The organism is Bradyrhizobium campsiandrae (genome assembly GCF_014529705.1).
Taxonomy (GTDB): Bacteria; Pseudomonadota; Alphaproteobacteria; order Rhizobiales; family Xanthobacteraceae; genus Bradyrhizobium; species Bradyrhizobium campsiandrae.
This window is the reverse complement of record NZ_JAANIH010000013.1, coordinates 1-57,025: the sequence shown is the minus strand read 5'-3', so window position 1 is coordinate 57,025 and position 57,025 is coordinate 1. Positions and strand designations below refer to the sequence as shown.

Sequence of the window (57,025 nt, the reverse complement as noted above, 5' to 3'; positions counted from 1 at the left end):
GGCTGACCAGCGCGCCGGACTTTACGGCATCGTCGACATAGCCATCGATCGAGGCCCAGATGCCGACGCCATCGAGCGCGGCACGCTTGGCAAGGCCCATATTGGTCGAGATCAGCTTTGCCGGTGGATCGACCTTCACGACCTGGCCGCGCTTCTCGAACTCCCAATCATGCATGACGCCGCTCGAATAGCGGGCGCGGATGCAATCATGCTCGAGCAGATCCTTCGGATGTTTCGGCCGACCACGGCGCGCGACATAGTCAGGCGATGCGACGATGACATAATGCTGCGGGCCGCTGAGCGGGATCGCAACCATGTCCTGCGCGAGATGCTCGCCATAGCGCACGCCGGCGTCAAAGCCGGCGCCGACGATGTCGACGAAGCCGCTCTCGGAGACGAGGTCGAGATCGACCTGCGGATGGGCCTGCAGAAATGGCCCCACCATCGGCGCCAGTACGAGATCGACCGCCGGCGGCGGCGCGTTGATGCGCAGACGGCCCGAGGCGACCTCGCGCAGGCCGCGGACCTGATCCAAGGCGTCGCCAACGTCCCGCAAGGCCGGCGCCACCCGCGACAGCAGCAACTCGCCGGCCTCGGTCAGCGCGACGCTGCGGGTGGTGCGGTTCATCAGGCGGACGCCGAGGCGTTCCTCCAGGTCACGTAGCCGCTGGCTAAGGCCCGATACCGACACGCGCATTTCGACCGCGGCGCGGCGGAAATTGCGGGTGCGGGCGACCGCCACGAAGGCGTCGAGATCGCGCAGGTCCGGAGGGGTCATTGTTCGCCAATCTGAACAAGCTATTCCGAATTGTCCAGCTTATCGGCGCAATCCTGAGATCGCATATCTGCCCTCGTCACGCGGCGCCATCCGCCGCCTTTCGAGGAGAGCCATCAATGGAACAGCGCAAACTCGGTTCATCGGGCCCGACCGTCTCGAGCCTTGGTCTCGGCTGCATGGCGATGTCGGACGCCTACGGTCCGGCCGATCGCGGCGAGAGCATCGCCACGGTGCATGCGGCGCTCGATGCCGGAATCACGCTTCTCGACACCGGTGACTTCTACACCATGGGTCACAATGAAATGCTGCTGCGCGAAGCGCTGAAGGATACTCCGCGCGACAAGGTGCAGCTCAGCGTGAAGTTCGGAGCACTGCGCGGCCCCGCCGGCGAATTCAACGGCATGGACTGCCGGCCGGCCGCGATGAAGAACTTCCTGGCTTACTCACTGCAGCGTCTCGGCACCGATTACATCGACATCTACCGTCCCGCCCGTCTCGATCCGAGCGTGCCGATCGAGGAGACGATCGGCGCCATCGCCGAGATGGTGAAGGCGGGCTATGTCAGGCATATCGGCTTGTCGGAAGTCGGCTCCGACACCATCCGCCGCGCCCATGCCGTGCATCCGATCGCCGATCTCCAGATCGAATATTCGTTGATCGAGCGCGGCATCGAGCGCGATATCCTCAAGACCTGCCGCGAACTCGGCATCGCCATCACCGCCTATGGCGTGCTGGCGCGCGGCCTGATCAGCGGCCATTGGTCGAAGAGCGCCGGCAAGACGGGCAAGGACTACCGATTAATGACGCCGCGGTTCCAGGGCGAGAACCTCGATGCCAATCTCGCACTGGCGGAACGACTGCGCGCGATCGCCGGCGAGATCGGCGCGACGCCGGCGCAGGTCGCGATTGCCTGGGTTGCGGCACAGGGTGATAATATCGTGCCGCTGGTCGGCGCCAAGACCCGCAACCGCCTGACCGAAGCACTCGGCGCTAGCGATATCAGACTGACGCCGGCGCATCTGGACATGTTGGCCAAGGCCTTCCCGCCAAACGTCGCGGCCGGCACGCGCTACGCCGCCGCGCAGATGGCGCATCTCGACAGCGAGAAGCCGGCGACGAGGTAACTGTCACATCAGCTGCGATGGGCGCTGAGGTCGACGACCACAGGCCCATCGCCGTTGAGCGGATTGGCCGGATCGCGGGCGTAGCGCAGCGTCTCGAAGCGCATCGCACGCGCATCGATCATCAGCAGGCGGCCGACCAGGCCCTCGCCGAAGCCGACGATCTCGCGGATCGCCTCCAGCGCCATCATCGAGCCCATCACGCCCGCGAGCGCGCCCATCACGCCGGCCTCCGCGCAAGCCGGCACGGTGCCCGGCGGCGGCGCCTCCGGAAACAGGCAGCGATAGGTCGGGTTGAATTCGCCCTGCTCGTTGGTCTCATGCGCGCGAATGGTGGTGAGCGAACCGTCGAAAGTGCCGAGCGCTGCTGATATCAGCGGCCGCTTCGCGAAAAAGCAGGCGTCGGACACCAGGTAGCGCGTCGAGAAATTGTCGGACCCGTCGAGCACGAGATCGTAGTCGCCGATCAGCGAGAGCGCATTGTCCGCGTTGAGCCAGGTGGCATGGCCGACGAAGCGCACATGCGGATTGAGCGCCGCGATCCGCTCCGCCGCACTCTCGACCTTGTGCCGGCCGATATCGGGCGTGGTGTGGATCACCTGGCGCTGCAGGTTTGACAGCGAGACGACGTCGTCATCGACCACGCCGAGCGTGCCGACGCCGGCGGCCGCCAGATACATCAGAGCCGGCGCACCGAGTCCGCCGGCACCGATCACCAGCACCGAGGCCCGCTTCAGCGCGGCTTGGCCGGGACCACCGACATCGCGCAGCACGATATGGCGGGCATAGCGTTCGAGTTCGTCCGGGCTGAGCAAGCTCTTTGACTCCTGAACCACCGCAACATTGTTTGCGACCAACGAGATGTGCTTCAATGGCCGCGCGTTCAATGGGCTGGCTGGATTTGTCATGAGATCGATGCTTGCGGCAACACTGATGTTGGCGTCCGCCACAGGCGCGGGCGCCCAGATGACGGCGCCGCAGGTCCCCGGCACCAAGCCGAAGGTGGTCCAGACCGTTCCGATCAAGCCGCCCGCCCTGCAGACGCCGTCGGAAACCGCCGATGCGATGGCGCAGGCGGAGCGGCTGTCGCTGCAATCCGACCTTGCCTGGGTCGGTCAATATAACGGCGCCATCACCGGCGATGTCAGCTCCCGCATGGTCGACGCCATCAAGGAATACCAGAAGGCCAAGGGCGGCAAGCCAACCGGCGTGCTCAATCCGCAGGAACGCGCCGCGCTCGCCGAAACCGCACGGCGCAAGCAGGACAGCGTCGGCTGGAAGATCGTGACCGAGATGACCAGCGGCGCGCGGCTCGGCATTCCCTCAAAGCTGGTGCCAAATCAGGCGACCGACGCCAACGGCTCGAAATGGACCTCGCCGACCGGAACGGTGCAGGTGCTGCTCAGCCGCCGCAAGGAGGCAAATCCGACCACGGCGAAACTGGCGGAGGCCGAGAAGAAGGAGCCTGCGGGGCGCAAGGTCGACTACACCGTGGTGAAGCCCGATTTCTTCGTGCTGTCAGGGTTGCAGGGCCTGAAGAAGTTTTACGTGCGCGGCACCTCTAGGGGCGACGAGGTGCGCATCATGACGATCCTGTATGACCAGGCCATGGAGAACACGGTCGAGCCGGTCGTGATCGCGATGTCGAGCGCGTTCAACGCGTTCCCGGCGGGACCGCAGGCAGGACCCGCGCCGCGCAAGACCGTCGAATACGGCACCGGCATCGTCGTCAGCGACGACGGCGCTATACTGGCGGATCGCCTCGTCACCGATTCCTGTCTCGCCATCACCATCGGCGGTTACGGCAATGCCGATCGGCTCGCCGAGGACAAGGACCACGATCTCGCGCTGCTGCACATCTACGGCGCGCGCGGCTTGAAGCCGCTCAGTCTCGCGGGCGGCGTTGTGAAGACGAGTGTCGATGTCATCGGCATCGCCGATCCGCAGGGCCAGGGCGGCGCGGCGGCCGTGTCGAGCGTCAAGGGCGCGCTCGCGCCGGTGACGACGAGCGACTCCGCGCTGTCTCCGCCGCCAGCGGTCGGCTTCTCCGGCAGCCCGGCCATGGATGGCCAAAGCAAATTCGTGGGAATCGCGCTGTTGAAGCCGGCGATGGTTGCGGGTCCCGCGACCACTTTGCCGGTCGCACAGGCGGTGATGGTTTCCGCGGAGACGGTGCGCGATTTCCTGAAGGCAAACGGCGTCACCGCGAATGGCACGTCGAACGATGCGAAAGCCGCCGTGGTGCGCGTGATCTGCGTGCGGAAATGACGCTCAGCTCAACCTGAACCTGATCCCGCTCTTGGCGAGACCGCCGGAAATCCCGACTGGGGTGCCGTCAGCGCGCCAGCAGGCGGCGCCCGTCATGGTGCCGTCGTCGTGGAAGGCGATGCCGTTCATGCCGCCGGCGACCGTTGCGACCGGTTGCACCTTGTGGCCGAGCGCTGTGAGTTTTGTGCGGACGCTCTCAGAGATGGCCCGCTCGACCTCGAGTGCATTGCCCTCGGTCCAGACCCGCGGCGCCTCGACGGCCTCCTGCAGACTCATGCCGTGGTCGATCAGGTTGACCAGCGCCTGCATCGCGCTCGGGAAGATGCGCTTGCCCCCGGGCAGGCCCAACGCGTAGCGCAGCTTGCCGTCACGCAGCGCCATCATCGGCGACATCGAGGTCGTCACGCGCTTGCCCGGCGCGAGCGACAGCGCGTGGCCCGGATGCGGGTCGAACAGGTTCATGTAATTGTTGGCGATGGCTCCCAGGCCCGGGATCATGATCTTGGCGCCGAACAGATTGTTGATGGTCTGCGTGGTCGCGACCACATTGCCGAAGCTGTCCGCCGCCGTCATGTGCGTGGTGTGCGCGCTTTCGAGCTGCGTCACACCGGCACTGAAGGCTTGCGCCCGCGTCGGGTCGATCGTGCGGCGGCGCTCCTCGGCATAGGCTTTCGACGTCAGCTTCTCCACGGGCACGCCGACATAGTCGGGATCTCCGCTCGCAGCGGCGCGATCGGCGAAGGCGATCTTCAGCACCTCGGCGAGATAGTGGATCGTCTCCGAGGTGCCGAAGCCGAGGCCTTCGATGTCGTAGCCTTCCAGAATGTTCAGCATCTGCGCGATGTGCACGCCGGAGGCCGCAGGCGGTGGCGGCCCGAGGATGCTCCAGCCGCGATAGTCGGCGCGGATCGGCTGCCGCTCGACGGTCTTGTAGCTGGTGAGGTCGTTGCGACGGATGAAGCCGCCTGTTTTCTCCATGTAGTCGGCGAGGACGTCGCCGAGCGGCCCCTCATAGAGCGCCCTTTCACCGTGATCGGCGATAGTGCGCAGCGTCTCGGCATATTCGGATTGCACCACGCGCGCGCCGACCTTCAATGGCTCGCCGTTGGGCAGGAAGACCGACGCGATCGGCTTGTCCTTGCGCATCTCGGCAGCGCTCTCGCTGATGCATTCGTGCAGATAGGGCGTTGCCGCATAGCCGCGCGTGGCGTGCTTGATCGCGGGTTGCATGACGTCGGCCAGCGACATGGTGCCGAACCTCTGCAGCGTCTCGCACCAGGCCTTCAGCGAGCCCGGCGTCGCGACCGCCTTCGGTCCGTTGAGATTCTCATTGCCGACGGTGTCGAACACGTCATGGGCCGAGCCTGGCCTGGACGTGTAGGTGGTGTCGCGCACCGAAGCGGGCACCGTGCTCTGGCCGTCGATGACGCGATGGCTGCCGTCGGCAAGCCTGATATGCGCCATGCCGCCGCCGATGATGCCGACCATCATCGGCTCGACCACGGTCAGCGTGAACAGGGTGGCGATCGCCGCATCGATGGCGTTGCCGCCGGCGGCCAGCATCTCGGCGCCGGCACTCGATGCGAGCGGATGATTGCTCACCACCATGCCGCGGCTCGAGACCGCCGGCATCTTCTGACATTCAAAAGTGGTCGCTGTCCGGTCGCGCCAGTTGCCGCCCATGCCGCTCGCCCTTCTTCTTGCTTGTGCACGACAGCAAGCACATCATACGCGCGATTACGGGTCCAGTAGTGGTACGGATTAGCTGGCATTCCTGATTCTGCCATCATCGTATCAGTTGATTCGGACATCCGCGGTCCCCTTTGGATCGGGCAGGGCACGTCCTGAGCGAGAAGAGCTCAGCATCAAAAAGCGATGCACGTTCGCGTGGCGTTATCCGCAAGACCCAAGCACTCCAAAGGATTGATCTTCATATGCACACGATCGTACTGGCCACCCAAAAGGGCGGCAGTGGCAAGAGCACGCTCGCCATCGGCCTCGCGCTGGCTGCCAAGCAGGCCGGCTTCACCGTCCGCCTGATCGAGACCGACCCGCAGGGCACCCTCTCCAACTGGTCGCGCCGCCGCAACAACGACGATGTCGTGGTCGAGCCGATCTATCACGCCGCCGATGTCGCGCCGCGGCTGACGATGCTGGCCGACAGCGGTCTGCAGCTTGCGATCGTCGACACCGCCGCCGGCCTTTCCGCCGCGACCACCGCCGCGATCCGCCACTCCGACCTCTGCCTGATCCCGGCCCGCCCGAGCGTCGCCGACATCGAGGCGACCATCTCGACCGTCAGCGTCGCACGCGCCTGGAAGCGGCCCTACAGCTTCGTGCTGAACCAGACGCCGATCCGCGGCCAGCGCATCGACAACGCAGCCAACACGCTCGCCGAGGAAGCCGCGCTCGATCTCGCCGACGTGCTGGCCCGCCCGCTGATCGTGATGCGCAACGACCATCAGGACTCGCTCGCCTCGGGCCTCGCCGTCAGCGAGTTCGCGCCGAACGGGAAGTCGACCGAGGAGATCCGCGGGCTCTGGCGCTGGATCGAGACCCGCCTCGATCTCTCCGCCGGCAATCTCCTGATCGACCAGGTCATGTCGGCGGCAGACGGCATGTTGCACGCCGCCACCGAGCTCGCGGCGGACGAAACCACCACTCTGGCGTCCTGAGCGGGGCGATCGCTCAAGGTCCAGGCGGGCTCTTCGCTGTCCGGTGAACGAGCCCAGGCGACGAAGCAATCCGGCCACCAGCCCGGCCGGATTGCTTCGCTTCGCGTTTTGTCGAAAACAACCCCATGCACAGTAGAACTAACGTCACTTCTGACATTTCGGGCACCAGAACGTCGAGCGCCCGTTCTGGACGAATCGCTTGATCGTGCCGCCGCAGGCAGGCGTCGTGCATTTCTCGCCTTCGCGGTCGTAGACCTTGAACGAATGCTGGAAATAGCCGAGCTCGCCCGAGGTCTGGCGATGGTCGCGCAGTGACGAGCCGCCAGCCTTGATGGCGTCGTTGAGCACGGTGTGGATCGCACCCACCAGGCGCTTGGCATGATCGGTTGGTTCGCCCCCGGCAACGCCCTTGCGTTGTCCGGACTTGGTCGAGAGCGTCGCCGCGATGCGGCGCGGCGACAGGTGCGAGCGGTGCAGGGCTTCGCAGACATAGATGTTGCCGAGCCCGGCCACGACGCGCTGATCGAGCAGCGCGGCCTTCAGGCTCGTGGTCTTGCCTGCGCATGACCTTGCCAGCATGGCGGCATCGAATTCGTTGCCGAGCGGCTCGGGGCCGAGATCGCGCAGCAGCGGCTCTTCGTCGAGGGCATTGCGGGCAATCACTTTCATGTAACCGAAGCGCCTGGGATCGTGGAAGACGATGTCGGCGCCGGAGGACATCCGAAACAGCACGTGATCGTGCGCGGAGTCCTTCCCCCTGGGATAGTGAAACTCGCCAGGCGCAGCCTCGTTGTCCGGCTTGATGACCCGAAACGAGCCCGACATGCCCAGATGCATCAACAGCACGTCGCCGGAGCCGAGATCGGCCATGAGATATTTTGCACGCCGGCCGAGCCCCGTGACGATCTGTCCCTGCAGCCGGGCCACGAAATCGGGTTGGAACGGAAAGCGCAAATCCGGCCGGCGGGCCTCCGCGACCACGATTTTGGCCCCCTCCATGACGGGCTGAAGGCCGCGGCGGACGGTCTCGACTTCGGGCAATTCAGGCATGGTCAGGCATTCACCTTCTGAGGGCGGTGTGATAGCGCCATTGCGGTGGGCGGGCTATGGTCCGCCCAGTGGAGTAGAGTAATGGATCGGCCGGGCGAAACCACGCATTTTGGCTTCAAAGACGTTCCCCTCGGGGACAAGCAGACGCTGGTGAACGATGTGTTTCACAGCGTGGCGTCGCGCTATGACTTGATGAACGATTTGATGTCCGGTGGCCTGCACCGGGTCTGGAAGGACATCATGATCAACACGCTCAACCCGCCCAAGGGCGACCGGCCGTTCGCGCTGCTCGACGTCGCCGGCGGCACCGGCGACATCTCGTTCCGGGCCGCCAAGGCGGCAGGGCCCGGCTTCCATGCCACGGTCTGCGACATCAATTCCGACATGCTGGCGGTCGGCCGCGAGCGCGCCGCCAAGCGTCACCTCGAGACACAAGTCGATTTCGTCGAAGGCAACGCCGAAGCGCTCGCCTTCGCCAACAGCAGCTTCGACGCATATACGATCGCTTTCGGCATTCGCAACGTGCCGCGGATCGACCTTGCGCTGCGCGAGGCCTATCGCGTGCTGAGGCCCGGCAGCCGCTTCCTGTGCCTGGAATTCTCCAGCGTCGAGATGCCCGGCCTCGACAAGCTCTATGATTTGTTCTCGTTCAAGGTGATCCCGCCGCTCGGCCGCATGGTCACGGGCGACGCCGAATCCTACCAATATCTGGTCGAATCGATCCGCAAATTTCCGAAGCCCAACGCCTTCGCCGACATGATCCGCGAGGCCGGCTTCTCCCGCGTGAGCTGGCAGATTTTGTCCGGCGGCATCGTCGCACTGCATTCGGGCTGGCGTTTGTGATTTCTGCCATCACCCACATATCGCGCCTGATCCGCGCGGCGTTCGTGTTTGCCCGCGAGGGTGTGTTCGGCGCCGTCGATCCAAGCCTGGTGCCGCCGCCGGGACAACTCGCGCTGAAACTTGCGCGCCTCATCGAGCGTCGCGGCGCCAAGCACGGCCCGCGGATCTCGCGCGCGCTGACGCGGATGGGTCCGGCCTATCTCAAGCTCGGACAATTTTTGGCGACGCGCCCCGACGTCGTCGGCTTCAACATGGCGCGCGACCTCGAGAGCCTGCAGGATCGCCTGCCGCCGTTCTCCCAGGCCGAAGCCGAAGCTGCGATCGCAACGTCGCTGGAGCGGCCGCTGAAGGACGTTTTCGTCACGTTCGGCCCGCCGGTGGCGGCCGCCTCGATCGCACAGGTGCATCGCGGCGAGGTGATGCGCGACGGCATAAGCAAGCCCGTTGCAGTCAAGGTGCTCAGGCCCAACGTAGCCTCGCGCTTCCGCCGCGACCTCTCCGATTTCTTCTACGTCGCGCACAAGGCCGAGGCCTATTCGGCCGAGGCGCGGCGACTTCGCCTTGTCGAGGTCATCAACACGATGTCGCGCTCGGTCGCGATGGAGATGGACCTGCGGCTGGAAGCGGCCGCGCTGTCGGAGATGGCGGAGAACACGGCAGACGATCCGGATTTCCGCGTCCCTGAGGTCGACTGGGATCGCACCACGCACAACGTGCTGACGATGGAGTGGATCGACGGCATCGCGCTGAACGACCACAAGCGCCTCGCGGAAGCGCAGGTCGATCTGCCCGATCTCGGCCGCAAGGTGATCCAGAGTTTTCTGCGCCACGCGCTGCGCGACGGCTTCTTCCACGCCGACATGCATCCGGGCAATCTGTTCCTCGACGACGCCGGCCGCCTCGTCGCGGTCGATTTCGGCATCATGGGCCGGCTCGGCATGAAGGAGCGGCGCTTCCTAGCCGAAATCCTGCTCGGCTTCATCACCCGCGACTATCGCCGGGTCGCCGAGGTGCATTTCGAGGCGGGCTACGTGCCTGCGCACCATTCAGTGGAGAATTTCGCGCAAGCGATCCGCGCCATCGGCGAGCCCATCCACAACCGCACCGCCGAGGAGATCTCGATGGCGCGGCTGCTGACGCTGCTGCTCGAGGTCACCGGCCTGTTCGACATGACGACGCGGCCCGAGCTGATCCTGCTGCAGAAGACCATGGTCGTGGTCGAGGGCGTGGCGCGCGGCTTCGATCCCAGACTCGACATCTGGAAGGTCGCCGATCCCGTCGTGCGTGAATGGATCGAACGCAATCTCGGACCGATCGGCCGGGTGCAGGGGGCGCTGGCCGGCGGCGGCGACCTCGCCAAGGTGCTGATACGCCTGCCCGACATCGCCCAGCGCTCGGTTGCGGTGCTCGAGCAGCTGGAGACCATGACGCGGGAAGGCATCCGCCTGTCGCCGGAGAGCATCGCCGCGATGGGCCGCAGCGAGGGCCGCAAGAACCGCTGGCGCACCGTCGCGCTCTGGATCATCGCCGCGACCTTCATCGGCATCTTGGTCGCCGTCCGGAATCTGTAATTGATTGCACTGCAATCATTCGAATGATAGCATCGCCATCATTCCGTGCTGGAGCGAGGCATTATGGCGAGCCTGACCATCCGCAAGCTCGACGAGAGCGTCAAAACCTATTTGCGCCTTCGCTCAGCCAGGAACCGCAGGTCGGTCGAGGAAGAGGTCCGGATCATCCTCGGGGAGTTGATCGAAGGCCGCGAGGAACCGCTGACGCCGTTTGCGCTGCCGCCCGAGACATCCCCAGCCCCCGCGTCTTCGCGCAGCAGCGCCGTCCCTGAGGCCAGCGTCACCCTGATCATCGGCGGCGGCATCGCGGCGTTCAAGTCGCTCGACCTGATCCGCAGGCTGAAGGAGCGGCGCATCGAGGTGCGCTGCGTCCTGACCAAGGCGGCCGCGCAATTCGTCACCCCGCTCTCGGTCAGCGCGCTCTCCCATGAGCGCGTCTACACCGATCTGTTCGACCCGCAGAGCGAGTTCGACGCCGGCCATATCCGCCTCGCCCGCGACTGCGATCTGATCGTGGTGGCGCCCGCGACCGCCGATTTGATGGCGAAGATGGCCAACGGCCATGCCGACGATCTCGCCAGCGCGATCCTGCTCGCGACTAACAGAAAGATCCTGCTGGCGCCGGCGATGAATCCGCTGATGTGGAACAATGCGGCGACCCGCCGCAACGTCGCGCAACTGCAGCGCGACGGCGTGCTGATGATCGGGCCCAATTCCGGCGAGATGGCCGAGGCGGGCGAAGCCGGCGTCGGCCGCATGTCGGAAGCGATCGAGATCGCCAATGCCGCCGAGAAACTGCTGCGGCCGCCGGTGCCGCGCCCGCTCGCCGGCAAGCGGGTGCTGATCACCGCAGGTCCCACCCACGAGCCGATCGATCCGGTGCGCTACATCGCCAACCGTTCCTCCGGCAAGCAGGGCTTTGCCATCGCCGCCGCGGCGCAGGCCGCGGGCGCCGAGGTGATCCTGGTCAGCGGCCCGGTCGATCTCGCCGACCCCGCCGGCGTGACCGTGAAGCATGTCGAATCGGCGCGGCAGATGCTGGACCAGGTGCAGGCGACCCTTCCCGTCGACATCGCGATCTTCGCCGCCGCCGTCGCCGACTGGCGCGTCGCCAATGAAGGCGAGCAGAAGCTGAAGAAGACATCGGCCGGCATGCCGCCGCTGCAACTGGTCGAAAACCCCGACATCCTCGCCACGATCTCCAAGCTCGCCGACCAACGCCCGCCGCTCGTGATCGGCTTCGCCGCCGAAACCGAGCATCTCATCGACAACGCCAAGGCCAAACTCGCCCGCAAGGGCTGCGACTGGATCGTCGCCAACGACGTCTCGCCCGCCACGGGGGTGATGGGCGGAGATCGCAATACCGTGCACCTCATCAGCAAGAATGCTGCTGAGAACGGCGAGATGTCGGTTGATTCCTGGCCTGTCATGACCAAGGAACAAGTCGCCATCGAACTGGTCGCGCATATCGTGAAGAGCGTGACCGACAAATCCGCCAAAAAATCTCCGGAGCCGGCATCTTGAGCACCGAGGTCACCGTCGAACTGCAGCAACTGGCCCATGCCCAGGGCCTGCCGCTGCCGGCCTATCAGACTGCGGAGGCAGCCGGCCTCGATCTGATGGCAGCGGTGCCGGAGGACGAGCCGATGACGCTCGCACCTGGTCAATACGCGCTGGTACCGACCGGGCTCGCGATCGCGTTGCCGCCGGGCCATGAGGCCCAGGTGCGCCCGCGCTCCGGGCTTGCCGCCAAGCACGGCGTCACCGTGCTGAACTCGCCCGGCACTGTCGACGCCGACTACCGCGGCGAGATCAAGGTGATCCTGATCAACCACGGAGCGGCATCCTTCGTGATCAAGCGCGGCGAGCGCATCGCGCAGATGGTGATCGCACCGGTGGTCCAGGCCGCGCTGGTCCCGGTGACGATACTATCGCCGACCGATCGCGGCGCCGGCGGATTTGGCTCGACGGGGCGGTAGCTTTCTTGCCTCTCCCGCAAGCAGGCGGGAGAGGTCGGCACTCTGACAGTGGCTACTGTTCCTGCTTGAACACATCCTGGAAAATGAGCGGCCCCCAAATGCGGCCGCGTGCGTGCACCAGCGCGCCACCCTCGTTGAGCTTGCCCAGCTTGACGGGTGCGAAGCCGAGTTGTTTGGCCAAGGCGGCCACGGGAGCCGTCGCGTCCTCGTCGTCACTAGACAGAAAGACGACCCGGTGGCCACCCTCGACGATCGGATCGGCAGCCAGGGCCGCAGCGGGCAGGTGATTGAAGCCTTTCACAAGCCTGGCGCCGGTGAACGCCTTCGCCACCAAGGCAGAGGACGGGAAACTGTCCGGCTCTTCACCAAACGCGTTCGTCGCATCGATCACCGTCTTGCCTTTCCAACTCGGCAAAACCTTCGCAACTTCGCGATGCTCCCCGAACGGGACCGCCAGGATGATCGTGTCGGCCTGGAGCGCATCCCGCAGCGACGTGGCGACGACCGTGGGTCCAATTGCCCCAGCCTGCGGCGCCAACGCCTCGGGCGGCCGCCGGCTCGCGACGGTCACCTCGATGTTCTTGCGAGCGAAGGCTTGGGCGAGGGCCTGGCCTATCTTGCCGAATCCGACAATGGCGTAGCTCATGATGTTTCTCCGATGTTCAGATGGCCGAGAAGCCGCCGTCGACCGACAGCTCCAGGCCATTCACGAAGCTCGACTCGTCTGAAGCCAGAAACAGCGCGGCCGCCGCAATTTCCTCAGGACGACCCATTTTTCCCCGCGGGATCAGGGATTCGAACATCCGCTTCGCCTCCTCGGTGAGGACCTGGTCCTGCATCGGTGTGGCGATCGGCCCCGGGTGCAGCACGTTCACCCGGATATTCCTGCTCTTCAGTTCATTGAGCCACCCGCGCGCGAATGCGTGCAATGCCGCCTTGCTCGCCGCATACACGCTGTAACCGGGAAAGCCTTTCAGCGACGCGACTGACCCGGTCATGAAGATCGATCCGCCATCGCTGAACAGCGGCAACGCCTTCTGAACCGTGAACAGCGTGCCGCGCGTGTTGAGGCCGAAGGTCGCATCGAAATGCTGCTCGGTAATCTCGCCCAGCGGGACGGCTTCGCCCGTGCCGGCACTCGCATACAGGACGTCGATCCTGCCCTTGTCCCGCTTCACCGTATCGAACAGGCGGTCGAGGTCGTCGAGATTGGCCGCGTCACCGCGCACGCCGGTCACGTTCCGGCCAATCAGCCTGACGGCCTCATCGAGCGCCTGCTGCCTCCGGCCTGTCATGAAAACATAGGCGCCTTCTTCAACGAATCGCCTGGCGCTTGCCAGCGCCATGCCGCTCGATCCACCCGTGATGACTGCAATCTTACCGTCCAGCTTACCCATGACTTTTCCTTTGGGACTTCGTCCTTGGCCATTCGGGGAGGCCCCCCGAGAACCTCGACATAGGCCTGACGGCGTCAGGCGTTGAGTGTGGAAGCGCGCACATCGGTGGTGCGAAATCGATCCGCCCGGACGACGGATGCCAGCCGCGACGATCGCTGTCCGCTGTTCGGAATTGAGCTGCGCTCGTCGGCATGGGCTGCGGTGAGCGCCCGTGCTACCCACAGACGAGATGCCGCTTGACGGACTGTGGGCACGGGCTTTGGAAGGGCACCTCGGCGGTGCCGGATTGCACCATGATCGACTGGGATGACGTTCGCTACTTTCTTGCCGTCGCGCGCGGAGGCTCGGTGCGGGCCGCCGCCGAGCGCCTCGGGGTGAATCACTCGACCGTGCTGCGACGCGTCGCCCAACTGGAGGAGCGGCTCGGAGCGCAGATGTTCGAGAAGCTGCCTTCGGGCTACCGCCTGACCGCTGCGGGTGAGGAGGTCCTCGAGCTCGCGGACCAAATGGAAGCGTCGTCGCACCAGTTGGAGACGCGCGTCTTCGGCCGCGACCAGAATGTGCGCGGGCGTCTGCGCGTGACACTGGCACCGCCGCTGGCGACACACCTCCTGATGCCGGATTTCGCCGATTTCGCGCGTCTGCATTCGGACATCGAGATGGAAATCATGTCGTCCGGCGAGCTCGCAAATCTGACCAGCCGGGAGGCCGACGTCGCGATCCGCGTCGTCTACGACCGCAAGACCCTGCCGCTCAATCTTCACGGCCTGAAGGGACCGGAGCTGTTCGGAGGCATCTACATGTCCAGGGATCGGCTGGCCGCGTGGCGTGCGGGCGCGCCCGATCCTGTCAGGTGGATCGTCATCAGCATTCATGGCATCCCGGACTGGGCCCACGGGGGTGAGGTTCGCGCCGCCGAGGTTCCGTTCCGGGTCACCGATGCCGGGGCCCAGATCGTGGCCGTCCGACAGGGGATCGGGATGACGACGCTGCCGTGCTTCGTCGGCGATGCCGACCCGCTGCTGGTGAGGGTGCCGGGCACCGACCTGCACATGTACGGAACGGTCTGGCTTCTCACACAGGGGGAGACACGCAAGACGAAGCGCGTGCGGCTGTTCGCGGAGTTCGTATCCCGCAGGCTCGCCGCGTACGCGCCGCTTCTGGCGGGACTATCCGGAGCGAGCGAATGAGCGCAGCAGCGCGCGGCTGACACTTGCCGTGGGAGCGAGCACCTGCATCGCAGCATGGCACGCTAACGCTTGGCAATCTCAGCCGAATCATCCGCAGAATTACCTGTGGTTGGAACCACGCGCCCGGCATTTTTTTGGGGCCACCTTTGCGTTCACGGTCTGGACTCTTACCGGTGGAGTCGCGGTGAGGGTATTGTCGTTTGATTCGCGCGCGACGGGGGTCGCCGCGCGCGTCAATTCGTGCGGTCTTGGGGCAACTATGTCAGGCGTGATCGTGTCGATGCGTCGGACGCTGCTGTCGTGCACTTCGCTGGTGCGCAACAGCCTATTCGGAGGCGCTCTCGCAGCGCTGCTGCCGGCTGAGCCGGCGGAGGCCGCCGACCTGGTCGACACACTCTCGATTTTGCTGGATTTCAACCGCCAGGAACTGGCGGTGCTGGCCACCGCGCTCGCTTTGCTCGGCTTCACCGTCGTCGCCGCGATCCTCCTGATGCGCACCCGCGTGCGCACGGCCAAGAACGAGGCCGCGCTGCGCGGGCGGATCAGGGAACTGCAGCTGCAGGCCGACCGCTTCGGCGCCATGTTGTTCGCCGAGCCGCAGATCCTGATCTCCTGGCCGGCCGGCGATGATCGCGCGCAGATCTCCGGCGACATTGCGATGGTGCTGCCGCGCGATTCGGCGCCGCAGCGCGTGCTCGCGTTTGGAACCTGGCTGCCGCCGGAACCCGCGCTGCAGATGGATCATGCCGTCGATGCCTTGCGCGAACGCGGCGACGGCTTCCAGCTCACGCTGACCACCGCCAACGGCCATACGCTGGAGGCGATCGGTCGTGCCATCGGCGGCCAAGCCATTGTCCGGATTCGCGAATTATCCGGCCTGCGACGCGACCTGGCCGAGACCAATCTGCGCTACAGAGCGCTCGCCGACGACACCGAGATGCTGCGCGGCTTCGCCGCGGCCAGCCCTTGGCCGATCTGGGCCAAGGGCGAGAACGGCGCGCTGACCTTCGCCAATCCGGCCTATATGCGCGCGACCGAGGCGAGCAGCATTGCCGACGCCCAGGAGCGCAAGCTCGAGCTGCTCGACAGCGCCGACCGCAGCGCCATGGAGCGCGGCCTGAAGGAGGCAGCCCAGTTCACCTCGCGGCTGCCGATCGTGACCGGCGGCGAGCGGCGTATGTATGACGTGCGCGCGGTCAATGTCGGGACCGGCAGCGTCGGCGTCGCGATCGACGCATCCGAGGCGGACGCGCTGAGCGCGGCGCTGGTGCGGATGGCGGAGGCGCATCGCCGCACGCTCGACCAGCTCTCCTCCGGCGTTGCCGTGTTCGACGGCCAGCGCCGGCTCGCCTTCTACAACGATTCCTACCGTCGGCTGTGGGACCTCGACCGCAATTTCCTCGACACCCACCCTGACGATTCCAGCGTGCTCGACCAGCTCCGCGCCGCGCGCAAATTGCAGGAGCAGCCTGATTTCCGCGCCTGGAAGGCCAAGCTGCACGAGGCCTATCGCGCGGTCGAGGCCGCCAAGGACACCTGGTACCTGCCCGACGGCCGCGCGCTGTCGGTGGTCACCACGCCGAACCCCGAAGGCGGTGTCACCTATCTGTTCGACGACGTCACCGAGAGCCTCGAGCTCGCCCGCCGTTTCGACGGCATGATCCGGGTGCAGCGCGAGACCCTGGACAGCCTCGCCGAGGGCGTCGCCGTGTTCGGCAGCAACGGCAAGGCGCAGCTGTTCAATCCGGCCTTTGTCCGGATGTGGAAGCTCTCGAACGATGCCATGCGCGAGGAGCCGCATATCCAGACGGTCGAGGGCTGGTGCCAGCAGCTGTTCGACGACGCCATCGTCTGGCGCCAGATCCGCGAGGCCATCACCTCGATCGAGAACCGCGTCGACGTGCCGCTGAAGCTGGAGCGCAAGGACGGCAGCGTGCTCGACGGCATGATCCGTCCGCTGCATGACGGCGCGACCATGCTGACCTTCCTCGACATCACCGACACCGAGAACGTCGAGCGCGCGCTGCGCGAGCGCAACGAGGCGCTGGAGGCGGCCGACCAGATGAAGGTGGATTTCGTCCACCACGTCTCCTACGAGCTGCGCTCGCCGCTCACCACCATCATCGGCTTCGCGCACTTCCTCAGCGATCCCTCGACCGGACCGCTGACGCCGAAACAGGCCGAATATCTCGACTACGTCACCAAATCGACCAATGCGCTGCTGGCGCTGACCAACAACATTCTCGACCTCGCCACCATCGATGCCGGCGCGATGAAGCTGGAGCTCGGCCCGGTCGATGTCAGCAAGACCATCGAGCTCGCCGCCGAAGGCATCCAGGACCGCCTCGCCACCGACCGCATCCGCCTCAAGGTCGAGATCGCGCCCGACGTCGGCAGCTTCATCGGCGACGAGAAGCGGGTGGTGCAGGTGCTCTATAACCTGCTCGCCAATGCCGTCGGCTTCTCGCCGCAGGATTCCACCGTCGGGATCAGCGCGCGCCGCACCGAGCGCAGCGTTGTCTTCATTGTGACAGATTCCGGACCTGGAATACCCGCCGACATGAAGGACAAGGTGTTCAACTGGTTCGAAAGCCGCTCGCAAGGCTCGCGTCATCGCGGCGCCGGGCTCGGCCTGTCGCTGGTGCGCTCCTTCGTCGAGCTGCATGGCGGCAAGGTGCAGGTGGATTCGGCCGTCGGCAAAGGCACGGTCGTCACTTGCGACTTCCCGACCGACCAGGCGGCGCATCGCGACGCCGCCGAATGAGCGAATCCACCACATTCTCGGTCGCGCTTCCCAACGAGACGGCCACCGCACAATTGATGGCCGATCTCGCGCTGCTGATCGGGCCCGGCGACACCATCACGCTGTCAGGCGACCTCGGCGCCGGCAAGACCGCGGCCGCCCGCGCCATGATCCGTTACCTCGCCGGCGACGACGAGCTCGAAGTGCCGAGCCCGACCTTCACGCTGGTGCAGGGCTACGAGCTGCCGGCATTCGCGGTGATGCATGCCGATCTCTACCGCGTCGAGGACGAGCGCGAGCTCGAGGAGATCGGGCTGTCGCCGCTTCCCGAGGCCACGCTGGTGCTGATCGAATGGCCGGAGCGGGCGCCGTCGGCCATGCCCCAAGACCGCATCGACATCGCGCTGACGCATCGGCCGGCGCTGGGGTCGAATGCGCGTGCCGCCGACATCACCGGCTACGGCAAGGGCGCCGCGACGGTCGCGCGACTGCAGGCCTTGCGCGAATTCCTCGAGGCCTCGGGCTATCTCGACGCCGGGCGCAAGCGCATGGCCGGCGATGCCTCGACGCGCTCCTATGCGCGCCTGATCCGCGACGACAGCGTCGTCATCCTGATGAACTCGCCGCAGCGTCCCGACGGCGCCGCAATCTACAACGGCAAATCCTACAGCGCCGCGGTGCATCTGGCCGAAAACATCAGGCCGTTCGTCGCCATCGACGAGGGTTTGCGCGCGGCAGGCATCTCGGCGCCGAAGATTCATCATGTCGATCTCGACCACGGCTTTCTGATCTCGGAGGATTTCGGCAGCGAAGGCGTGATCGAAGGCGATCCGCCGCGGCCGATTGCCGAACGCTATGAGGCCGCAACCGACGTGCTGGCCATGCTGCACGGCAAGACCTTGCCGGAAACGCTGCCGCTGGACGGGCAGACCTACACGATTCCCGCGTTCGACACCGAGGCGCTGCTGATCGAGATCGGCTTGATGCCGGAATGGTACCTGCCCGATCGCAACGCGCCGCTCAGCGGCGAGAGACGCGCGGAGTTCTTCGCGATGTGGCGCGAATTGCTGAAGAAGCCGCTGGCCGCGCCGCGAACGTGGATCATCCGCGACTACCACTCGCCGAACCTGATCTGGCTCGCCGACCGGACCGGCGCCGAACGCGTCGGCGTGATCGATTTCCAGGACACGGTGCTCGGCCCGCACGCCTATGACGTGGTGTCGCTGCTGCAGGATGCCCGCATCGACGTGCCTGAAGCGCTCGAACTGACGCTGCTGTCGCGCTACATCAAGGCACGGCGCACGCAGGATGCTGGCTTCGATCCGGCCGGCTTCGCCGAGCTCTATGCCATCATGTCGGCGCAACGCAACACGCGCCTGCTCGGCACCTTCGCCCGGCTCAACCGCCGCGACGGCAAGCCGCATTATCTACGCCACCAGCCACGGATCTGGACCTATCTGCAGCGCTCGCTGGCGCACCCGGCGCTGGCCTCCTTGCGCGACTGGTATCTCGCTAACGTCCCGGCCCCCAAATCCTGAATCGGAACCGATTTACCGGCTGTTAGCCATCGCACCGGTATCATCGCCTGCGGCAGCCGGACATCGAGGGGCTGGAGCAGGACAAATGGCGGTCAAAGCGGACCAGCGCGGGAACAACCGGGTCGTTTTCGAACGTGGGGTGCCGGCCCAGATGATGGGTATCGACGGCACCTGGCGGCGTGAGTGCACCATGGAGGACGTCTCCGAGAGCGGCGCCAAGCTGACCATCGACGGCTCGGTCGAAGGTTTGCACCTGAAGGAATTCTTCCTGGTGCTGTCGTCGACCGGACTTGCCTATCGGCGCTGCGAACTGGCCTGGGTCAATGGCGACCAGATCGGCGTCAATTTCCTGAAGGTCGGCGACAAGAAGAAAAAGGCGCGTTCCACAGCCGTCGGGGCGTGACGGCAACACACGTCGTACAACCGTCACGGCGGCTGGCTAAGGCGGTCGATACGCGGTGCGGCTGACCGGGGCTCGTGCTAGGGTTTGCCGCGACACAGAGATTTCCGGGGTTCGAGAAGGCGAAGGATGCCCGTCAAACCGACCAAAGCCATGGTGCTCGCCGCAGGGTTCGGCCTGCGCATGCGTCCGCTGACGGACAAGATGCCGAAGCCGATGGTGCCGGTGGCCGGCCAGCCGCTGCTCGACCACGTGCTCGACAAGCTCGCTCAGGCCGGCGTCACCGAGGCGGTCGTCAACGTGCACTATCTGCCCGACCAGATCATCGCGCACACCAGAGCCCGCCAGCATCCGCGCGTGACCATCTCGGACGAGCGCGACCAGGTGCTCGGCACCGGCGGCGGCGTGGTCAAGGCGCTGCCGCTGCTCGGCGATGCGCCGTTCTTCCACGTCAATTCCGACACGCTGTGGATCGACGGCGTGCGCTCCAACCTGACGCGGCTCGCCGAAAACTTCGACCCTGCAAGCATGGACATCCTGCTGCTGATGGCGCCGACGGCGACCAGCATCGGCTATAACGGCCGCGGCGATTACGGCATGCTGCCCGACGGATCCTTGCGCAAGCGCAAGGAAAAGGAGATCGTCCCGTTCGTCTATGCGGGCGCGGCAATCCTGTCGCCGAAGATCTTCGAAGGCGCGCCGCAGGGCGAGTTCTCGCTGACCAAAATGTTCGACCGCGCGGGCGAGCAGGATCGCCTGTTCGGCCTGCGTCTCGACGGCGTCTGGATGCATGTCGGCACGCCCGACGCCGTGCACGCCGCGGAAGAGGCGTTTCTGGAGAGCGTGGCGTAAGGTCAGCGGCGAACAGCGGGGACGATTTCGCCCCGACCCATGACCATTCGAGCCTGCGTGCCTATATTGCCCTGATTCCGAATCAGGCAGCCGATGCGCGTCTTCAGCGTTCCTCTCTCAGTTCCGTTCCTGCGCACGATCGTCGCAAGCCTGCTCGATGGCCGGCTGGTCGACGGATTCGAGGCGCGCAAGGAACCGGCGCGGCTGGCCGACGCCACGCTGTATCTGCCGACGCGGCGCGCCATGCGTGTCGTCCGCGAGATCTTCCTCGACGAGATGGCGGCGAATGCCGTGGTGCTGCCGCGCATCGTCGCGCTCGGCGACATCGACGAGGACGAGCTCGCTTTCGGCGATGAAGGCGAGCAGTTTTCCAGCGTGGCGCCGCTCGAGATCCCGCCACGGCTCGGCGAGCTCGAACGGCGCTTGACGCTGGCGCAGCTCGTCGCGGCCTGGGCCAAGGGCCCGGTGCTGGCGCCGCTGGTGGTCGGCGGCCCTGCCTCGACGCTGGCGCTCGCCGGCGACCTCGCGCGCCTGATCGACGACATGGTGACGCGCGGCGTCGACTGGAGCAAGCTCGACGGGCTCGTGCCTGACATGCTCGACCGCTACTGGCAGCATTCGCTCGACTTCCTGCGCATCGCGCGCACCGCCTGGCCGGCCCATCTCGCCGAGATCAACCGCATCGAGCCCGCGGCGCGGCGCGATCTCTTGATCGCGGCGGAAGCCAAGCGCCTCACCGCGCATCCCCATGGCCCCGTGATCGCGGCCGGCTCGACCGGCTCGATGCCGGCCACCGCCAAGTTTTTGCACGCGGTCGCTTCGCTGCCGCATGGCGCGGTGGTGCTGCCTGGTCTCGACACCGATCTCGATGACGAGGCCTGGCGCAGCATTGGCGGTAGCAGGGACCTCTTGGGCGTCACCGAGAATCCGACCTCGAACCATCCGCAATATGCCATGCATGCGCTGCTGGATCGCTTCGGCATCAAGCGCAGCGACGTCGAGATTCTCCAGCCGCCGGCGGATGGCGGCCGCGATCTGCTCGCATCGGAATCGATGCGCCCCTCCGCCAAGACGGAGGTCTGGCACGACAGGCTGAAACAGCCCGATGTCGCCGCGAAGATCGCAGGCGGCATGAAGAACCTCGCAGTGGTCGAAGCGCCCAATCCGGAGATGGAAGCACTCGCCATCGCCATTGCGATGCGCGAGGCGCGGCATCTGGGCAAATCGGCCGCGCTGGTGACGCCCGACCGCGCGCTGGCGCGGCGGGTGATGGCGGCGCTGACAAGGTGGGATCTCGCCTTCGACGATTCCGGTGGCGACGTGCTGATGGAAACATCCGCCGGCGTGTTTGCGCGCCTCGCGGCCGAGGCCGCGACTAGGGGATTGGAGCCGCCGACGCTGCTGGCAATGCTGAAACACCCGCTGTGCCGGCTCGGCCGCGCCAGCGGCGCATGGAAGGCTGAGATCGAGGACCTCGAGCTGGCGGTGTTGCGCGGCACGCGGCCGCCAGCGGGCACGGCCGGGCTCCTCCGTGAGTTCAACCGCTTTCGCGAGGAACTGGCAAAGCTGTGGCGCAGCGAGGCCTCCGCGCTGCATGCCGCCGAGCCGCGGGCGCGGCTCAAGGCGGAAGATCTCGATCGCATCCAGGCGCTGATCGATGCGTTGCAGAAGGCGCTGGCCCCGATCGAAGCTCTCGCGGCATCAAAACCGTTCGACTTCGCCGAGCTCGCACATCGCCACCGCGAGATCCTGATCGAGCTGTCGCGCGACGAAGAGGGCATTCCGCTCGCCTTCGAGGAGCGCGAGGGCCTCGCGCTCGCCGGCGCCTTCGACGACCTGCTGCGCGGCGGCACCACCAGCGGCTTGATGGTGACGCTGCCCGATTATGCCGAACTGTTCCAGACCGCGTTCAGCGATCGCGCGGTGCGCCGTCGCGACAAGCCCGGCGCGCGACTGCAGATCTACGGCCCGCTGGAATCGCGCCTGATGCAGGCCGACCGCATCATCATCAGCGGCCTGATCGAAGGGGTCTGGCCGCCGGCGCCGCGGATCGATCCCTGGCTCAGCCGGCCGATGCGGCATGAGCTTGGCCTCGATCTGCCGGAACGGCGCATTGGACTGTCCGCACATGACTTCGCGCAGCTGCTCGGCGGCGATGAAGTCATCCTGACGCATTCGGCCAAGGCCGGCGGCGCGCCAGCCGTCGCCTCGCGCTTCCTGCATCGGCTGGAGGCGGTTGCGGGCGAGGCGCTCTGGACGGCGGCTGTCCGCGCCGGCGAGAGATATGTGCAGTTCGCAGGCGCGCTGGATCAGCCTGACAAGGTCGAGCCGATCAAGCAGCCCGAACCGCGACCGCCGCGCGCGACACGTCCGCTCAAGATGTCGGTGACCGCGATCGAGGACTGGCTGCGCGATCCCTACACGATCTACGCAAGGCACATTTTGCGGCTCGCCGCGCTCGACCCCGTCGACATGCCGCTGTCGGCCGCCGACCGCGGCTCGGCGATCCACGATGCAATCGGCGAGTTTACCGAGACCTACGCCACGCGCCTGCCCGACGATCCCGCCCGCGTGCTGCGCGCGATTGGCGAGAAGCATTTTGCGCCGCTGATGGAGCGGCCCGAGGCGCGGGCGCTGTGGTGGCCGCGCTTTCAACGCATCGCGCAATGGTTCGGCGAATGGGAGACGGCGCGACGCGATGCGATCGAAGCCATCACCGCGGAAACGCGCGGCGAAATATCGATCAAGCTCGATCATCAACGCAGCTTTACCCTCTCCGCCCGCGCCGACCGCATCGAGCGGCGCCAGGGCGGCGGCTATGCCATCCTCGACTACAAGACCGGGCAGCCGCCATCGGGCAAGCAGGTCCGCATGGGCCTGTCGCCGCAGCTCACATTGGAAGCGGCGATCCTGCGCGAAGGCGGTTTCCCTGATATCGACGCCGGCGCATCCGTGAGCCAGCTCGTCTATGTCAGGCTGAGCGGCAACAATCCGCCGGGCGAAGAGCGGATCCTCGAGCTCAAATACAAGCCGGGCGACGAGCCGCAGCCGCCCGATATTGCGGCCGCGGAGGCGCGGGCCAAGCTGGAAGCGCTGATCCGCGCCTTCGACAACGAGAACCAGCCCTACACCTCGTTGAACCTGCCGATGTGGTCGAACCGCTACGGCGCCTATGACGATCTCGCTCGGATCAAGGAATGGTCCGCGGCCGGCGGATTGGGAATCGAGGAATGGTGAAAGCGCCGCGCCCCATTCCGGATGAAGTGCGTGCCCGACAGGCGCGCGCGTCGGACCCGACGGCATCCGCCTTCGTGTCCGCCAATGCCGGCTCAGGCAAGACCCATGTGCTGGTGCAGCGCGTGATCCGCCTCTTGCTGTCGGGCGTGCCGCCGGAAAAGATCCTGTGCATCACCTTCACCAAAGCCGCCGCCGCCAACATGGCCGAGCGCGTGTTCACGACCCTTGGCCATTGGGTGACGCTCGACGATGCCGGTCTCGATGCCGCCATCCGCGCCGTCGGCATCCCGCATCCCGGCGCGAAGCTGCGCCGCGAAGCAAGAAAGCTGTTCGCCTGCGCCTTGGAGACGCCGGGCGGCTTGAAGGTGCAGACCATCCACGCGCTCTGCACCCGCCTGCTCCAGCAATTCCCGTTCGAGGCCAATGTGCCGGCACGCTTCGCCGTGATGGACGACCGCGACCAGAACGACATGATGGAGCGTGCCAATCTGAAGGTGCTGCTGGAGGCCGCGCGCGCGCCTGACAGCGTCACCGGCCGCGCGCTGCTGACCGCGATGGAGAGCGCGGCCGACGTTACCTTCAAGGAGGTGGTGCGCGAGGCGTGCCTGAGCCGCGACCATTTCATGGCCTGGACCGATGCGGCCGGCAATGCCGAGACCGCCGCGGCGCAGATGGCCACGGTGCTGGGTGTTGACGCGGGCGACCGTATCGAGGATGTCGAAACCGAGATTCTCGACGGCCCGTATTTGCCGCGCTCGCGCTGGGACGACATCGCCTTTGCGCTGGAAGACGGCAGCAAGTCCGACAACGACCAGGCCGGCCGGCTTCGCGCCGCAAAGGCATTTTCCGGCGCGGCGCAGGTCGATGCCTATCTCTGTGTGTTCCTCACCGACGAAAAGCTGCCACGCAAGGCGGTGCTGACCAAGAAGTTCGGCGAGCACAATCCGTCCGTCGCCCGCCTGTTCGAGAACGAAGCGGTTCGCCTCGGCGGATTGATCGAGAAACGCCGCGCGGTGACCCTGCGCGACCGCACCGCGGCTCTGCTGCACATCGCGACCGCCGCCGCTGCGAATTACCGTCGCGAGAAGCAGGAGCGCGGCCTGCTCGATTACGACGATCTCATCGACAAGACCTTGGCGATGCTCGACCGTGTCTCCTCGGGCTGGGTGCACTACAAGCTCGATCGCGGCGTCGATCACGTCTTGATCGACGAGGCGCAGGACACCAGTCCCCGGCAATGGGACATCGTTGCGCATATCATCTCGGAATTCACGGCCGGCGCAGGCGCCCGCGAGGGGCTGAACCGCACGGTGTTCGCCGTCGGCGACGAGAAGCAGTCGATCTTCTCGTTCCAGGGCGCAGCGCCGCACGAGTTCGACGCGCGCCGGCGCGAATTGCACCGCAAGTTCACGGCGGCCGGGCTGAAATTCGATCCCGTCGCCTTCACCTATTCGTTCCGCTCGGGCGCGGCGATCCTGCATTCGGTCGATCACGTCTTCCGCGATCCCGCCATCTACAAGAGCATCCATTCGGTCGAAATCGGCCATCCCCTGCATAACGCGCTCGCCGATGCCGGTCCCAGCGTGATCGAGCTGTGGGATCTGGCCGAAGCCGACGACCGGCAGGAGATCGAGGGCTGGCGCGCGCCGTTCGATGGCGTCGCCGTCACCAGCCCGGAGGTCAAGCTCGCGCGCCGCATCCAGGCCGAGATCAAGCGGCTGGTCGAGAGCGGCACGCTGACGGGCCACGAGGGCGAACGCCGGCCGCTGCGCTATGGTGACATGCTGATCCTGGTGCGCCGGCGCGGCAATGCGTTCGACGCTGTGATCCAGGCGCTGAAGCACGCCGGCGTGCCCGTCGCCGGCGCCGACCGGCTCAAGCTGACCGAGCACATCGCGATCATCGATCTGATGAACCTTGCGGATGCGCTGCTGCTGCCGCAGGATGATCTTGCGCTGGCGGTGGCGCTGAAGAGCCCGCTGTTCGGGCTCGACGACGACGACCTGTTCCAGCTCGCCCATGGCCGCAAGGGATCGCTGCGCCGTGCACTCGGGGAGCATGCGGGCACAAGCGAAAAATTCGCGACCGTGCTGCGGCGGCTCGAAGCCTGCGAGATCCGCGCGCGCGAAGAAACGCCGTTCGCCTTCTATGCCTGGCTGCTCGGCGGCGACAGCGGCCGCGCGCGCATCCTGCGTCGTCTCGGTCATGAGGCCAATGACGCCCTCGACGAATTCCTCGAGCTGGCGCTGAATTGCGAGCGCAAGGCGCCGGCCTCGCTGCAGGGCTTCATGGCCTGGCTGCGTTCGGCCGATACCGAGGTGAAGCGCGACATGGAGATCACGCGCGACGAGGTGCGGGTGATGACGGTGCATGGCGCCAAGGGCCTCGAGGCCTCGGTCGTGTTCATGGTCGACACCACCTCCTCGCCCGCGGATTCGCAGCGTGTCAGGCTGATCAATGTGCCGCGCGGCAATGGCGGCGAGGTCGTGGTCTGGGCTGGCCGCAAGGCTGATGATCCCAAGCCGGTCGCCGAGGCGCGCAAGGCGATGCTGGAGGAGACCGAGGACGAATATCGCCGCCTGCTCTATGTCGCGATGACGCGCGCGGCCGACCGCCTGATCGTCGGCGGCTGCATGCCCGGCAACATGCGGACGGTCCGCAAGCTGAGCTGGTATGACCTGATCGACACCGGGCTGTCAGGCTCGGGCCTGGACAAGCAGACGATCGAAACGCCGCTCGGCAAGGTGACCCGCTTCGCCCGCCCCGAGGATGTGGCGGCGCTCGGCACGCCGGCGACCTCGGCCGATCGGACCATCGCGCTGCCGGATTGGCTGCGGACGCCGGCGCCGCGCGAGATGATCGAGGAGGATCCATTGCGCCCCTCCGGCCAATCGGCCGAGGAAGGCCGCAGCGTGCGATCCGGCGAATCGGTGCAATCGCGCGCGCTTGCATTGCAGCGCGGCACGCTGGTGCACCGGCTGCTGCAATCCCTGCCTGATATCGCCGCCGGGCGCCGGCGCGAGGCCGCGCTCGGCTTCATGGCGCGCAACGCCGCAGACTGGACCGAGACCGACCGCACCGCACTGGCCGACAAGGTGCTCGCCTTGATCGCCGAGCCGCGCTTTGCACCGGTATTTGCCGCCGGCAGCCGGGCGGAGGTCGCCATCGCCGGCAGGCTGGAGCGGCGGGGCCGGCCGCCGGCGCTGGTGTCGGGGCAGATCGACCGGCTGGTCGTTCGCCCGGAGGAGGTTTTGATCGTCGATTTCAAGACCAACCAGGCCGCGCCCAGGAACGCCATTGATGCGCCCGCCGCGTATGTCCGCCAGCTTGCGCTGTACCGGGCAGTGCTCTCGCAGCTTTATCCCCAAAAGCCGGTCAGGGCCGTCCTGCTCTGGACCGAGGCCCTTGAATATATGGAGATTTCAGCCCCCGCGCTGGACGCGGCGCTGGCATCCCTTCATCTCGGTGTGAGCGTCCTTGACCCGGCAAGGGGCCGTTCATAGGTTGGGACCATGATCTCAGGCGCGATTCCACGTCGCGCCGATTCTCTTACAACCGAGTGAGGTACTCCAATGGCCGTTGGCAAGGTTTCCGATACCGATTTCGACGCCGAAGTGCTCAAGGCGAACGGCCCCGTTGTCGTCGATTTCTGGGCCGAATGGTGCGGCCCCTGCCGCATGATCGCACCCGCTCTCGACGAGATCGCCGGCGCGATGGGCGACAAGGTCAAGATCGTCAAGCTCAACGTCGACGAGAGCCCGAAGACCGCGTCCAAATATGGCGTGATGTCGATTCCGACCCTGATGATCTTCAAGGGCGGCGAGATGGCCTCCCGCCAGGTCGGCGCGGCGCCGAAGGCGAAGCTCCAGCAGTGGATCACCTCCGCGGTCTGATCCGCCTGCCACAAGATCGTTTTGAAGACGGCCGGCGAAACGCCGGCCGTCTTATTTTTTGGGTAGCCCGGATGGAGCGAAGCGAAATCCGGGATCGTGCCGCGAGTCATACCGGTCCCGGATTTCGCTTCGCTCCATCCGGGCTACGGGAGGACCCAAGGACCGGCCGTTTGCGTTGGTAGGACGTGTCCAGCGTATGTGACGAGCCCCAACCCTTGCCTGCCTCTCCCGCAAAACGCGCGCGAAAATCGACTTCTCTCGTTGCGATGGAGGCGCGGTCAGTCGACGAAATTCCGCGCGGCAGGGAATGGCAGTACGAGCCGAAATGGGACGGCTTCCGGTGCCTGCTCTCGCGCGAGCGCGGCAGCGTCGATCTCCGCTCCAAATCCGGCGAAGACCTTGCGCGTTATTTTCCTGAAATCGTCGCCGCTGCGCTGAAGCTGAGGGCGGACCGGTTCACGCTCGACGGCGAGATCGTCGTGCCGCAGGGCAAGGGCTTTTCCTTCGACGCCCTGCTGCAGCGGATTCATCCCGCCGCAAGCCGCGTGACAAAACTCTCGCAGGCGACGCCGGCGCTCTATCTCGTCTTCGATCTGCTGGCGACGGCCAATAAGAAAGCGCTTGCCGATGCGCCCCTCAGCGAGCGGCGGCCGGCGCTGGAAGCGTTTGCCAAGGCCAATATGAAAGGCACTTTCCGCCTCTCACCGGCAACGACGAGCTACGCCACCGCGAAGAAATGGCTGGCGCAGTCCGGCGGCGGCTCGGACGGCGTCATCGCCAAGCGCATCGACCTGCCCTACCAGGCCGGAAATCGCGACGGCATGCAGAAGATCAAGAAGTTTCGGAGCGCCGATTGCGTGATCGGTGGCTTCCGCTATGCGACCAACAAGATCGCGGGGCGCAAGGTGGTCGGCTCGCTGCTGCTCGGTCTCTACGACGACGGGGGTCTGCTGCACCATGTCGGCTTCACCTCGGCGATCAAGGCTGACGAGAAGCCTGCCCTGACCGACCGGCTGGAAGCGCTGATCGGCGAGCCCGGCTTCACCGGCAACGCGCCGGGCGGCCCAAGCCGATGGTCCACGGAGCGCTCGGCAAAGTGGTGCCCGCTCAAGCCGAAGCTCGTGATCGAAATCTGTTACGACCATTTCAGCGGCGAGCGCTTCCGCCATGGCACCTCGATCCTGCGCTGGCGTCCCGACAAGGCGCCGCGGCAATGCAGCTTCGAGCAGTTGAAGCAGAAAGTGGCCGATCCGATGAAGCTGTTGAAGTGATATTCGGCTCGTGCCCCGGACACGAGCACGTCAACCGATCCACCCCGTCGCCAGCGCGTTCGCCAGCTCCGGCTGGTTGTTGTGGCGGGCGAGTGTGGCCATCGCCTCATGATCGTAGGCGATGTGGCGGAACGTCACCCGCCAGGCACCGTCAACGAATTCGAGGATCGCATAGCGCGCATGCGGCGTGCCGGCTTCGACGACATGCGGGAACGGATGCACGTCGCGATAGCCGGGGCTCCCCACACTGCCGGGATTGACGATCAGCCTGTCGTCGCGAAGCCGCACGGCGCGGGCGAGATGGGTGTGGGCGCAGAGGATCAGCGACTGCGTGATGCCTTGCGCGAACTGCTCGATGCGATCGAGCGGCGACAGCGCGACGGTGCCGTCGGGATGCAAGGTGTCGAGCCAATAGATCTCGTCATTCTCGGGCGTGGCGTGACAGAGGAAGACCTGATCGCGAAACACGCGCGTCATCGGCTGTGCGCGCAGCCAATCAAGCTGCGCTGCATTGAGCGCGTCATATGCAGGGCGATCCCACGAACCCATCTTCTCCGGCGGGCGATCAAGCAGATAGCGGTCGTGGTTGCCGAGCACGTGCACGGCATCGAGCGGCATCAAGATCTCGATGGTCCTGACAGCATCGAGCGGCCCGCTCAGCATGTCGCCGAGGCTGACGATGTCGGAGATCCCAAGCGCGCGGATGTCTGATAGCACCGCCTCCAGCGCGAGATAGTTTCCGTGGACGTCGGCAATCGCGGCAAAGCGCATCGGGATCTCTCGTCACTCTCGTGCCCCGGACGCGGCGCAGCACGTCAATGGTGCGCTGCCGAGCCGGGGCCCACGTTGCGGCATTCTGGGTCCCGGATCTGCGCTTCGCTCCTTCCGGGCTACGCAACCCTCATGCAGGAGGCGTGCCGTTGAGGCCGAGCACGTGGCCGGCGAGGTACAGCGAGCCTGTGATCAGGATGCGCGGCGGCACTTCGTAGGCGAGCTTCGACAATGCGCGCAGCGCGGCCTCGATGCCGGGCGCGATCTCGACACGCATGCCGAGACTGCGCACGGCATCCGCCAGACGGTCGACCGGCATCGCGTTCTCAGTGTCCGGAATCGGCACCGCGATGATGTGGCGGGTGAGGCCGGCGAAGTTGGCGAGAAACGCCTTTGCATCCTTGTTGGCCATCATGCCGGCGATCACCACAAGCGGCCGCGAAACCCGCTCCTCGAGATCGCCGAGCGCGGCGGCTGCAACGCGGCCGCCTTCGGCGTTGTGCCCGCCGTCGAGCCAGATCTCCGAGCCCTGCGGCCCCCAGGACAGCAATTCGCCCGAGGTGAGCCGCTGCATCCGCGCCGGCCATTCGGCGCCGACGATGCCGGCCTCGAAGGCCGCCTGGTTGACCTTGAAGGCCGGAATCGCACGCAGTGTCGCAATCGCAAGGCCGGCATTGTCGAACTGATGGCGGCCGAACAGGCGCGGCGCGGCCAGATCCATCAGGCCGCGCTCGTCGGAATAGACGAGGCGGCCGCGCTCGACATTGACGTGCCAGCTTTCGTTCGCCGCAAACAGCGGCGCGCGCATCTGCCGCGCCTGCGCCTCGATCACGGCCATCGCGTCCGGTGTCTGCTCGGCGCACACCACGGGCACGCCGCGCTTGATGATCGCCGCCTTCTCGCCCGCGATCGACGCCAGCGTGTCGCCGAGGAAGTCCATGTGGTCCATGCTGACGGGCGTAATGACGCAGGCCGCGGGCTGATCGACCACATTGGTCGAATCGAGCCGGCCGCCGAGGCCGACCTCCAGCAGCACGGCGTCGGCAGGATTTTGCGCGAACAACAGGAACGCGGCCGCTGTCTTCAGCTCGAAGACAGTTGCAGGCTCGCCGGCATTGACCCGCTCGACCTCTTCAAGCGCGGCGCGCAACGCGTCGTCGGAGACGAGCATGCCGCCACCGACGCGGCCAAGGCGAAAACATTCGTTGACGCGGACGAGATAGGGCGAGGTGTAGGCATGAACGCGCAGGCCAGCCGCCTCCAGCGTCGCGCGCAGATAGGCGACCGTCGAGCCCTTGCCGTTGGTGCCGGCGACGTGGATCACCGGCGGCAGTTTGCGTTCGGGGTGGCCAAGCCGCTCGAGCAGGCGATGCATCCGCTCGAGTCCGAGATCGATGCGCTTCTGATGCAGGGCCGACAGCCGCCCGATCAATGCATCGAGCGGCGACTTTGCGCTGTCAGCGTGCGCGTTCACGCGTGGGGCGCGGCCGGCGCCGTCTCGGCGGCCGAGACGATCTGCGCCGGGGTGGTCACCGGCTGAACCGATTTCGAGGCCGCGTCGAGCGCCGGCGCCCGGGTCAACAGGCGGCACAGCCGTGCCAGCGTCGGACGCAGCTCATGGCGATGCACGACCATGTCGACCATGCCGTGCTCTTTCAGATATTCGGCGCGCTGAAAACCTTCCGGCAGTTTCTCGCGAATGGTCTGCTCGATCACGCGCGCACCGGCAAAGCCGATCAGCGCGCCGGGCTCGGCGATCTGCACGTCGCCGAGCATCGCGTATGACGCGGTGACGCCGCCGGTGGTCGGGTTGGTCAGCACGACGATGTAGGGCTGCTTGGCTTCGCGCAGCATCTGCACGGCGACGGTGGTGCGCGGCATCTGCATCAGCGACAAAATGCCTTCCTGCATGCGCGCGCCGCCCGATGCGGCGAACACGATGAAGGGCGACTTCTTCTCGACCGCGAGCTCGAGACCGCGCACGATGGCTTCGCCCGCCGCCATGCCCAGCGAGCCGCCCATGAAATCGAAATCCTGCACGGCGACGACGACGCCGGCGCCTTCGAGCTTGCCGTAGCCGACCTTGATCGCGTCATTCAGATTGGTGCGGGCCCGCGCATCCTTGATGCGATCGACGTATTTCTTCTCGTCGCGGAACTTGAGCGGATCGGGCGTGACCTCGGGCAGAGCGACGTCGAACCAGGTCTCGTTGTCGAAGATCGACTTCAGCCGCGCCACCGCGCCCATGCGCATGTGGTAGTTCGAGCCGGGGATGACGAACTGGTTGGCCTCGACGTCCTTGTAGAACACGAGCTGTCCGGAATCCGGGCACTTGATCCACAAATTCTCCGGCGTCTCCCGCCGCAGCATGTTGCGGATCTTCGGCCGGACCACATTGGTAAGCCAGTTCATGGTTTACTCCGATGTGCGATCCCCCCTGGGGATCGCCTGAAGGGATATATGGCGGCCGGGCCGTTGCCCGGCAAGCCGCCATGTCCGTGCGCCAAAGCGCATGAAACATAGCGCGAATTATGGCCTATCCGGCCGCTTGTTTGGCGGCCCTGACGCCCTGAGCCAGGGCTGCCGTCAGTTCGGCCACGGCGTTAACGGTTTTGGCGGTCGCGCGCCCCTCGGCATCGAGGCTGTTCTTGAGCGCGTCGACCAGGGCGGTGCCGACCACCGAACCATCGGCCTTCTCGGCAATGGCGCGCGCCGCCTCCGGGGTGCGGATGCCGAAGCCGACGCAGATCGGCAGACCGGTGTGCCGCTTGATGCGCGCGACAGCTTCACCGACGACATTGGCGTCCGCGGCTGCTGCACCGGTGATGCCGGCGATGGAAACGTAGTAGACGAACCCTGATGTGTTGGTGAGCACGGCCGGCAGACGCTTGTCGTCGGTGGTCGGGGTCGCCAGGCGAATGAAGTTCAGGCCCGCCTTCAACGCGGGAATGCAGAGCTCGTCGTCTTCCTCCGGCGGCAGATCGACGACAATCAGGCCATCGACGCCTGATGACTTGGCGTCAGCCAGAAATTTGTCGACGCCGTAGATATAGATCGGATTGTAGTAGCCCATCAGCACCAGCGGCGTCGCGTTGTCGTCCTTGCGGAAGTCACGCACGACGTCCAGCGTCTTCTTCAAGGTCATGCCAGCCTTCAGCGCGCGCAGACCTGCCGCCTGGATCGAAGGACCATCCGCCATCGGATCGGTGAAGGGAATGCCGAGCTCGATCACATCCGAGCCCGCCTTGGGCAGCGCCTTGACGATCTCGAGCGACGTCGCGGGATCAGGATCGCCGGCCATCACATAGGTGACGAAGGCCGAGCGGCCCTGCTTCTTCAGCTCGGCGAAACGGGTGTCGATACGGGTGGTCACTTGCTCTTGCCCTTCAGGATGTCGCCGACTTGCGGGACGTCCTTGTCGCCGCGGCCGGAGAGATTGACGACCATCAGGTGGTCTTTCGGTCGCTTCGGCGCGAGCTCCATCACCTTGGCGATGGCGTGCGCGGGTTCGAGCGCGGGAATGATGCCTTCGAGCTTCGACAGCAGCTGGAATGCGGCGAGCGCCTCGTCATCGGTCGCGGACAGATAATTGACGCGGCCGACGTCATGCAGCCAGGAATGCTCGGGACCGATGCCGGGATAGTCGAGACCGGCCGAGATCGAATGCGCGTCCTGGATCTGGCCGTCGGCATCCATCAAGAGATAGGTGCGGTTGCCATGGAGCACGCCGGGACGGCCGCCCGCGATCGAGGCTGCATGCAATTGCGTGAGGCCGTGGCCCGCGGCTTCGACGCCGAAGATTTCGACGGAGGGATCATCGAGGAACGGATGGAACAGGCCCATCGCGTTCGAGCCGCCGCCGATGCAGGCGACCAGCGAATCCGGCAGGCGTCCCTCGACCTCCTGCATCTGCGCTTTGGTCTCGTTTCCGATAATCGACTGGAAGTCGCGCACCAGCGTCGGGTAGGGATGCGGGCCCGCCACCGTGCCGATGCAGTAGAAGGTGTTGTGCACGTTGGTGACCCAATCGCGCAGCGCCTCATTCATGGCGTCCTTCAGCGTGCGCGTGCCCGACTGCACCGGATGAACCGTTGCGCCCAGCATCTCCATGCGGATGACGTTGGGCTGCTGCCGTTCGACGTCGACGGCGCCCATATAGACCACGCATTCCAGACCAAAGCGCGCGCACAGCGTCGCGGTGGCGACGCCGTGCTGGCCGGCGCCGGTCTCGGCGATGATGCGCTTCTTGCCCATGCGCCGCGCCAGCATGATCTGGCCGAGCACGTTGTTCACCTTGTGGGAGCCGGTGTGGTTGAGCTCTTCGCGCTTGAGGTAGATTTTCGCGCCGCCGAGATGCTCGGTGAGACGCTCGGCGAAATACAGCGGCGAGGGCCGGCCGACATAGTTCTTCAGGTACCCGTTCATCTCGACATGGAACGCCGGATCGGCCTTGGCCGCGGTGTAGGCCTTCTCCAGGTCGAGGATCAGCGGCATCAGGGTTTCGGCGACGAAGCGGCCGCCGAAAATGCCGAAATGGCCGCGCTCGTCGGGCCCGCTACGATAGGAATTTGGCTTGGCGATGGTCATCGAACGCTCAACTCTCGAGTGGCGCGCGCGGCGCGAATGAAGGCCTTGATCAGCTCGGGGTCTTTCACCCCCGGAGCGCTCTCGACGCCGGAGGAGATGTCGACGCCGCCGGCGCGGGTGATGCGAACGGCCTCGGCGAGGTTTTGAGGTTGGAGGCCGCCCGAAACCATATACGGCAGATCGAGCGCCAGGTTTTCCAGCAGGTGCCAGTCGAACGGCGTGCCCAGGCCGCCCGGACGGGTCGCATCCTTCGGCGCACGTGCGTCGAACAGGATGCGGTCGGCGACCGCGGCATAGCCGGGCAGCACGGCGAGATCACCAGCGCTCGCGACCGGCACCGCCTTCATCACCGGGCGGCCGAACTTCTGCTTGATGTCGCGCACGCGCGCCACGCTCTCCTGGCCGTGGAGCTGGAGGATGTCGGGCGACAGCGCGTCCATGATGTTGTCGAGCGTGGCATCGTCGGCATCGACGGTCAGCGCCACTTTCAGCGCGCGCTTTTTCACCTGCCGGCCGAGATCGCGTCCCGTCTCCAGCGAGACATGCCGCGGCGAGGGCGGGAAGAACACGAATCCCACCATGTCGGCGCCCGCATCGAGCGCCGTTTGAAGCGTCTCGCGCGTGGACAGGCCGCAGATCTTGACGAGCAGGGACATGGTCTCAAAGCGGGTGGAGGCCGCAAGTGGCGGCCGGGAAACGGGCTTTTCGGTCGGGCCGCTTCTACAACGTCGCGCGCTGCTTGTCTCGCCCGATAGGCCCGTAAAGACCCATCCCTGCCGGGACGGGAAGGCGCTGGGGCTCGGGCTTTACCGGGGCCGTCTGGGCCCGCAGATCGGCCAATTCGACCCGCGCGGCGCGGGCATCTGCCTCATGCCGGCGTGCGGCGCGCCGCCAGTGCCGCTGGCCGAACCAGACGGCGCAGCCACCGGCGATGACGCCCAGGGCCGCCACAAGGATCAGCAGTAGGAACAGCGGCAGCGTGACCGACAGGGCCGGATCGGCCGCCATGAAAGGATCGAACGAGACGGTGACGAAATGCCGGTTGGCCACCGCGAAGGTCACCAGGATGAGGCCCAGCGGAATCACGATCAGCGCGGTCAGGAACTTTCGCATCGCGATCGCTCGTCTTGAATCCAGCTTGCCGCCGCATCATGCGGCCATCAGGTAAAACCCGGACGACAGACTTAAAACATGATCCGGAAAAGTGTGCAGCGGTTTTCCGAAAAGATCATGCTCAAACAATAACCTGAAGCGCGATCTTGTCGCGCTTCAGTCCGGCGCGCCCGGATCCGGATGGTCGCGGTTGAGCCGCTCGCGCATTTCCTTGCCGGTCTTGAAGAACGGAACGCTCTTCTGGTCGACGGGGACATGGGCGCCGGTGCGCGGATTGCGGCCGGCGCGCGCGGGGCGATGCTTCACCGAGAACGCACCGAAGCCGCGCAGCTCGACGCGGTCACCGCGCGCGAGGGCCGCTACGATCTCTTCGAGAATCGCATTCACAATGTTCTCGACATCCCGCTGGTACAGATGCGGGTTGTGCTCGGCGATACGCTGAACAAGTTCGGATTTGATCATCGAGAGATAGGACCCGGAAGCGTGCGGATGACCATTTCCGTGAAAATGCGTTGATCTGTCAAGACGCTAAATGAAGGTCGAGCGTCGTGAAAATGCGTGACAAATGCCGAAAAAGCAGGCTGCACCGCCACTCGCCAGACGCGAAAAAGGTCCGGAACTCGCGTTGTTCCGGCTGTTCCGGTCAATTCGACGCGGCCGGCTGCCACAAGGCCAGCATTCCATCCAGCCCGGCGCGATCCACCGCCTGCACCATGCCGGTTTGCGCGATTTGATGGGCAATCGAGCCGAATCCAAGCGCTTCCAGCGTCACCGCGGCAGCCGTCTTGAGGAACGGCAAATCGCCAAAGCGCGGCTCGAGCTTGTAATCGCGTACCGAAAGACCCTTCTTGACGCCCTTCTGCTCCTCGAGCCAGGTCACCGCGGTTTTCTCGTCGCCGAGCTGATCGATCAGCTTGAGATCGATCGCCTGGCGGCCGGTGAAGACACGGCCGTCGACGACTTTTTCGAGCTGCGTGTCATCCATGCCACGGCGCTGCTTCACCAGATCCTTGAACCAGGCATAGGAATCCTTGACCAGCGCATCCAGCGCGGCCCGCGCCTCCGGGCTGGTCGGCTCGAAACCGTTCGGCGCGGCCTTCAGTGGCGTGGACTTCACCTCCTCGACCTTGACGCCGATGGTCTTGAGGAGCTCGGAGACGTTGGGAAACTGGAACAGGACACCGATCGAGCCGACCAGCGAGCTCTGCTGGGCGATGATGTGGTCGCTGGCAATCGCGGTGATGTAGCCGCCGGAGGCCGCAAGCCCTTCGACCACCACGACCAGCGGCTTCTTCGCCTTCAGGCGCATCAAGGAATCATAGAGCTGCTCGGAGCCGGCAGTGGTGCCGCCGGGCGAATTGACGTGAACGATGACGGCGGCAGCCTGCGAATTCTCCAGCCGCTCCAGCGCCCGCGTGCGGTCGGCATCGCTGCGGATCAGGCCATCGATCTGCACCCGCGCAATCGAACCGGCCGTGGCAAACGTGCCGCGCGCCCCCGGCGTTGCGATCATCGCAAAGACCGCGATCGCGGCGATCGCGATTAGCGCGGCGACGACGCGCCAGAACGTCAGCTTGCGGCGAATCCTGCGGCGATCGACGATGATGTCCGAATCGAGCGACATCGAAATATCTCCAAATGAAAGGCCGCTGGCGTTGTGCCCGGTCACGAGGCGACCATCGGCTTGTCTGGATACATCAATTGCGGCGCAATTTGAAGAAAACAAGGCTGGTGGGCCGATGAGAGCCTGAGACGTCACCATGCCTTCGCTGTCGTCCCAACAAAAAAGCCCCGGCCGGAGCCGGGGCTTCGATGTGTCAGCGAAACGTTGGTTTCGCTTACTTGCTGTCGCGGTTCTTGAGCGCGGTGCCCAGGATGTCGCCGAGCGTCGCACCCGAATCCGAGGAGCCGTACTGCGCGATGGCTTCCTTCTCTTCAGCGACTTCGAGCGCCTTGATCGACACCTGGACCTTGCGGGCCTTCTTGTCGAACTGGATCACGCGGGCATCGACCTTCTCGCCGACGGCGAAGCGTTCGGCGCGCTGGTCGTTGCGGTCACGCGCGAGCTCCGAGCGCTTGATGAAGGTCGAGAAGTCGGTCCCGGTGATCTTCACCTCGATGCCGCTTTCCTTCACTTCGAGCACTTCGCAGGTCACGACCGCGCCCTTCTTGACATCGCCCGGCTCGGCGAAGGGGTCGCCTTCGAGCTGCTTGATGCCGAGCGAGATACGCTCCTTCTCGACGTCCACATCGAGCACCACGGCCTTCACCATGTCGCCCTTCTTGTAGTTGTCGATCACCTGCTCGCCCGGAAGCTTCCAGTCGAGGTCGGAGAGGTGGACCATGCCGTCGACATCGCCCTCGAGGCCCAGGAACAGACCGAACTCGGTCTTGTTCTTGACTTCGCCCTCGACCACCGAACCGGTCGGGTGACCTTCGACGAAGACCTCCCAGGGGTTGCGCATGGTCTGCTTGAGGCCGAGCGAGATGCGGCGCTTGACGGAATCGACTTCCAGCACCTGCACGTCGACTTCCTGCGAGGTCGACACGATCTTGCCGGGGTGCATGTTCTTCTTGGTCCACGACATCTCGGAGACGTGGATCAGGCCTTCGATGCCCGGCTCGAGCTCGACGAACGCACCGTAGTCGGTGATGTTGGTGACGCGGCCGGTGAAGCGGGCACCCAGCGGGTACTTGGCTTCGATGCCCTGCCACGGATCGTCCAGCAGCTGCTTCATGCCCAGCGAGATGCGGTGCGTCTCGTGGTTGATCTTGATGATCTTGACCTTCACGGTCTGGCCGATCGAGAGCACCTCGGTCGGGTGGTTGACGCGACGCCACGCGATGTCGGTGACATGCAGCAGGCCGTCGATGCCGCCGAGGTCAACGAACGCACCGTAATCGGTGATGTTCTTGACCACGCCGTCGATCACCTGACCCTCTTCGAGGTTCTGCACCAGCTCCTGACGCTGCTCGGCGCGGGTCTCTTCGAGAACCGTGCGGCGGGAGACGACGATGTTGCCGCGGCGGCGGTCCATCTTGAGGATCTGGAACGGCTGCGCGTTGTTCATCAGCGGCGCGACGTCGCGGATCGGACGGATGTCGACCTGCGAACGCGGCAGGAAGGCAACGGCGCCGTCGAGGTCGACGGTGAAGCCGCCCTTGACCTGGTTGAAGATGACGCCCGTGACCTTCTCGTTGTTCTGGAACGCCTTCTCGAGCTTGCCCCAGCTCTCTTCGCGGCGCGCCTTGTCGCGCGACAGCACGGCTTCGCCGAGGGCGTTTTCGATGCGATCGAGGAACACTTCCACCTCGTCGCCAACCTTGATTTCGCTGTCACGGCCGGGGCCGGAAAATTCGCGCAGCGCAACGCGGCCTTCGGTCTTCAGGCCGACGTCGATGACGGCCATGTCCTTTTCAATTGCAACCACCTTGCCCTTGACGACCGAGCTCTCCTGCAGATTGCCACCTGCGAAGGACTCGTCGAGCATCGCGGCGAAATCGTCGCGCGACGGGCTATAGGTATCAGCGGAAGTCGAAGCCATTTGTTCTCCAGTTGCGGATGTCTTGCCGGCCGTTGGGTTCATGGGCGTATCGCGCGCGCAGTGTCGGAAGGCCCGCAAGACCTTCGAGCGACCGCTCACTGCTCCGGCCTGGAGAGGCGGAACAGCGGAAGCGGGCCGGCAGAGGCCCGCGCGTTCGATACGTGGAAATTCTTGTGTCCGGAGCCTGGATCGCATCGGTCCCCAAACAGGCACCGAGAGTATCGACCTCAAAGAGCGGGAGCGGGCACTTCCTCCAATGACGGCTGCGGCTTAACCCCGCGACCGGCCCGCTCGGACGGCCTCGATAATGTCGATGGCGGCCCGGACGCCGCCTTCTATATCCAGTTGGGAGTTGTCTAGCAAGTAAGCATCCGCCGCCGGTTTTAAAGGCGCAATCGGCCGGTTCTTGTCCCTTTCGTCGCGCCGGATGATGTCGGCGAGCACCGCCGCCTCGTCTGCCTCTTCGCCCCGCGCCCTGGCTTCCATGGTGCGACGGCGGGCACGGACCCTGGGGTCGGCCACGACGAAGATCTTCACGTCGGCGTGGGGGCAGATCACGGTTCCGATATCCCGGCCATCGAGCACCGCGCCGGGCGGATCGGCGGCGAATTGCCGCTGAAAATTGACCAGCGCCTCGCGAACCCTAGGGATAGCCGAGACGATCGAGGCCCCCTCGCCGGCCTCCTGGGTCTTCAGGGCGGGATTGCCGAACTTTTCGGGATCGAGCTCCAGCGCGGCCTGCACCGCGGCCGCCTCGTCCCGGAGATCATGGCCTGATTGCATCAGGGCGTAGGCGACCGCGCGATAGATCACGCCGGTATCGAGGTGACGATAACCGTAGTGATGCGCGAGGCGCTTGCCGAGTGTCCCCTTGCCCGAGGCCGCGGGGCCGTCGATGGCGATGATCATGAAAAGTCGGCCCCAAGCGAACGCATCATCGGAATGAAATCGGGAAAGCTGGTGGCGATGAAGGCAGTGTCGTCGACCGTCACAGGCTGGTCGGAGGCACAGCCCATCACCAGCGCCGACATCGCGATACGATGGTCCATATGGGTGGCGACAGTGCCGCCGCCGGGGACATGGCCGCGGCCCTCGACGATCAGATCGTCGCCGGAGACCTCGACCTTGACGCCGTTGACGCGCAGCATCGCGGCGGTGGCCTCGAGCCGGTCGGATTCCTTGACACGCAGCTCCTGCAGACCACGCATGATGGTGGGGCCCTCGGCGAAAGCCGCCGCCACTGCCAGCACCAGATATTCGTCGATCATCGAGGGCGCGCGCTCCGGCGGCACCTCGACGCCGCGCAGCTTCGAGGCGCGCACGCGCAAGCGCGCCATCGGCTCGCCGGCATCGCCGCGGACTTCGCTTTCCTCGATGGACGCACCCATTTCACGCAGCGTCGTCAACAGGCCGGTGCGCAAAGGATTGGTCATGACATCAGAAAGAACGACATCGGAGCCTTCGACGATCAGCGCCGCGACGACCGGAAATGCCGCCGAAGACGGATCGGCCGGCACGATGACGTCGGCGCCATGCAGCTCGGGCTGGCCGACCAGCGTAATGCGGCGGCCGTGAGCCCCCTCGGCCACCGCGGTGATGTCGGCGCCGAAATGCTTCAGCATCAGCTCGGTATGATCCCGGCTGGCCTCGTTCTCGATCACGGTGGTGGTGCCCGGCGCCGCAAGGCCCGCCAGCAGCACGGCCGATTTGATCTGGGCCGAGGCGACCGGGGTCTGGTAGGTGATCGGCAACGGATCGCGCGCGCCCTGGAGGGTCAGCGGCAACCGGCCGCCCTCGCCGCCGGAGACGACCTTGGCGCCCATCTTTTCGAGCGGGTCGAGGATCCGGCGCATCGGGCGGCTGCGCAGCGAGGCGTCGCCGTCGAAGTCAGCCGAGATCGGGCAGCCGGCGACGGCGCCCATGACCAGGCGGCAGCCGGTGCCGGAGTTGCCGAAATCCAGCGGCGCCCTGGGCTGGGCGAATCCGCCGACACCCACACCCTGCACCGTCCAGGCGAAATTGCCGGTGCGCTCGACCTTGGCGCCGAGCGCCTGCATGGATCTGGCGGTGTTGAGGACGTCCTCGCCCTCGAGAAGGCCCGTAATCCGGGTCTCGCCGACGGCGAGCGCGCCCAGGATCAGGGCGCGGTGGGAAATAGACTTGTCCCCGGGCACCCGTACTTTTCCGGTCAGGGGACCGCTCGAGCGCGACGTCAACGGTGCCGGCTTGTCGGAATGGGTCAAGATTGTGTCCTTGGATGCGCCCGAAGGGGTTGCGGGCAGGTACCACATGGTCTCCCCGCCGTCACGGGCATGTCTTTCTCCCGTAATGCGCTATTGACAGCGGGCCGCCAACTAGCCAAGTGAAGCACCGCTTTTCAGACATTCCTAGGATTCCTGCCGTGGCCAAGTCCGAACTCGGAACCAAACGTATTTGCCCGACCACGGGCAAGAAATTCTACGACCTCAACAAGAATCCGGTGATCTCGCCCTATACGGGCGAGGTGGTGCCGATCGCGCCGATCGCGCCCGCCCGCGCGAGCCGCGGGGCCGAGGCCCGTCACGCTGCAGCTGCAGACACCGCGCCGGAGCCGGCGGAATCGGAAGAGTTGGTCTCGCTCGAGGAGGCCGATGCCGAGGAGAACACCGGCAAGGTCAAGGCCGTCGTCCCCGAATCCGAGGACGATATCGAAGTCGATGAGACCCTCGACGACGATGATGACGATGATTCGACCTTCATTGCCGACGAAGAAGAGGGCGATGAGGACGTGACCGACATCATTGGTGATGTCGGAGGCGATGAAGAGACTTGAGATCAGTCCTGATCTGTGAAAAAGGGTGCACCGCGCGAGTCGAAAGGCTCGCCGGCCGGGAGTGATCCCCCCAGGGATCGCTCCAAGGGTTAAGGGGCCATAGCTCAGCTGGGAGAGCGCTTGCATGGCATGCAAGAGGTCGGCGGTTCGATCCCGCCTGGCTCCACCACGCTTCGCCCTTCGGGCTACGCGTGGCGCAGCCACGACGGAGCCTGAAGGGCGAAGCGTGGCGTCCGGCGAAGCCCGCAGGGCGAAGACGGACTGGTAGCGTTCCGAGATTTCTTCCTTCTCTATCTTTATCCCACTGCCCAGACGCGAGCCGTCAATGTGGTACGTCTACATCCTCCGCAGCGTCGAATTTCCTGATCGGGAATACATCGGCGCCACGGAAGATCTGAAGCGACGGGTGCCTGAACATAACGCCGGCAAGTCCGCTCACACCGCCAAGTTCAAACCGTGGAAGCTGGTCTGATACTGCGCCTTCCCTGACAAGATGAAGGCCTTGGCGTTCGAGAAATATCTCAAGTCGCACTCGGGCAGAGCCTTTTCGAAAAAGCGGCTCTGCTAAGCCCTACTCCCCAATCACCGCATTCAGCCGATCCCTCAGCGCGACGATCTCGTCTTTCATCGCGACCAGCTCCGACACCGAGCAGGCCGATGCGGCCAGGATCGACTGCGGCACGCTGCGCGCCCTCTCCTTGAGCGATTGGCCCTGCGGCGTCAGCGCGATCAGGACCTGGCGCTCGTCCTCGCTCGAGCGCGTGCGCTTGACCAGATGGGCCGCCTCCAGCCGCTTCAGCAGCGGGGTCAGCGTGCCCGAATCGAGAAACAGCCTCTCGCCGATGTCTTTCACCGGCACGTCGTCGCGCTCCCACAGCACCAGCATGACAAGATATTGCGGATAGGTCAGGCCGAGCCGGTCGAGCAGCGGCTTGTAGACGCGGTTGAAGGCGTGCGCGGCTGAATAGACGGCGAAGCAGATCTGGTTGTCGAGGCGTTGCGGATCGAGGGTCGACAGTTTCCGGGCCATGGGGAATCTCTATAGAGTGACCCCCATTGTGGGACCGGAGGGGCCTACATTCAATTGCGAACAATTAAATGTGAGGCATGCAAAATTAGATTGCGCGCAATCTAATTGTTTGCGATGTAGAGCTCACCCCAACCCTGCAGCCCCCTGAGGAGACGAAAATGTCCGTGAACGTCCTTTACAAGACCAGCGCAAAAGCCACCGGCGGCCGCGACGGCCATGCCGCGACCCTCGATGGCGCGCTCGACGTCAAGCTCACCACGCCGAAGGAGCTCGGTGGTGGCGGCGGCGCCGGCAACAATCCCGAGCAGCTGTTCGCAGCCGGCTATGCCGCCTGCTTCATCGGCGCGATGAAGTTCGTGGCCTCGCAGGGCGGTCCGAAGGTCCCCGCTGATGCCTCCGTGACCTCGACCGTCGGCATCGGCCCGCGCTCGGAAGGCGGCTTTGGTCTCGACATCGACCTCGCTGTCTCGCTGCCGGGCCTGTCCCGCGCGGAGGCCGAGGCGCTGGTCGAGAAGGCGCACCAGGTGTGCCCGTACTCCAATGCGACGCGCGGCAATGTCGACGTTCGCCTGACGGTCGTCTGATCCGACGGTGGATTGGCTGGCCCGAGATCCCCCTCGGGCCGGCCGCTTCGATTTGCCACGCCGCGGGATGACGCGGCGACGCATACGCCCCCACGCGGCAAGCCATTGCTGCCGTCCGCGAACCTCGCTAGGCCTGTGCTCAAACGTCGACACAGGGAAAGCGAAGGCATGACTGAAGCCGTTTCGGGCGCAATGAGCGGACTGCGCGTCATCGATCTCACGCGCGTGCTTGGCGGTCCCTACTGCACCCAGATCCTCGCCGACCACGGCGCCGACGTGATCAAGGTCGAGCCGCCCGCAGGCGACGAGGTGCGCGACTGGGGTCCTCCCTTCCACGAGGACGACGCGGCCTATTTCATCGGCATCAACAGAAACAAGCGCTCGATCGGCCTCGACCTCGCTTCCGAGGGCGGCCGCGTGGTGCTGCTCAAGATGCTGGAGACGGCGGACGTCCTGATCGAGAATTTCAAGCCGGGCACGCTGGAGAAATGGGGCATCGGCAACGACGTCATCAGCAACAAATTTCCGCGCCTCGTGCATTGCCGGATCTGCGGCTTCGGCGCCGACGGTCCGCGCGGCGGCAATCCCGGCTATGACGCCATCATCCAGGCGATGACCGGGATGATCGCAGCGACCGGCTCGGTGGAGAGCGGCCCGATGCGGATCGGCGTACCCCTGGTCGACATCACCACCGGGCTTTATGCAGCGATCGGCATCCTGATGGCGCTGTCGGAGCGGCAGCGCTCCGGCAAGGGCCAGTTCCTGGAGACGACGCTGTACGAAACGGGTCTCGCCATCATGCACCCGCACACGGCGAATTATTTCATGCATGGCAAGCCGCCCGGCCTGACCGGCAACGAGCATCCGAACCTCGTTCCCTACGCAATCTTCCCGACCAAGACCGACAACATCTTCATCGGCGTCGGCAATGACGGCACCTTCCGCAAGCTCGCCAAGGAGATCGGCAAGCCCGAGCTCGGCACCGATCCGCGCTTTGCCCGCAACAAGGACCGCATCGCCAATCGCGAGGCGCTGCGCGCCGAGCTTGCCGCAGTGTTCAGCCAGCACGAGGCCGAGCCGCTGTGCAATCGCCTGCTCGCCGCGGGCCTGCCCGCGGGACCGGTGCAGAAGATCGACCAGGCGCTGACCAACCCGCACACCATCGCCCGCGGCGATGTCATCGAGAAGGAGTGGTACAAGGGCGTTGCTTCGCCGATCCGGCTCGATCGCAGCAAGCCGAGCCTGCGCCGCCTGCCGCCGAAGTTCAGCCAGCACTCCCAGGAGGTGCTGGGCGAGTTCGGCTACTCCAAGTCGGAAATCGACGCGCTGGTCGCGCAGGGCGTGGTCTGCGGGCCCGAGCGCAAGCGCTAGGGCCCCTACCACTCCACCGATGCGATGCCGCACTGCGGCGCGGGCACATCCGCGCACCGTGAACGATGGCGGCCGCGCGCAGCGCGTTCGCCTATTTGATGGCTTTCCTTTTCAAGCGCTTGCCGCTTTCGTTTCGGCCGCTTACACAGTCATGTGAACGTCATATGGCGCTGCTAGCGCAAGCGCTTCTTTATTGACGGCTGAGGGAGGTTTTTTGATGGCTCTTCGATTCTTTGGGGCGGCTGCCGCTGTTGCAATCACTGTCGGCATGACGGCTTCGCCGGCGCTGGCTGTCACTGAAATCCAGTGGTGGCACGCGATGACGGGCGCCAACAACGACGTCATCGTCAAGCTCGCCAACGACTTCAACGCCTCGCAGAGCGACTACAAGGTCGTCCCGACCTACAAGGGCAGCTATCCCGACACCATGAACGCCGGCATCGCCGCCTTCCGCGCCGGCAACGCCCCGCACATCATGCAAGTGTTCGAAGTCGGCACCGCGACCATGATGGCCGCGACCGGCGCGGTGAAGCCCGTCTACAAGCTGATGGCCGACGCCGGCGAGAAGTTCGATCCCAAGGCCTATTTGTCTGCGATCACCGGTTACTACTCGACCTCGAAGGGCGAGATGCTGTCCTTTCCCTTCAACTCGTCGTCGACCGTGATGTGGGTCAATCTCGACGAGCTGAAGAAGGTGGGCGCCGAGATTCCGAAGACCTGGCCCGAAGTGTTCGAGGTCGCCAAGAAGCTGCATGACAACGGTCACCCGACCTGCGGCTTCTCCAACTCCTGGGTCACCTGGGTCAATCTCGAGCAGCTCTCCGCCTGGCACAACGTGCCGCTCGCGAGCAAGGCGAACGGCCTTGACGGCTTCGACACCAAGCTCGAATTCAACGCGCCGCTGCAAGAGAAGCACCTCGAAAAACTGGTCGAGCTGCAGAAGGACAAAACCTACGACTACGCCGGCCGCACCAACCAGGGCGAAGGCCGCTTCACCTCGGGCGAATGCGCGATCTACCTGACCTCGTCGGCCTTCTTCGGGAACGTCAAGGCGCAGGCCAAGTTCAACTTCACCGCCGCGCCGATGCCGTATTACCCTGACGTCAAGGGCGCGCCGCAGAACTCGATCATCGGCGGTGCCTCGCTCTGGGTGATGGGCGGCAAGTCGGCCGACGAATACAAGGGCGTGGCGAAATTCCTCACCTTCCTCTCGGACACCGATCGTCAGGTCTACATCCACAAGGCCTCGGGCTATCTGCCGATCACCAAGGCGGCCTACGAGAAGGCCAAGGCCGAGGGCTTCTACAAGGACCAGCCCTATCTCGAGACCCCGCTGCTCGAGCTGACCAACAAGGAGCCGACCGAAAATTCGCGCGGCTTGCGCCTCGGCAACATGGTCCAGCTGCGTGACGTCTGGGCGGAAGAAATCGAACAGGCGCTGGCCGGCAAGAAGACCGCCAAGCAGGCGCTCGATGCCTCGGTGGAGCGCGGCAACACGATGCTGCGCCAGTTCGAAAAGACCGCCGTAAAATAAGGCGAACGCGCTGGCGGGCCGCGCGACGAGTGGCCCGCCGGCGCACCCATCATGCAAAAGCAAGCGATTTTCAAATCAAAGCTGCTTCCTTACGCGCTGGTTGCGCCGCAACTCGCGATCGTGCTGATTTTCTTCTACTGGCCGGCCTTGCAGGCCGTGATCCAGTCGTTCCTGCTCCAGGATGCGTTCGGTCTCTCGGTTAGCTTCGTCTGGTTCGACAATTACGTCGAACTGTTCAGCGAACCCGCCTATTTCGAGACTGTTGTCCGGACCTTCATCTTCTCGTTCGCGATCGCGGCGTCCTCACTCTCGGTGGCGCTGCTGCTCGCCGTGATGGCGGACAAGCCCTTGCGCGGCGGAGCGGTCTACCGCACGCTGCTGATCTGGCCCTATGCGGTGGCGCCGCCCGTGGTCGGCGTGCTCTGGGTCTTCATGCTGCATCCTTCGCTCGGCGTGCTCTCGCGCTACTTACGCGCCGCCGGCATCGAATGGAATCCACTGCTCGACGGCGACCAGGCCGCGACGCTCGTCATCCTCGCCGCCGCCTGGAAGCAGATCTCGTATAATTTCCTGTTCTTCCTCGCGGGGCTCGCGGCCATTCCGAAGAGCGTGCTCGAAGCCGCAGCGATCGACGGCGCGCGGCCGATGCGCAGATTCTGGACCGTGACCTTCCCGCTGCTGTCGCCGACCATCTTCTTCCTCCTAGTCGTCAACATCGTCTACGCCTTCTTCGACACGTTCGGCATCATCGACACCATGACGCGCGGCGGCCCCGGCAAGTCGACGGAAACGCTGGTCTACAAGGTCTATAACGACGGCCTGATCGGCGGAAACCTCGGCAGCTCCGCGGCGCAGTCGGTGATCCTGATGATCATGGTCATCGTGCTGACCGGGATCCAGTTCCGCTTCGTCGAACGCAAGGTGACCTACTAATGGTCGAGCAGGAGGGCTTCAGGCGTTATGTCGCCCACATCATCCTCTGGATCGGCATCGCGATCGTCGCGTTCCCGGTCTACGTCGCCTTCATTGCCTCGACCCAGGACAACGCGCTGATCGCCAACGGCCAGATGTCGCTGCTCCCCGGCGGTCACTTCTTCGAGGTCTACTACCAGACCATCTTCGTCGGCACGAGCGGCTCGACCCGCGAGCCGGTCGGCAACATGATGCTGAATTCGCTGATCATGGCGATCATGGTCGCGGTCGGCAAGATCGCGATCTCGATCATCTCCGCCTATGCGATCGTCTATTTCCGCTTTCCCTTCCGGATGCCGATCTTCTGGATCATCTTCATCACCCTGATGCTGCCGGTCGAGGTCCGCATCTATCCGACCTATAAGATCGTCGCCGACCTGCACATGCTCGACAGCTATGCCGGCCTCGCACTGCCGCTGATTGCGTCGGCCACCGCGACGCTGCTGTTCCGCCAGTTCTTCATGACCGTGCCGGATGAGCTCCTGGAGGCCTCGCGGATCGACGGCGCGGGTCCGCTGCGCTTCTTCTGGGATACGCTGCTGCCGCTGTCGCGCACCAACATGGCGGCGCTGTTCGTGATCCTTTTCATCCTCGGCTGGAATCAATATCTCTGGCCGCTCTTGATCACCACGCGCGACGACATGCAGACCATCCAGATCGGCATTCGCAAGATGATGACCACCAACGATGCGCTGACCGAATGGCCGATCGTGATGGCGACCGCCGTGCTGGCCATGCTGCCGCCGGTGTTCGTCGTCGTTGCCATGCAGAAATTGTTCGTGCGCGGCCTGGTCGAGACGGAGAAGTAAAGCGAGATGGCCAACGTCACCCTGCGCAACGTCCACAAGACCTACACCGGCGGCTTCGAGGCGATCAAAGGCGTCAATGTCGATGTCGGCGACGGCCAGTTCTGCGTGCTGGTCGGCCCCTCCGGCTGCGGCAAGTCCACGCTGCTGCGCATGGTCGCAGGCCTCGAGACCGTCACCGGCGGCGAGATCGACATCGGTGGCAAGGTCGTCAACCAGGTCGAGCCCGCCGACCGCGACATCGCGATGGTGTTCCAGAACTACGCGCTCTATCCGCATATGAGCGTCTACAACAACATGGCCTACGGCCTGCGCAATCGCGGCATGAAGGAAGCCGAGATCAAGACGCGTGTCGAGGAAGCCGCGCGCGTGCTCGAGCTCTCGGCCATGCTGGAGCGCAAGCCGCGCCAGCTTTCCGGCGGCCAGCGCCAGCGCGTCGCCATGGGCCGCGCCATCGTGCGCCAACCGAAAGTATTTTTGTTCGACGAGCCGCTGTCGAACCTCGACGCCAAGCTCCGCATCTCGATGCGCGTCGAGATCCGCAAATTGCAGCGCCGGCTCAACGTCACCTCGATCTACGTCACCCACGACCAGCTCGAGGCGATGACGCTCGCCGACATTCTCGTCGTCATGAACGGCGGCCAGGTCGAGCAGATCGGCAACCCGCTCGCGATCTACCAGAAGCCGGCGACCACTTTCGTCGCCTCCTTCATCGGCGCACCGCCGATGAACCTGATGTCGACGCGCGCGGACGAGATCAAGTCGCAGCTCGGCGGCCGCGCGGGCGAGGCCGGCATTCTCGGCATCCGCCCGGAGGATCTTGTCATCACGAACGAGACGCCATCAGGCGGCGTTGCACTGTCGCTGACCGTGGACGCGATCGAGCGCGTCGGTGCCGAAACCTTCGTCTATGGCTCGCGTGCCCCGGACGCGCAGCGCGTCGCCGCCACGCCGGGCGAGTTGCCGCCGGGCGAGGTCATCGTCCGCATCCCCGGAACCGAGGCGCCCGCGATCGGCGCGAAAATCCGGGTCGCTGCTATCAGCAACAAGCTGCATCTGTTCAGCGGCGACGGGCGGACGCGAATCGAGGCCTGACCGGTTCCAGGCCTCTCAGCGAAAACAACCCCATGCACAGTAGACGGGGCGTTGTTTTCGTTGACGGAATTCGCCCCTCAGGCGCGTCGCGGCGAGGACGTCGCAAGCAGTGAATCCGCAGCCCGCGCTACGTCCTTGAACCCCCACAGGGATATGCCCATATTGCTGACCAAGGGGCGCCGCTTCTGGGCCCTGAGGTACCAAAGTCGCTTCGAGAGGACTTTGTAAACTATGTCTCGTGTTCCCACGTTATCCAGTCCGTTCCTTCTGGGCTTCGACGAGATCGAGCGCGTGCTCGACCGCGTCGTCAAAGGCGCCGACGGTTATCCTCCCTACAATATCGAGAGGTGCGACCGCGCGGATGGCCAGCCGGAGCGCTTACGCATCACGCTGGCGGTCGCCGGCTTCACCCGCGACCAACTCGATGTAACCATTGAGGAAAGCCAGCTCGTGATCCGCGGGCGGCAGCAGGACGACAAGTCCCGGCAATACATCCATCGCGGCATCGCCGCGCGCCACTTCCAGCGCACCTTCGTGCTGGCGGAGGGGATGCTGGTGCTGGGTGCGGATCTGAAGAACGGGTTGTTGTCGATCGACCTTGCAAGGCCCGAACCGGAGCGGATCGTTAAGACAATCGCTATCAATGAGCACGAATAATGGAACGAGTAGCGGACTCGACCGCTTAGTTCGTCAGAGGAGTCGAGACCATGAGTGAAGGTCACGTTGCGTTCGAATACGAAGCCAAGAACGTCTCGCCCGAGACGCTGGCAACCCTGGGCGAAGGTCACATCGCCTATGTGAAGCAGATCCGTTCCGAGGACGTACCGGACCTGTTCCCCGAGGCGCCGAAGATTGCGCCCGGTCTCAAGCTGTTCGCGCTCCACGCCGCCGACGGCACGCCGATCATGCTGACCGACAGCCGCGAAGCCGCGGTCGCCAACGCCTGGAGCAACGAGCTGCAAGCGGTGAGCGTGCACTGAGCGCGCGCGCTCCGGACAAAGTGAGTTTCAAACGGGCATGCCTTCAGACGAAGGCGTGCCCGTTTTGCATCTTGAGAGAGGATGTTTCGGCGTTGCTGTCGCGCGCGCTGCGAAACACCCGGAGTCCTGCCATGAACCCGGGTCACCCCCTGGGGGCAGCGCAGCTCTGAACGCTTGCATCCGCCAGCGCGTCGAAGACGGCCGGCGTGCGTTCCAGGCGGGCGATCGTTCGCGCGCCTTCGAGGGCGGCGACCAACGCGGCTGCGGTCGAGGATGCGCGCGCGGGCGCGAAGCCGCATCCCCGAAAATGCTCCGCAATCACCTCGGTTGAATCGACAAATCCGCGCGCGACCCGCTTGGTCAGATCAGGGTCGAGGGCAGGCAGCTCGTTCGCCAGATTCTGCATGAGACATCCATACTGGAAATCGGAGGCGACCATTTCGGCGGCGAATGTCCTGAAAATCTCACGAACAAAATTCAGAGCGTCGCCCGTCGTATTCGCCGAGATATTTCGCAAGACCGCGATCCGGCTCGCCACGTAATGATCGATTGCTTCCTCCGCGAGCTGGGCCTTGCCGCGCGGAAAGTGAAAGTAGAACGATCCCTTTGGCGCGCCGCTTTCCTCGATGATCTGGGTCAATCCAGTCGCCGTGAAGCCCTGGATGCGAAACAGTCGTTCGGCAGTGGCAATCGCGCGAGCGCGCGCGTCAGTCTTGCGTGGCATGGCGGAAGCGTAACAGCTTTCGCTTGACGTTACTATGGTGATCGACATACTATGGTGATCACCATAGTAACTGGCGCCCTTCCTCATGAGCCTTCCAATCAGTTCCAGCCCATCGGCGTCCCGACGAGCCGTCCTGGCGATGGGCGCGACCGGCCTGATCGCGGCTTCACTTCGACCGGCCCGCGCAAACCCCATGGGAGAAACAGGTTTGGACACATTAACGTACGGCGCGGGAACGCTTCCCAAGGGGGTCCGCTCGCGCATGATCCATGGGGTCAACGGCCTCGATGTCCATGTTCTCGAGGCCGGGTACGAAAGTCCCGGCCGGCCACTCGCGCTGCTGCTGCATGGCTTTCCGGATTTGGCTTACGGCTGGCGGCACCTCATCCCGATCCTGGCGGACGCCGGGTACCATGTCGTTGCGCCCGATCAGCGGGGATTTGGTCGCACCACCGGCTGGGTGAATAGCTACGACGCCGCGCTCGGACCCTTCAGCCTCCTGAACATGACGCGTGACGCGATCGGATTGGTTTCGGCGTTGGGGTATCGGCGCACGGCCATGCTCGTCGGGCACGACTTCGGCTCGCCCGTCGCGGCCTATTGCACGCTGGCGCGACCTGACGTCTTTCCCTCGGTGGTGCTGATGAGCGCACCGTTCCCCGGTCCGCCGGCGTTTCCGTTCAACACCGCAGACAGCGAAGCATCGCAGGTTCAACTGAGCAGTGAGAATCAAAAGTTGGCGGCCGCGCTGGCGGCGCTCGATCCGCCGAGAGCGTATTACCAACACTATTTGAGCACACGGGGCGCCAACGATGACATGTGGCACCCCCCGCAGGGCCTACATGCGTTTCTTCGCGCATTTTTCTACGTCAAGAGCGCCGACTGGCCGGGAAACAAGCCGCATCCGCTGACGTCGCGAAGCGCCGTCGAACTTGCACAAATGCCGACCTATTACGTCATGGATCTCGGCAAGACGATGCCCGAGACCGTCGCTCCATTCCAACCCTCCGACGCCGAGGTCCAGGCCTGCAAATGGCTCACCGAGGCGGAGCTCGGCGTGTACACACGGGAATATGACCGCACCGGCTTTCAAGGCGCCCTGCAGGCCTATCGGGTCTATTCCGATCCTGACCTGAACGCCGAGTTGCGCCTGTTTTCGGGCAAAACGGTCGATGTCCCCTCGCTTTTCATCGGCGGCATGAGCGATTGGGGCACCTATGCGGCGCCGGGCGCGCTCGATCTGATGAGGACGAAGGCGACAACGCGGATGGGCGGCATCGAGCTGATCGACGGCGCCGGTCATTGGATCCAGCAGGAGCAGCCGCATCGTCTCGGCATGCTCCTGCTCGCCTTCATCAAGGGGACGGGTGGGCCGGCCAATCACGCTGACTGACGTGAAGCCGCTGTCGCCAATGCCTGGTGCAGCGAGTTGCAGGCCGTCAGCGTGCACTGAACGCGCGCGCGTCGCGCGAAAGAGTTTTTGGCGGGCACGCCTTCGCAGGAAGGCGTGCCCGTTTCCATTTGAGAGTGATGTTCGCGTCGCATGCGAGATGCGGCGGCATTGGCAGTTGGCTCCCTCTCCCGCTTGCGGGGGAGGGCTGGGGTGGGGGCTGTCTCCGCATTGGGATTGTAGAGAATTGCAGAGGATGTCCCTGAGCGGTGAGAACCCTCACCCGCCGCGCGCGGGACGATGCTTCGCATCGCCCCCGGGCGCGCGGCCTCTCCCGCAAGCGGGAGAGGCGGAGCAAGCCCACCGTCCTCGTGAAATCCATAAGCGATTCCCCTGCCCGCGTGCGGCGCCACGGCCGCACGCACACGACACCGTCATCGATCCGTGATTTGACATTTCATTCACATTTGTCAAATCTGACAAAATGCAGGCCAAATCCCCGACCGCCAAGGCCCCGCCCCAGGACCGCATCCTCGACGCCGCCATGCGCGTGTTCCGGCGCCACGGCTTCCGTCGCTCCTCGATCGAGCAGGCGGCGGAGGAGGCCGGGCTGACGCGGCAGGCGCTGTATCATCACTTCGCCTCCAAGGAGGCGCTGTTTCGCGCCGTGCTCGAGCGGCTCTACGAGCAGGGGCTCGCGGCGGAAATCGCGGCGGCGAGGGCGGCGGAGGAGGAAGGCCTCGCCCTTGCCGACATCCTGGTCGCCCAGATCGGCGCGCGGATGCAGTCGCTGCTCTCTTCCCTCAAGGACTCGCCCCATACCGAGGAGCTGTTTTCCGAGCACCTCGCGCAGGCGCGCGACCTCTACCAGAGCTATTCCAGCCGTTTCAGCGAGGAGATCGCAACCACGATCGCGCGGGTGTGCCGCACGCGAAAGCTCAACCTCGCAAGCGGCATCACGGTGCGCGAGCTCGCGCGCTGCGTCGAGATGGCGATCCACGGCACCAAATCCGCTTTCCCGTCGATGCAGCCGCTCGACGCGTTCCTGAAACAGCTCGAGACCATGCTGCGCATGTTGATCGCCGGCGCGATGGCGCCTGCTGCGAAGAAGTCCCCACGCAAAACGGGAGCTCGAAAATGACCAGCACGACCGTCAATGGAAAGCCTCTGGCGTTACCCGACGATCCGGATGCGCTCCTGATCGACGTGATCCGCGATGCCGGCCTCACCGGCACCAAGCTCGTCTGCGGCTCCGGCGTCTGCGGCGCCTGCACCGTGCTGCTCGACGGCGCACCCGTCGTGAGCTGCCTGTTGCCGGCGCAGGCGGCCGCCGGCAAATCGCTGACGACCATCGAGGGCGTCGGAACAGCCGAATTGCATCCGGTGCAGAAGGCGTTCATGGCGCACGATGCCCTGCAATGCGGCTTCTGCACGCCGGGCTTTGTCGTCGAAGCCACCGCCTTCCATGACAGCTGGCGCGCGACCAGGGGCGCGGCGACACCCTCGCGCGAGGAGATTGCCGCCGCACTCTCAGGACATCTCTGCCGCTGCGGCGCCTATGAAGGCATTTTTCGCGCGGTGGCGGAGGCCTGTTCAGGCCGTTTCGACGGCAATGATCCCATTGCGCCGCGGCTGGAAGCCCGCGACAAGGTGACGGGATCAGCCCGTTACACCGTCGACATCCGCCACGACGGCCAGCTCGAAGGCGTCATCCTGCGCGCGCACGTCGCGCATGCGCGGATCACCGGGCTCGATCTGGCGCCGGCGCGCGCCATTGCCGGCGTCGCCGCGGTGGTTCCGCTGCTCGACGACGACAATATGATCCGCTTTGTCGGCGCGCCGATTGCCGCCGTCGCGGCCAGGGATCGCCGCACCGCGCTCAAAGCCATCGCCGCCATCACCTTCAAGCCCGAGCCGTTGCCCGCGGTGATCGGGCTCGACGCGGCGCGACGCGACGATGCGCCCGTCGTATTCGACAAGAACGACCGCAAGCGTGCCGGCAACGTCTCCGAGGGCGCCGCCGGCGCGCCGGTGTCGTGGAAGGGCAATGTGCGCGGGCCTTCGGCGCCGTTCTCGCAGAAGGCCAAGCAGGCCAAAAGCTGGCTCGACGAGGCGCGGGCGCAACGCAATCCGCTGCTGGTCGAGGAAACCTTCCGCGTCTCGACACAACAGCACGCCAGCCTCGAACCCCATGCCGCCGTGGCCAGGTTCGATGGCGATCAGCTCACCGTGCACATCTCGACCCAGGCCGTCCACGAGAGCATGGAGAAGATCGCCAAGCGCTATGGCCTTCCGCACGACAAGGTGCGTGTGATCGCCGATCATGTCGGCGGCGGGTTCGGCTCCAAGGGCAGCCTTGGCCTCGAGACCATCGCCGCGATCGAGCTTGCGCGCGCCGCAAGAGCGCCGGTGCGGGTCGCCTTCGATCGTGAAGAGGAGCTTTCCGTCACCGGCTATCGTCCAGCCGCCGAGCTGAAACTGTCCTTGCTGCCTTCGACGGAAGGCCGCCTCAAGGCGCTGTCGCTCACCGCACATGCCGACACCGGCGCCGCCGTGAACTCGCTGATCGCGGGCCTGGCGCGGCTGATCTATCCGGCCGAAGCAAAGGAGCTCGTCGACTTCGACGTGCTCAGCAATCTGCCGCCCGGCGCGCCGTTCCGCGGCCCCGGCGGTCCGCCGATGTCGTTTGCGCTGGAGCAGGCGGTCGACGAAGCGGCGCTGCGCATGAAGGTCGATCCGATTCAGCTGCGGAAGCGCTGGGACCCCGATCCCAACCGCCAGCGACTGTACGACTGGGCCGCCGGCCTCGACGTCTGGAAGAACCGCAAGCCGGCCGGCTCGCAAGACGGCCGTTTCAGGCGCGGCGTCGGCGTCGCCACCGGCTACTGGCTCTATCTCTGGCAGACCGGCTCCTCGGTCGAGCTCGCGGTCAAGGGCGGCCGCATCGTCGCAAGCTGCGCGGTGCAGGATATCGGCACCGGCACGCGCAGCGTGATCGCGAACACCGTCGCGAAGGCGTTCGATCTCGAGCCGCAGGATGTCGAGGTTCGCATCGGCCGCTCCAACCTGCCGCCGGGACCCGGCTCCGGCGGCAGCCGCGTCACCGCCTCGGTGGTGCCGCCGACCTTGCTCGCCATCGACAGGCTGAAAGCGGAGATCAAGCGCAGCGCGTCTCGGACGCCGGCTCCGGGCTCGAACGCACCATGGCGCGAGATGATCGCGGCCTCCCCAGACATCGTCGTGTCGGCGAAACGCCAGGAGGACGGCAGGCCGCCGCCCGGCATCAGACCCGCGCTGCACGAGGCCGGCATCATGGGCCGGGTGTTCGGTTGGGTGCTGCGGCTGATGAACCACATGGTGGTCGGCGCCGGCGTGCCGAGCTCGGTGCAAGTGATGGAGGTCGAGGTCGATACATGGCTCGGCCATGTGCGCGTGCTCAACGCCTATACCGGCCTTGCGATCGGCAAGCTCGCCGCGCCGATTCTGGCGCGAAGCCAGGCCGCAGGCGCGGTGATCCAGGGCATCGGCTATGCACTCTACGAGACGCGGGAGACCGATCCCTCGAGCGGCCACATCCTGAGCGGCAGCATGGAGGATTACCGCATTCCGGGGATCGCCGACATGCCGAAGCTGGACGTGCATTTCGACGAGGCCGGCTTCGAGCATGTGCCGGGAGGCAGCGTCGGCATCGGCGAAGTCGCGACCGTGCCGACCTCGCCCGCGATCGCCAACGCCATCCGCGATGCGATCGGCGTGAGGTTGACGGAAATTCCATTCCGGCCCGATCGTCTGGTGGCCGCGCTGAAAGGCAGGGATGCAGCATGAGTGTCGCAATCATGGCGCCCGCCCCCGAATTTCGCGCCGGAGGCACCGACCTCAGCGAGCGCCGCCGCAGCGGCGTGTCGCAGGGGCCGCTGATGGATATCTCGGCCAGCGGCGACAAAGCGATCAGCTGGGACGCCGGCGGAGCAGCCCGGATCGGTGCGCTTGCTACCATCGCCACCATCGCGACGGACCCGCGCATCGCCGCCGCCTATCCCGGCATTGCGGCGAGCGCGCAAGGCCTCGCCACGCCGCAGGTGCGCCAGGTTGCGACGCTCGGCGGCAATCTCGCGCAGCGGTCGCGCTGCTGGTATTTCCGCCGGGCCGACATCGATTGCCTGAAGAAAGGCGGCAGCACCTGCCCTGCCAGGTCAGGCAATCATCTCTATGGCGTCGCCTTCGATCTCGGGCCTTGCGTCGCGCCGCATCCATCGACCATGGCGGCGGCGCTGCTCGCCTATGATGCGACCATCACCACGGACCGGCGCAGCGGACTCTCGATTGCGGATGTGCTCGGCGACGGCTCGATCGCACACGCCGACCATACACTCGCAGCAGGCGAGATGATCAAAAGCATTGCGCTTCCTGCTCCGCTTCAGGCCGAGCGCGCGTCCTACAAGCGGGCGATCAGCCGGACCTATGCGGAATGGCCGCTGGCGGAGCTCTGCGCCCGCGTTGTGATCGCCGACGGCAAGTTTCAATTCGTGCGTCTCGCTGCCGGCGGCATCGCGCCCGTGCCGCTTCGCCTCGCCGCCGCGGAAGCCGCGCTTCATGGCAAGATCGCCAATGCGGCATCGATCGCAGACGCGGCGAAAGCGGCGACCTCAGGCGCCAAACCATTGCCGATGACGGCCTACAAGCTCGATCTTCTGCAAGGGCTGGTGCGCGACGTGCTGGAGCGGCTTTTGGATTGAAGCGTGATGAGATTGGGTTTCATCTGACGCGACAGGGGAGCTGCATTCCCTCCCCCCTTGTGGGGGAGGGGCAGGGAGGGGGGTAGCCCAGGAAAGGGTGTTCGTTGTTGATGAAGTGCGTAAGGGACGCGATGGAAAGAGTCCCCGTGTGGCACCCCCCTCCCTGCCC

The 57,025-nt window shown here is 65.4% G+C and carries 49 protein-coding genes, 1 tRNA gene and 1 pseudogene (1 of these 51 cut by a window edge); 31 read left to right on the top strand and 20 right to left on the bottom strand.

The window, feature by feature from the left end; genetic code table 11:
* Positions 1–778, bottom strand: partial view of a LysR family transcriptional regulator gene (locus tag G8O24_RS11985; protein WP_188099420.1) — the 5' portion only. Its footprint begins 134 nt before the window's first position; the window shows 778 of its 912 coding nt (coding positions 1–778); the start codon lies at positions 776–778; its stop codon lies beyond the left edge, outside the window.
* Between the two features lie 116 nt (positions 779–894).
* Here G8O24_RS11985 and G8O24_RS11980 point away from each other — a divergent pair, with 116 nt between their 5' ends.
* The gene (locus tag G8O24_RS11980; protein ID WP_188099418.1) at positions 895–1,902 is read left to right on the top strand and encodes an aldo/keto reductase; all 1,008 of its coding nucleotides are present in this window, start codon (positions 895–897) and stop codon (positions 1,900–1,902) included.
* A gap of 8 nt (positions 1,903–1,910) precedes the next feature.
* Here G8O24_RS11980 and G8O24_RS11975 read toward each other — a convergent pair whose 3' ends face one another.
* The gene (locus tag G8O24_RS11975) at positions 1,911–2,714 is read right to left on the bottom strand and encodes a HesA/MoeB/ThiF family protein (protein ID WP_188099416.1); all 804 of its coding nucleotides are present in this window, start codon (positions 2,712–2,714) and stop codon (positions 1,911–1,913) included.
* Positions 2,715–2,805: 91 nt separating this feature from the next.
* Between G8O24_RS11975 and G8O24_RS11970 the strand changes: the two genes are divergently transcribed.
* Complete coding sequence (locus tag G8O24_RS11970; protein ID WP_188099414.1) at positions 2,806–4,167, top strand: serine protease; 1,362 nt, start codon at positions 2,806–2,808, stop codon at positions 4,165–4,167.
* A 3-nt stretch (positions 4,168–4,170) separates the two neighbouring features.
* On the opposite strand, the gene ggt is transcribed toward G8O24_RS11970, so the two are convergent.
* Positions 4,171–5,850, bottom strand: coding sequence for a gamma-glutamyltransferase (ggt, locus tag G8O24_RS11965; protein WP_188099412.1), 1,680 nt, complete (start codon positions 5,848–5,850; stop codon positions 4,171–4,173).
* 251 nt (positions 5,851–6,101) lie between these two features.
* On the opposite strand from ggt, the gene G8O24_RS11960 reads away from it, so the two are divergent.
* Complete coding sequence (locus G8O24_RS11960) at positions 6,102–6,842, top strand: nucleotide-binding protein (protein WP_188099411.1); 741 nt, start codon at positions 6,102–6,104, stop codon at positions 6,840–6,842.
* A gap of 144 nt (positions 6,843–6,986) precedes the next feature.
* Here G8O24_RS11960 and mutM read toward each other — a convergent pair whose 3' ends face one another.
* A complete protein-coding gene (gene mutM / locus G8O24_RS11955; protein ID WP_188099408.1) occupies positions 6,987–7,892 on the bottom strand; it encodes a bifunctional DNA-formamidopyrimidine glycosylase/DNA-(apurinic or apyrimidinic site) lyase in 906 nt (301 codons plus the stop codon).
* A gap of 81 nt (positions 7,893–7,973) precedes the next feature.
* Here mutM and ubiE point away from each other — a divergent pair, with 81 nt between their 5' ends.
* From ubiE to dut, 4 genes are all read left to right on the top strand, one after another.
* Positions 7,974–8,735 carry a bifunctional demethylmenaquinone methyltransferase/2-methoxy-6-polyprenyl-1,4-benzoquinol methylase UbiE gene (gene ubiE / locus G8O24_RS11950; RefSeq protein WP_188099405.1) on the top strand — a complete coding sequence of 254 codons (762 nt, stop codon included), beginning with the start codon at positions 7,974–7,976 and terminating at the stop codon, positions 8,733–8,735.
* Positions 8,732–10,306, top strand: coding sequence for a 2-polyprenylphenol 6-hydroxylase (gene ubiB, locus G8O24_RS11945; RefSeq protein ID WP_188099400.1), 1,575 nt, complete (start codon positions 8,732–8,734; stop codon positions 10,304–10,306). The genes ubiE and ubiB overlap by 4 nt, the downstream gene beginning before the upstream one ends.
* A 63-nt stretch (positions 10,307–10,369) precedes the next feature.
* On the top strand, positions 10,370–11,830 hold the full coding sequence (coaBC, locus tag G8O24_RS11940) for a bifunctional phosphopantothenoylcysteine decarboxylase/phosphopantothenate--cysteine ligase CoaBC (RefSeq protein WP_188099399.1): 1,461 nt from the start codon (positions 10,370–10,372) through the stop codon (positions 11,828–11,830).
* The gene (dut, locus tag G8O24_RS11935) at positions 11,827–12,285 is read left to right on the top strand and encodes a dUTP diphosphatase (RefSeq protein WP_188099396.1); all 459 of its coding nucleotides are present in this window, start codon (positions 11,827–11,829) and stop codon (positions 12,283–12,285) included. The genes coaBC and dut overlap by 4 nt, the downstream gene beginning before the upstream one ends.
* A gap of 52 nt (positions 12,286–12,337) precedes the next feature.
* Here dut and G8O24_RS11930 read toward each other — a convergent pair whose 3' ends face one another.
* Positions 12,338–12,931 carry an NADPH-dependent F420 reductase gene (locus G8O24_RS11930; RefSeq protein ID WP_244645825.1) on the bottom strand — a complete coding sequence of 198 codons (594 nt, stop codon included), beginning with the start codon at positions 12,929–12,931 and terminating at the stop codon, positions 12,338–12,340.
* Between the two features lie 16 nt (positions 12,932–12,947).
* Positions 12,948–13,682, bottom strand: a complete 735-nt coding sequence (locus G8O24_RS11925; protein WP_188099393.1) for an SDR family NAD(P)-dependent oxidoreductase — start codon at positions 13,680–13,682, stop codon at positions 12,948–12,950.
* Between the two features lie 293 nt (positions 13,683–13,975).
* Here G8O24_RS11925 and G8O24_RS11920 point away from each other — a divergent pair, with 293 nt between their 5' ends.
* The 9 genes from G8O24_RS11920 (at position 13,976) to G8O24_RS11880 (ending at position 28,806) form a co-directional block, all read left to right on the top strand.
* The gene (locus G8O24_RS11920) at positions 13,976–14,872 is read left to right on the top strand and encodes a LysR family transcriptional regulator (RefSeq protein WP_188099391.1); all 897 of its coding nucleotides are present in this window, start codon (positions 13,976–13,978) and stop codon (positions 14,870–14,872) included.
* Positions 14,873–15,131: 259 nt separating this feature from the next.
* Positions 15,132–17,636 (top strand): PAS domain-containing sensor histidine kinase, encoded by a 2,505-nt coding sequence (locus G8O24_RS11915; RefSeq protein WP_188099390.1) that lies wholly within the window; start codon positions 15,132–15,134, stop codon positions 17,634–17,636.
* On the top strand, positions 17,633–19,153 hold the full coding sequence (tsaE, locus tag G8O24_RS11910) for a tRNA (adenosine(37)-N6)-threonylcarbamoyltransferase complex ATPase subunit type 1 TsaE (RefSeq protein ID WP_188099388.1): 1,521 nt from the start codon (positions 17,633–17,635) through the stop codon (positions 19,151–19,153). Before G8O24_RS11915 ends, tsaE begins: the two co-directional genes overlap by 4 nt.
* Positions 19,154–19,238: 85 nt before the next feature.
* Positions 19,239–19,556, top strand: coding sequence for a PilZ domain-containing protein (locus G8O24_RS11905; protein ID WP_188099386.1), 318 nt, complete (start codon positions 19,239–19,241; stop codon positions 19,554–19,556).
* 126 nt (positions 19,557–19,682) lie between these two features.
* A complete protein-coding gene (locus G8O24_RS11900; protein WP_188099384.1) occupies positions 19,683–20,405 on the top strand; it encodes a nucleotidyltransferase family protein in 723 nt (240 codons plus the stop codon).
* Between the two features lie 93 nt (positions 20,406–20,498).
* The gene (addB, locus tag G8O24_RS11895; RefSeq protein ID WP_188099382.1) at positions 20,499–23,642 is read left to right on the top strand and encodes a double-strand break repair protein AddB; all 3,144 of its coding nucleotides are present in this window, start codon (positions 20,499–20,501) and stop codon (positions 23,640–23,642) included.
* Positions 23,636–27,145, top strand: coding sequence for a double-strand break repair helicase AddA (gene addA / locus G8O24_RS11890; protein ID WP_188099380.1), 3,510 nt, complete (start codon positions 23,636–23,638; stop codon positions 27,143–27,145). The genes addB and addA overlap by 7 nt, the downstream gene beginning before the upstream one ends.
* Positions 27,146–27,214: 69 nt before the next feature.
* Entirely contained in the window at positions 27,215–27,535 is a 321-nt protein-coding gene (gene trxA, locus G8O24_RS11885) for a thioredoxin (protein ID WP_188099377.1), read from the top strand.
* Between the two features lie 266 nt (positions 27,536–27,801).
* Positions 27,802–28,806: an ATP-dependent DNA ligase gene (locus G8O24_RS11880; RefSeq protein ID WP_188099591.1), complete on the top strand. Its 1,005-nt coding sequence runs from the start codon at positions 27,802–27,804 to the stop codon at positions 28,804–28,806.
* 30 nt (positions 28,807–28,836) lie between these two features.
* On the opposite strand, the gene G8O24_RS11875 is transcribed toward G8O24_RS11880, so the two are convergent.
* The 12 genes from G8O24_RS11875 to aroA form a co-directional block, all read right to left on the bottom strand.
* On the bottom strand, positions 28,837–29,577 hold the full coding sequence (locus G8O24_RS11875) for a metallophosphoesterase family protein (RefSeq protein WP_188099375.1): 741 nt from the start codon (positions 29,575–29,577) through the stop codon (positions 28,837–28,839).
* A gap of 130 nt (positions 29,578–29,707) precedes the next feature.
* Complete coding sequence (locus G8O24_RS11870; protein ID WP_188099373.1) at positions 29,708–31,051, bottom strand: bifunctional folylpolyglutamate synthase/dihydrofolate synthase; 1,344 nt, start codon at positions 31,049–31,051, stop codon at positions 29,708–29,710.
* Positions 31,048–31,989, bottom strand: coding sequence for an acetyl-CoA carboxylase, carboxyltransferase subunit beta (gene accD, locus G8O24_RS11865; RefSeq protein WP_188099371.1), 942 nt, complete (start codon positions 31,987–31,989; stop codon positions 31,048–31,050). The genes G8O24_RS11870 and accD overlap by 4 nt, the downstream gene beginning before the upstream one ends.
* 124 nt (positions 31,990–32,113) lie before the next feature.
* Positions 32,114–32,950 (bottom strand): tryptophan synthase subunit alpha, encoded by an 837-nt coding sequence (trpA, locus tag G8O24_RS11860; protein ID WP_188099369.1) that lies wholly within the window; start codon positions 32,948–32,950, stop codon positions 32,114–32,116.
* A complete protein-coding gene (trpB, locus tag G8O24_RS11855; protein WP_188099367.1) occupies positions 32,947–34,164 on the bottom strand; it encodes a tryptophan synthase subunit beta in 1,218 nt (405 codons plus the stop codon). The genes trpA and trpB overlap by 4 nt, the downstream gene beginning before the upstream one ends.
* On the bottom strand, positions 34,161–34,820 hold the full coding sequence (locus tag G8O24_RS11850) for a phosphoribosylanthranilate isomerase (RefSeq protein WP_188099365.1): 660 nt from the start codon (positions 34,818–34,820) through the stop codon (positions 34,161–34,163). Before G8O24_RS11850 ends, trpB begins: the two co-directional genes overlap by 4 nt.
* Positions 34,821–34,884: 64 nt before the next feature.
* The gene (locus G8O24_RS11845) at positions 34,885–35,277 is read right to left on the bottom strand and encodes a lipopolysaccharide assembly protein LapA domain-containing protein (protein WP_188099363.1); all 393 of its coding nucleotides are present in this window, start codon (positions 35,275–35,277) and stop codon (positions 34,885–34,887) included.
* Between the two features lie 156 nt (positions 35,278–35,433).
* Positions 35,434–35,739 (bottom strand): integration host factor subunit beta, encoded by a 306-nt coding sequence (locus tag G8O24_RS11840; protein WP_007598410.1) that lies wholly within the window; start codon positions 35,737–35,739, stop codon positions 35,434–35,436.
* A 181-nt stretch (positions 35,740–35,920) separates the two neighbouring features.
* The gene (gene sppA / locus G8O24_RS11835) at positions 35,921–36,901 is read right to left on the bottom strand and encodes a signal peptide peptidase SppA (protein WP_188099361.1); all 981 of its coding nucleotides are present in this window, start codon (positions 36,899–36,901) and stop codon (positions 35,921–35,923) included.
* A gap of 214 nt (positions 36,902–37,115) precedes the next feature.
* A complete protein-coding gene (gene rpsA / locus G8O24_RS11830) occupies positions 37,116–38,822 on the bottom strand; it encodes a 30S ribosomal protein S1 (RefSeq protein ID WP_188099359.1) in 1,707 nt (568 codons plus the stop codon).
* A 270-nt stretch (positions 38,823–39,092) separates the two neighbouring features.
* Positions 39,093–39,731, bottom strand: coding sequence for a (d)CMP kinase (gene cmk, locus G8O24_RS11825; protein ID WP_188099357.1), 639 nt, complete (start codon positions 39,729–39,731; stop codon positions 39,093–39,095).
* The gene (gene aroA / locus G8O24_RS11820) at positions 39,728–41,113 is read right to left on the bottom strand and encodes a 3-phosphoshikimate 1-carboxyvinyltransferase (RefSeq protein ID WP_376708073.1); all 1,386 of its coding nucleotides are present in this window, start codon (positions 41,111–41,113) and stop codon (positions 39,728–39,730) included. Before aroA ends, cmk begins: the two co-directional genes overlap by 4 nt.
* A gap of 110 nt (positions 41,114–41,223) precedes the next feature.
* On the opposite strand from aroA, the gene G8O24_RS11815 reads away from it, so the two are divergent.
* The 3 genes and pseudogenes from G8O24_RS11815 (at position 41,224) to G8O24_RS11805 (ending at position 42,202) form a co-directional block, all read left to right on the top strand.
* Entirely contained in the window at positions 41,224–41,634 is a 411-nt protein-coding gene (locus tag G8O24_RS11815) for a TIGR02300 family protein (protein ID WP_188099353.1), read from the top strand.
* 93 nt (positions 41,635–41,727) lie between these two features.
* A tRNA-Ala gene (locus tag G8O24_RS11810) sits at positions 41,728–41,803 on the top strand.
* 156 nt (positions 41,804–41,959) lie between these two features.
* Positions 41,960–42,202: pseudogene (locus tag G8O24_RS11805) on the top strand (GIY-YIG nuclease family protein).
* Between the two features lie 3 nt (positions 42,203–42,205).
* Here the strand turns inward: G8O24_RS11805 and G8O24_RS11800 are convergent.
* Positions 42,206–42,664 carry a MarR family winged helix-turn-helix transcriptional regulator gene (locus G8O24_RS11800; protein WP_188099351.1) on the bottom strand — a complete coding sequence of 153 codons (459 nt, stop codon included), beginning with the start codon at positions 42,662–42,664 and terminating at the stop codon, positions 42,206–42,208.
* Between the two features lie 158 nt (positions 42,665–42,822).
* Here G8O24_RS11800 and G8O24_RS11795 point away from each other — a divergent pair, with 158 nt between their 5' ends.
* The 8 genes from G8O24_RS11795 to G8O24_RS11760 all read left to right on the top strand — a co-directional run bounded on the left by G8O24_RS11795 (position 42,823) and on the right by G8O24_RS11760 (position 50,006).
* The gene (locus G8O24_RS11795; RefSeq protein WP_188099349.1) at positions 42,823–43,248 is read left to right on the top strand and encodes an organic hydroperoxide resistance protein; all 426 of its coding nucleotides are present in this window, start codon (positions 42,823–42,825) and stop codon (positions 43,246–43,248) included.
* 168 nt (positions 43,249–43,416) lie between these two features.
* Positions 43,417–44,619, top strand: a complete 1,203-nt coding sequence (locus G8O24_RS11790; protein ID WP_188099348.1) for a CaiB/BaiF CoA transferase family protein — start codon at positions 43,417–43,419, stop codon at positions 44,617–44,619.
* A 217-nt stretch (positions 44,620–44,836) separates the two neighbouring features.
* Entirely contained in the window at positions 44,837–46,153 is a 1,317-nt protein-coding gene (gene ugpB / locus G8O24_RS11785) for a sn-glycerol-3-phosphate ABC transporter substrate-binding protein UgpB (RefSeq protein ID WP_188099346.1), read from the top strand.
* Positions 46,154–46,204: 51 nt separating this feature from the next.
* On the top strand, positions 46,205–47,086 hold the full coding sequence (gene ugpA / locus G8O24_RS11780; protein ID WP_188099344.1) for a sn-glycerol-3-phosphate ABC transporter permease UgpA: 882 nt from the start codon (positions 46,205–46,207) through the stop codon (positions 47,084–47,086).
* Positions 47,086–47,934 (top strand): sn-glycerol-3-phosphate ABC transporter permease UgpE, encoded by an 849-nt coding sequence (ugpE, locus tag G8O24_RS11775; protein ID WP_188099342.1) that lies wholly within the window; start codon positions 47,086–47,088, stop codon positions 47,932–47,934. Before ugpA ends, ugpE begins: the two co-directional genes overlap by 1 nt.
* A 6-nt stretch (positions 47,935–47,940) precedes the next feature.
* Positions 47,941–49,026 carry a sn-glycerol-3-phosphate import ATP-binding protein UgpC gene (locus G8O24_RS11770; RefSeq protein ID WP_188099340.1) on the top strand — a complete coding sequence of 362 codons (1,086 nt, stop codon included), beginning with the start codon at positions 47,941–47,943 and terminating at the stop codon, positions 49,024–49,026.
* A gap of 231 nt (positions 49,027–49,257) precedes the next feature.
* The gene (locus G8O24_RS11765; protein WP_188099338.1) at positions 49,258–49,683 is read left to right on the top strand and encodes an Hsp20 family protein; all 426 of its coding nucleotides are present in this window, start codon (positions 49,258–49,260) and stop codon (positions 49,681–49,683) included.
* A gap of 50 nt (positions 49,684–49,733) precedes the next feature.
* Positions 49,734–50,006, top strand: coding sequence for a BQ00720 family protein (locus G8O24_RS11760; RefSeq protein WP_018645064.1), 273 nt, complete (start codon positions 49,734–49,736; stop codon positions 50,004–50,006).
* A gap of 142 nt (positions 50,007–50,148) precedes the next feature.
* Here the strand turns inward: G8O24_RS11760 and G8O24_RS11755 are convergent, their stop codons facing one another.
* Complete coding sequence (locus G8O24_RS11755) at positions 50,149–50,730, bottom strand: TetR/AcrR family transcriptional regulator (protein ID WP_188099336.1); 582 nt, start codon at positions 50,728–50,730, stop codon at positions 50,149–50,151.
* A 262-nt stretch (positions 50,731–50,992) separates the two neighbouring features.
* Between G8O24_RS11755 and G8O24_RS11750 the strand changes: the two genes are divergently transcribed.
* The 4 genes from G8O24_RS11750 (at position 50,993) to G8O24_RS11735 (ending at position 56,856) form a co-directional block, all read left to right on the top strand.
* Positions 50,993–52,123 carry an alpha/beta fold hydrolase gene (locus G8O24_RS11750; RefSeq protein ID WP_188099589.1) on the top strand — a complete coding sequence of 377 codons (1,131 nt, stop codon included), beginning with the start codon at positions 50,993–50,995 and terminating at the stop codon, positions 52,121–52,123.
* Between the two features lie 481 nt (positions 52,124–52,604).
* On the top strand, positions 52,605–53,261 hold the full coding sequence (locus tag G8O24_RS11745; protein WP_188099334.1) for a TetR/AcrR family transcriptional regulator: 657 nt from the start codon (positions 52,605–52,607) through the stop codon (positions 53,259–53,261).
* Positions 53,258–55,945: a molybdopterin-dependent oxidoreductase gene (locus tag G8O24_RS11740; protein ID WP_188099332.1), complete on the top strand. Its 2,688-nt coding sequence runs from the start codon at positions 53,258–53,260 to the stop codon at positions 55,943–55,945. The genes G8O24_RS11745 and G8O24_RS11740 overlap by 4 nt, the downstream gene beginning before the upstream one ends.
* A complete protein-coding gene (locus tag G8O24_RS11735) occupies positions 55,942–56,856 on the top strand; it encodes an FAD binding domain-containing protein (RefSeq protein WP_188099330.1) in 915 nt (304 codons plus the stop codon). The genes G8O24_RS11740 and G8O24_RS11735 overlap by 4 nt, the downstream gene beginning before the upstream one ends.
* The last annotated feature ends 169 nt before the right edge of the window (positions 56,857–57,025 follow it).

What these genes read in the sequence shown, in the direction of transcription:
- ugpA (WP_188099344.1), top strand. Translation starts at nt 46,205, where the DNA reads ATGCAAAAGCAAGCGATTTTCAAATCAAAGCTGCTTCCTTACGCGCTG.
- G8O24_RS11900 (WP_188099384.1), top strand. Translation starts at nt 19,683, where the DNA reads ATGCCCGTCAAACCGACCAAAGCCATGGTGCTCGCCGCAGGGTTCGGC.
- G8O24_RS11740 (WP_188099332.1), top strand. Translation starts at nt 53,258, where the DNA reads ATGACCAGCACGACCGTCAATGGAAAGCCTCTGGCGTTACCCGACGAT.
- tsaE (WP_188099388.1), top strand. Translation starts at nt 17,633, where the DNA reads ATGAGCGAATCCACCACATTCTCGGTCGCGCTTCCCAACGAGACGGCC.
- ggt (WP_188099412.1), bottom strand. Translation starts at nt 5,850, where the DNA reads ATGGGCGGCAACTGGCGCGACCGGACAGCGACCACTTTTGAATGTCAG.
- G8O24_RS11765 (WP_188099338.1), top strand. Translation starts at nt 49,258, where the DNA reads ATGTCTCGTGTTCCCACGTTATCCAGTCCGTTCCTTCTGGGCTTCGAC.
- ugpB (WP_188099346.1), top strand. Translation starts at nt 44,837, where the DNA reads ATGGCTCTTCGATTCTTTGGGGCGGCTGCCGCTGTTGCAATCACTGTC.
- G8O24_RS11795 (WP_188099349.1), top strand. Translation starts at nt 42,823, where the DNA reads ATGTCCGTGAACGTCCTTTACAAGACCAGCGCAAAAGCCACCGGCGGC.
- G8O24_RS11980 (WP_188099418.1), top strand. Translation starts at nt 895, where the DNA reads ATGGAACAGCGCAAACTCGGTTCATCGGGCCCGACCGTCTCGAGCCTT.
- G8O24_RS11755 (WP_188099336.1), bottom strand. Translation starts at nt 50,730, where the DNA reads ATGCCACGCAAGACTGACGCGCGCGCTCGCGCGATTGCCACTGCCGAA.
- G8O24_RS11880 (WP_188099591.1), top strand. Translation starts at nt 27,802, where the DNA reads ATGGAGGCGCGGTCAGTCGACGAAATTCCGCGCGGCAGGGAATGGCAG.
- G8O24_RS11960 (WP_188099411.1), top strand. Translation starts at nt 6,102, where the DNA reads ATGCACACGATCGTACTGGCCACCCAAAAGGGCGGCAGTGGCAAGAGC.
- addB (WP_188099382.1), top strand. Translation starts at nt 20,499, where the DNA reads ATGCGCGTCTTCAGCGTTCCTCTCTCAGTTCCGTTCCTGCGCACGATC.
- trpB (WP_188099367.1), bottom strand. Translation starts at nt 34,164, where the DNA reads ATGACCATCGCCAAGCCAAATTCCTATCGTAGCGGGCCCGACGAGCGC.
- trxA (WP_188099377.1), top strand. Translation starts at nt 27,215, where the DNA reads ATGGCCGTTGGCAAGGTTTCCGATACCGATTTCGACGCCGAAGTGCTC.
- cmk (WP_188099357.1), bottom strand. Translation starts at nt 39,731, where the DNA reads ATGATCATCGCCATCGACGGCCCCGCGGCCTCGGGCAAGGGGACACTC.
- aroA (WP_376708073.1), bottom strand. Translation starts at nt 41,113, where the DNA reads ATGTGGTACCTGCCCGCAACCCCTTCGGGCGCATCCAAGGACACAATC.
- G8O24_RS11760 (WP_018645064.1), top strand. Translation starts at nt 49,734, where the DNA reads ATGAGTGAAGGTCACGTTGCGTTCGAATACGAAGCCAAGAACGTCTCG.
- G8O24_RS11800 (WP_188099351.1), bottom strand. Translation starts at nt 42,664, where the DNA reads ATGGCCCGGAAACTGTCGACCCTCGATCCGCAACGCCTCGACAACCAG.
- G8O24_RS11845 (WP_188099363.1), bottom strand. Translation starts at nt 35,277, where the DNA reads ATGCGAAAGTTCCTGACCGCGCTGATCGTGATTCCGCTGGGCCTCATC.
- G8O24_RS11930 (WP_244645825.1), bottom strand. Translation starts at nt 12,931, where the DNA reads ATGAGCTACGCCATTGTCGGATTCGGCAAGATAGGCCAGGCCCTCGCC.
- G8O24_RS11790 (WP_188099348.1), top strand. Translation starts at nt 43,417, where the DNA reads ATGACTGAAGCCGTTTCGGGCGCAATGAGCGGACTGCGCGTCATCGAT.
- coaBC (WP_188099399.1), top strand. Translation starts at nt 10,370, where the DNA reads ATGGCGAGCCTGACCATCCGCAAGCTCGACGAGAGCGTCAAAACCTAT.
- G8O24_RS11770 (WP_188099340.1), top strand. Translation starts at nt 47,941, where the DNA reads ATGGCCAACGTCACCCTGCGCAACGTCCACAAGACCTACACCGGCGGC.
- sppA (WP_188099361.1), bottom strand. Translation starts at nt 36,901, where the DNA reads ATGTCGCTCGATTCGGACATCATCGTCGATCGCCGCAGGATTCGCCGC.
- accD (WP_188099371.1), bottom strand. Translation starts at nt 31,989, where the DNA reads ATGAACTGGCTTACCAATGTGGTCCGGCCGAAGATCCGCAACATGCTG.
- G8O24_RS11970 (WP_188099414.1), top strand. Translation starts at nt 2,806, where the DNA reads ATGAGATCGATGCTTGCGGCAACACTGATGTTGGCGTCCGCCACAGGC.
- G8O24_RS11915 (WP_188099390.1), top strand. Translation starts at nt 15,132, where the DNA reads ATGTCAGGCGTGATCGTGTCGATGCGTCGGACGCTGCTGTCGTGCACT.
- G8O24_RS11925 (WP_188099393.1), bottom strand. Translation starts at nt 13,682, where the DNA reads ATGGGTAAGCTGGACGGTAAGATTGCAGTCATCACGGGTGGATCGAGC.
- addA (WP_188099380.1), top strand. Translation starts at nt 23,636, where the DNA reads ATGGTGAAAGCGCCGCGCCCCATTCCGGATGAAGTGCGTGCCCGACAG.
- G8O24_RS11840 (WP_007598410.1), bottom strand. Translation starts at nt 35,739, where the DNA reads ATGATCAAATCCGAACTTGTTCAGCGTATCGCCGAGCACAACCCGCAT.
- ubiE (WP_188099405.1), top strand. Translation starts at nt 7,974, where the DNA reads ATGGATCGGCCGGGCGAAACCACGCATTTTGGCTTCAAAGACGTTCCC.
- rpsA (WP_188099359.1), bottom strand. Translation starts at nt 38,822, where the DNA reads ATGGCTTCGACTTCCGCTGATACCTATAGCCCGTCGCGCGACGATTTC.
- G8O24_RS11735 (WP_188099330.1), top strand. Translation starts at nt 55,942, where the DNA reads ATGAGTGTCGCAATCATGGCGCCCGCCCCCGAATTTCGCGCCGGAGGC.
- G8O24_RS11875 (WP_188099375.1), bottom strand. Translation starts at nt 29,577, where the DNA reads ATGCGCTTTGCCGCGATTGCCGACGTCCACGGAAACTATCTCGCGCTG.
- G8O24_RS11850 (WP_188099365.1), bottom strand. Translation starts at nt 34,820, where the DNA reads ATGTCCCTGCTCGTCAAGATCTGCGGCCTGTCCACGCGCGAGACGCTT.
- G8O24_RS11745 (WP_188099334.1), top strand. Translation starts at nt 52,605, where the DNA reads ATGCAGGCCAAATCCCCGACCGCCAAGGCCCCGCCCCAGGACCGCATC.
- G8O24_RS11750 (WP_188099589.1), top strand. Translation starts at nt 50,993, where the DNA reads ATGATCCATGGGGTCAACGGCCTCGATGTCCATGTTCTCGAGGCCGGG.
- G8O24_RS11920 (WP_188099391.1), top strand. Translation starts at nt 13,976, where the DNA reads ATGATCGACTGGGATGACGTTCGCTACTTTCTTGCCGTCGCGCGCGGA.
- G8O24_RS11905 (WP_188099386.1), top strand. Translation starts at nt 19,239, where the DNA reads ATGGCGGTCAAAGCGGACCAGCGCGGGAACAACCGGGTCGTTTTCGAA.
- ugpE (WP_188099342.1), top strand. Translation starts at nt 47,086, where the DNA reads ATGGTCGAGCAGGAGGGCTTCAGGCGTTATGTCGCCCACATCATCCTC.
- mutM (WP_188099408.1), bottom strand. Translation starts at nt 7,892, where the DNA reads ATGCCTGAATTGCCCGAAGTCGAGACCGTCCGCCGCGGCCTTCAGCCC.